Raw genomic sequence first — 56,593 nt, forward strand, 5'->3', positions numbered from 1 at the left:
CGACGAGTTTTCATCCGCTCCCGGTACGTTTCGTTGCGCCGGTTGCGGCGCCCCGCTGTTTTCACAGGACGACAAATTCGATGCCGGCTGTGGCTGGCCAAGTTTCACCCGCCCACAGAGCGAAGCCGGAATCGGCGAAAGCCAGGACGATCGCTACGGGATGCGGCGTACCGAGGTGCATTGCAGCCGCTGCGATGGCCATTTGGGTCATGTCTTTCCGGACGGGCCTGCTCCCACCGGGCTGCGATATTGCATCAACGGCGTAGCGCTGGACTTCGTTGCGGATGGTGAAGACACGCCGGATTGAACCCCGAGGGGTGCACCGGCGCCGTATCAAGAGCCTGCGGCGTGACCGCCCATGCAAGGCGCGGGAGAACGGCTAGAGATTCTCGCCGATCTCGAATCGGCCCACGTTGCCAAAGAGTTGCGACAGGAACCCAAGCCCTTGCACGTTGCTGTCGGTCACTCGCCGCGACAACGCGACGACGTTTCCGTCTTCCAGCGCGAACCGCTCGACGTTGGATACCACCCCGTTGCGATCGAAGCTGATCGCCACGATCTGGCGATCGACGATTTCAGGTTCGTGGTAGGTGTAGGTCCGCATACGCTGTGAAACGTAGTAATACCCGGTATCCCGCAGAACGCCCGACGATGACGGGGTTCCGACCGAATCGGCAACGGTATCCCGGGTATCCACCCCGACGACAATTTCGGCGAGATCGTCGTCGGACGGCACGTAGCCATGGTCACGGTAAAGCGGCGTACACCCAGAAAATGCGAGCAATGCAGCCGTGGCACAAAGTGCCCGAACCGATCGGCCCATCACCGCACGGCGCTGCCTTGCCATCACTGCCCTCATGTCGTGTACCAGTCGAATTGCCTTCCGGCTTATATCAATGGCATCCTTTTCTTCAAGAAAGGAACTCCACCTGATGAATGCAAGCGATGCTCCCTACCTGCTTCGGTTGAGGCAGCTTCCGACCACCGGACCGACGACGTTCGATCTGGAACCGGATGCCGACGCGCGGGCCGACCTCTCGGCCGAATTGGATCTTCTGGACTTGCGCAAGCTGCGTATGAAGGGGCGGATTATGCCCGATGGCGCGCGCAACTGGAGGCTCGAAGCCGAGCTGGGCGCGACCGCCGTACAGCCATGCGCGGTCACGCTCGCCCCTGTTACAACGCGCGTCGATGTACCAGTTCTGAGGCGATACCTGGCCGATTACGTCGCGCCCGACGAGGCCGAGACTGAAGTTCCGGAGGACGACAGTATCGAGCCGCTGCCGGAAGCAGTGGACCTGTTTCTGGTATTGGCGGAGTCGTTGGCGCTCGCACTGCCGGACTACCCGCGTGCCGATGGGGTCGAACTGGGCGAGGCTGTCTATTCCGAACCAGGAACGGAGCCATTGCGGGACGCCGACGTGAAGCCCTTTGCGGGGCTCGCGGAACTGAAGAAGAAACTCGAAGGCTGAACATGCTGGGCGAGTCGGTGCTGCGTGTCGGGCGAAGTTCGTCTCTAGGCACGCGACTCACTTGCATCCGAGTCGAAAATGCGTATGTTCCGGCAACTTCCACACACCCTTGAACGGGACGTGCACCCGGCGTATGAGGCGCCGATACACGAAACAATTGCCGCCGGGGCAGTCCCGCACGGCCAAAAGCACCGAGGTTGAGACATGGCTGTCCCTCAGAATAAGATCACCAAGTCGCGCCGCAACATGCGCCGCTCGCATGATGCCCTTTCGGGCGCGAACCCCAACGAATGCTCCAATTGTGGCGAGCTGAAGCGCCCGCACCACGTTTGTGGCGCCTGCGGCCACTACGACGACCGCGAGGTCGTTGCGCTGGTTGACGAGATCGATATCGACGAGGACGCTGCCTGAGCCGTACCGGACAGGCATCCAAAGGCGTATTGCCGATGACACCCGACGCGCAGGTCCACCTGCCGGCCGCGATTCCCGCTGAACTCGCCGGACGTGTCGTGATCTCGGTCGACGCCATGGGCGGGGACCGCGGACCCGCCGCGGTCGTCGCCGGCTGCGCGAAATCTGCCCGCAAGAATCCCGACATCGGGTTTATCCTTCACGGACGCCGCGACGAACTCGAACCGCTTGTTGCCAAGCGCCACCTTGGAGCGTGCTGCGTGATCCGGGATGCGCCCGATGTCGTGACGATGGACACCAAACCCTCCATCGTCATGCGCCGTGGCAAGGGCACCTCGATGTGGTCCGCCATCGATTCGGTCCGCAACAACGAAGCCACCGTTGCCGTGAGCTGCGGGAACACCGGCGCATTGATGGCGCTCTCCATGGTACGGTTGCGGAAGCTACCGGGCGTCAACCGGCCAGCAATCGCTTGCCTTTGGCCCTCACGCAGCGAAACCGGCTACGCAGTCATGCTGGACGTGGGTGCGGACATCCGTGCCGATGAGGGCGACTTGCTGCAATATGCGCTCATGGGCGCGTCCTATGCCCGCAACGGCCTCAACGTTTCACGCCCACGTGTAGGCTTGCTGAACGTGGGAACCGAAGAGCACAAGGGACGCGCCGAACTCAAGGCAGCACACAGTTTGATCGCCGAGGCTGCGCCCGACGCGGACTACGAATTCATCGGCTTTGTAGAAGGCGGCGACATCCCCCGCGGGGGCGTTGACGTGATCGTAACGGACGGTTTCACCGGAAATGTCGCGCTCAAGACAGCCGAAGGCACCGCGTCGCTCATCCGCGTACTGCTGAAGGAGGCCTTTCAGCATACGATCCTGAGCAGGATCGCCGCCCTGCTGGCGATGACCTCCATGCGGCGCCTCGCCAAGCGGACAGATCCGCGCCGGGTTAACGGCGGCGTTTTCCTCGGCCTCAACGGCACGATCGTCAAGTCTCATGGGTCTGCAGATGCCACGGGCGTCTCCGCGGCGATCAAACTTGCGTTCCAATTGGCACAGGCTGGTTTTTCCGACCGTCTTGCTGCCCGGGTGGCCTCGACCTCCCCTCTGCGACAGGATATGCCGTGACGCAGCGTTCTCGCCGAGTGTGGCAGGACGAACAAGATGAACAAGGCAGGTGGAAATGCTGGTCAGAGCCGTGGTCCGCGGGGTGGGCCATTACCTCCCCGAACGAATCGTCGAGAACTCTGAGTTCGAGAAATCTCTGGACACCTCCGACGAGTGGATCCGATCACGTTCCGGAATCGAGCGGCGCCACTTTGCCGCTCCCGGCGAAACCACGTCCGATCTCGCGGCGAACGCCGCGCGTGCCGCGCTGCACGATGCGGGTATGGAACCGGGAGATATCGATGCCATCGTGCTCGCGACCTCCACCCCCGACCTGACGTTCCCGTCGGCCGCCACGATGGTGCAGGACAAGCTTGGGATGACGAACGGCTTCGCGTTCGATGTACAGGCGGTCTGCGCCGGGTTTGTCTTCGCGCTTGCGAATGCCAACGCGCTGGTCCTCTCGGGTCAAGCGAAGCGCGTATTGGTGATCGGCGCTGAAACATTCAGCCGCATCCTCGATATGAATGACCGCGCGACCTGCGTTCTCTTCGGTGACGGCGCGGGCGCGCTGGTGCTCGAAGCGCAGGACGGCTCGGGCAGTTCCGATGACCGCGGTATTCTGGCAACCGATCTCAACTCCGACGGCCGCTACCGAGATCTGCTTTATGTGGACGGCGGTGTGTCGACGACCGGCTCCAGCGGCGTGCTAAAAATGCAGGGCAAGGAGGTGTTCCGGCACGCGGTCGAAAAGCTCGCCACAACCGCACATACTGCGCTGGATAAGGCGGGTCTGACCGGTGATGACGTAGACTGGATCGTGCCCCACCAGGCCAACCTTCGGATAATCAAGGGAACGGCCAACCGCATGAGAGTCCCGATGGACCGCGTGATCCTGACGGTACAGGATCACGGAAATACCTCGGCCGCTTCGATTCCCCTGGCGCTCTCGACCGGCGCGCACGACGGCCGCATCAAACCTGGACAGCTCGTCGTCACCGAGGCGATTGGTGGCGGTCTCGCCTGGGGTGCCGTAGCGTTACGCTGGTAGTGCAATCGAGCGGGATAGTGTTTGTTTTCAGCGTCTTGCGCGAAAAAACTCACCAAAACACCGTCTGAGCGCGGAAATCCGCGCTCGAACGCAATCCCCCAAGTCATTGATATTGACTGAAATACGCGACGCGCCTAGGCTTCGCTGCAAACAATCCCGGGGGGGACAATGAGCGACAAGACACTGACGCGTATGGATTTGAGCGAAGCCGTGTTTCGCGAGGTCGGTCTGTCCCGCAACGAATCCGCCCAACTCGTCGAAAGCGTTCTTCAGCACATGTCCGATGCGCTGGTGCGCGGCGAGCAGGTGAAAGTCTCGTCTTTCGGCACGTTTTCGGTTCGCGACAAGGCTGCCAGAATCGGCCGCAATCCCAAGACCGGTGAGGAAGTGCCTATCCATCCTCGCCGTGTTCTGACCTTCCGACCGTCCCACCTGATGAAAGAACGGGTGGCGGCCGGAAACCGCAAGTAAGGCACCAGAGACATGAGTGGCAAATCCCCCGACGCATTCCGCACCATTAGCGAGGTTGCGGAGTGGCTTGGTGTGAACGCACATGTCCTGCGGTTCTGGGAAAGCAAGTTTTCGCAGGTCAAACCCGTGAAGCGCGCGGGAGGCAGGCGGTACTATCGCCCATCGGATATGGAGCTTCTTGGCGGCATTCAAAAACTGCTGCACGAAGACGGCATGACCATCAAGGGCGTCCAGAAGGTGCTGCGCGAAAGGGGCGTGAAGGCGGTCTGCGCAATGTCCAAGCCGGTTGATGGCGGCGAGGTGGCCGAGCCGGAACCGCCAGTATCGACCGAGAAACCTGCATTCAGCGATAGCGCCACTCCCAGTTCGCGGACAGAAGGCGCCAAACCGGAGCCGGGACTGGACCGCGAAACGGAGGTCGGCACCGAACCCGCTCCGGACGTGCGCGCAGACACAGGCCCAGCACGTGACGTCACCATGCCGCTCTTCAACCGCGGTGTCGAAACACCGCCGGCCCCCGTCGCCGTAGAAACGAATGACGATGGCGCGGACAGTGCAGAGACCGAAACCGTTGCCGAGGACACACCGGTCGCCGCGGAACCTGCCACGGGGCCGGCGACCGGCCCCGTCATTGCCCCCCTGCCCGGCGAGGCGCTGTCTATCGCCGAAAGGCTCGCGCGCGTCCCGCCGGGGCGTATCGACCCTGCCGCCCTGCGCCCGATACACGCCCGGCTGGTTGCATTGCGGGCGCGGATGGACACCGCCGGGTGACCCGCGCATACCGCGCTGTTTGCCGCTTGCCCTTGCCGCAGAATTCGCTAAAAAGCCCGAACGTCGGGCTATGGCGCAGCCTGGTAGCGCGTCCGTCTGGGGGACGGAAGGTCGCAGGTTCAAGTCCTGCTAGCCCGACCATTCGAAAAACCGCCCGCGCCCCTTGGGGTGCGGGCGTTTTGCTATCCGGCGCCCGCAGCGCCCCGCCGCAACGGAGGCCCGCATGACCGGCGTACTGCCCAGTCAGTCCATCATCCGGATGATCGCCGCCGGCCAAATCGCCGCCGACCAGCCATTTGCCGACGGTCAGGTTCAACCCGCGAGCCTCGACCTGCGCCTCGGGAACACTGCGTATCGCGTGCGCGCCTCGTTTCTTGCCGGAGACGGAAACCGCGTGGCCGACAGACTCGCGCAATTCGAGATGCATGCCATCGAACTGGCGGACGGAGCGGTGCTCGAGAAGAACTGCGTCTATCTCGTGCCATTGCAGGAACGACTCGACCTGCCGGACGGAATCAACGCGGTGGCCAATGCCAAATCCTCTACCGGTCGCCTGGATCTGCTCACCCGCGTTATAACAGACGGCGGTGTCGAGTTTGATCGAATCGGAGCAGGGTATTCCGGCCCGCTCTACGCCGAGATCTGCCCACGCTCCTTTTCCGTGCTCGTGCGTCCCGGCATGCGCCTCAACCAGATCCGTTTTCGTGACGGCAAGGCCGAGTTGGGCGATGATGCACTGCGCGCGCTGCATTCGGAATTCGGCCTTGTTTCAGGCGACGCCGTGATCTCCGAAGGTCTGGGATTTTCGGTTGATCTCCGTCCTCGGGAGGGCCGACTAGCCGGTTGGCGCGCGAAGCCCCATGCAGGCGTCATCGACCTCGGGCGGATCGGTCACTACCGACCGTCGGATTTCTGGGAACCGGTCGAGTCGGACGACGGCCGGATCATTCTCGACCCCGGTGCGTTTTACATCCTCGTCAGTCGCGAGGCTGTACATATTCCACCTGACTACGCTGCTGAGATGGCGCCCTACCTCGCCATGGTCGGAGAGTTTCGTGTCCATTACGCGGGTTTCTTCGACCCCGGTTTCGGCCACGCGCCGGCAGGTGGCTCCGGCGCACGGGGCGTATTGGAAGTGCGGTGCCACGAAGCCCCCTTCGCATTGGAGCACGGCCAGATTGTAGGCCGGCTCGTCTACGAACGAATGGCCGCTCGCCCGGACGCGCTCTATGGCGAGGGGATCGCGTCGAACTACCAAGGACAGGGACTAAAGCTGTCGAAGCATTTCAGGGCACCCTGACGCAATCACCACGGCGATCCTTGCTGCGGCAGCACATGGCCGTTAGCGGAAACTGCCAACTAGCGGAACCGACCGTGCCGCTTGAGAAATTCGATCTGGTACCCGTCCGGATCGCTGAGGAAGAAGAATTGGGCCATGACGTCGCCGTCGCGTTCAAACGTCACTATCTCTCGTGGCGCGAGCCCCGCGGTCTCCATCCGCGCGTGTTCCGCCTCCAGGTCGTCGACACAGACGGCAATATGCCCATAGCCATCGCCGAGTTCGTAAGGCTCTGTGCGCCCCTTGTTCACGGTCAACTCGATCTCGAAATCGCTCTCTGCGTTGCGCAGATAGATCAAGGTGAAGTTCTCGAAGTCGAACCGGTCGGCGATTTCGAACCCCAAGGCCTCCCGGTAAAACGCGACGGAGCGGGCCTCGTCGAGAACGCGGATCATGCTGTGAATCGCTTTGGCCATACCTGTCGCCTCGATGAATGGGTGATGTCGAGCGAAGCGTAGCCGATGCGGTTTCCGAGTACGAGGCGGTTTGCCGCGAGGACCGGCCAGGCATCGCCCGACCGGTCCGTGATGCCTTAGGCGAAGAGGAAATCGCCAGCGTCGAGTTTGTCTTCGGTCGTACCGAGAAGTGTAAGCCGGTCGCCGTCTCCGAGGTCGATCACCGTTCCAAAGCCTTTGGAATCAAATCCATCCTTCAGCTCGCGGAACGACGCGATTTCGGTACCGGTCAGATCGATCGTGTCGTGGCCATTGCGGAAGTCCACGATGGTGTCCCGCCCGTCGCCGGTAGCAAACACAAACGTGTCCTCGCCGCGCCCTCCGGTCAGGGTATCCTTGCCGGCACCGCCCTCCACGCGGTCGTCGCCGCGACCACCATACAGCCGGTCGCCGCCGTTGCCGCCCAGCAGCGTATCTGTGCCGCCGCCGCCGAACGCGATGTCTTTGCCGTTGCCCGCGACAACCACGTCCGAACCGCGCCCGGCGCGCACCAGGTCGCCGCCACCGCCCGCATCGACGAAATCTGCTCCGCCCTTGGTTTCGTAAATCACCGCGTCATTGCCGCCGATGATGAAGTCAGTCTTGTCCTGAGACAGGATCCCCGTGACCGAGAGTGGCAGCAGAACACCGTTCAGCCCGTGAATCACACCGTTTGAAGCGTCGATGTCGGTCGCGATGATCCCGGGATTGGCAATCCCGGGATCGGCATCGATCAGGGACGGAGGGGTCGTGGACGCATCGGGCTTGATCTTCCCACCCTGCAGGGTGGTGATCCTGCCGCCGCCAAGAACGTCAGCCGCCAAGAGTTCCCCGGCCGCAACGTGATACGTCAACACCTGCGTCAATGGGGGAATTGGATCGCCTTCGCCGAGCAGGGTGAGGGCGCGCACGATATGGTTGAACGCGCCCTTTTCGCTCGTTCCCTCAAAGCCGAGCGCACCAGCGAGATCGATAAAGGCGTCGTCGACAGGTGCGAACACGGTCAGGCTCGCGGACGGGTCGTTCAAAGCGTCAGCGAGGTCCGCCGCTACGACAGCGTCCCGCAGGATATCGAAATCTTCGCCGTTGCGATCGTAGCTGCCCGGTGCACCGCTTTCGAGTACGATTTCGGTGATAGTCTTCTTCATGGTCAGTCTCCCTTGCACCTCCGAGCACCGGCATTTGGACCGCCCCGGAAGCCTTCCTCAATCGACGCCCCATCACGGGGTCGCTGAATGCCTTACGCAGCAAGGGCGGAAAGTGGATGACTGACCATTGGAGGCCGCACCTCGTAAGGAACGGGACTACGACCCAAGAAAACGCCTAACGCACGGGCATTTAAGGAACAAATTCTCTGACGAGCTTGTGAACGGGACTGCGATTGCCGACGCGGTGAAATGTGTACGACCGGCTGCTCCGCTCCGGCTGCTACCACCAGTTCTCGTATTGGATACCGAACGTCATCCCGTCGGTCGCGCTCCCGAAAGCCGCCTGTTCGGTAATCGCACCGGCATCACTCCAGTGCGCCCAGGTTCCGAACACACGCAATTGCGGGCGCGCAAAGTAGCCCCGTTTGCCGAAGCTGTAGAAAGGAGCAAGCGTAATCTTCGTAAGCGAGGCATCCTCGACTGTATCGCCATCGACCCAATCATACCCTAGTTCGACCGCGACGCCCCAATCGTCGGTGAAGTTGTATTGCGGACGAACGCCGGCGGAAATCCACGTATCCGTGTTTCCGGCAATATCGGTCCGCTGCCAGACTGCAGTGGCCTGTGTCTGAAAGCTCTCGCTCGTCTCGATGAGCGCCTGGGTCACGAAACGCCAGCGATCGTCGTCTTCCGACACGGCCGCATTGCCTGAGGAGTCGAAATTGATACCGGAGCCGCTCCCGTACATCAGGGCATTGCGCCACTCCCCCCACGGCAGATCGGCATTCTCCGCATGGAGGCGGATCGCGTACCCATCGTTGTCGGACGGAGCGTCATCGCCCTGCGTTCCGGTATAGGACAGGCCGATCTCGCCCTTCCAGTCGCCTCCGAGAGCGATGTCATGGAAGCGCACGTCGATCGTACCGGCTTGGTAGTCCACATCATCATCGTCATAGTAAAAGATAGCGGTGGAGAGGCGGAAACTACCGTAGTCGAGGTTTTCAAGACCGATCCCGTCATTCGAGTAGTTCTCGTAGTAGAAATCGGTCATATGCACATCGCGCCGTCGGTAGTAGCGACGGCCTGCCCAAAGGAAAGACTCCGCTGCCGCACCGTCGCCCAGACGTTCGATCCCGATATATGCCTGTGCAAACCCGCCGCCGTCCGCAGGGTCATTGCCGTAGGTGAGCAGGTTGGAATCGGCCCAGCCATTCAGCATAACCTCCGCGACAACGTCCGATCCGTTGCCGACACCCGCGCGATACCCAAAAGAGAGTTCGCCGTAGAGGTCGCTTTCATTTCCGAGCCGATACTTGGTTTCCGCTCCATTCAGCTTGAACGCAGCCATCGGGTCACCGTCGGTCGAACCGACACCGAAACGCACGTATCCGTGCGAAAAGAAGCCCGCCGCGGCGGCTTGGGCAAAGGGGCTATCGGGGCCTGCGGTATCTCCCGCCATCGGATCGAAATCCTGCCCGGTGGCCGGTAGGGCTGCCATTGCAGCAAGAAGAACGACGACGCCTGAGCTGGTTTCGCGGTGCAGCATGGCATTCTCCCATAACGCCCGGACGCGCTGTCGGTCCCCCGGCAGGGCGCCGCAATCACGAGGATGAGAATACAGCGCATCGCGCGCTCCCCCAACGGGGAACCAGATTGCATGTGCTGTTTTGCGAGCATTGCCGCTGTATTGCCGCAAACGGGCGACCAAACCCGCTGTCAGACCGCACCGTCCTTGTCATCACGGGCAGTGTCGGCTTCGTTCTCGTCACCCTCGGTGACGGTATCATCGGGATCGAACATGTCGCCTTGATCGGCGTCGCCGACCTCTCCCTCTTCGGGTTCCGTTCCGGGTGGGGGGCGGTTGTCGAGCAGACCGGCCGCGCGCAGTTCGCGCAGGCCCGGCAGATCGCGCGCGCTTTCCAGTCCGAAATGGTCGAGAAACTCCGGCGTCACCACGAAAGTCACGGGCCGACCGGGAGTCATCCGCCGGCGCCCGAAGCGGATCCACTCCATTTCCAGCAAGAGGTCGATGGTCCCGCGACTGACGGAGACGCCACGGATTTCCTCTATCTCCGCCCGCGTGACCGGCTGGTGATAGGCGATGATTGCGAGGGTTTCGATTGCTGCGCGCGAAAGCTTGCGCGTCTCCACCGTCTCCTTCTGCATCAGGAACCCGAGGTCGGGCGCGGTGCGGATCGCCCATCGCTCGCCGACGCGCACCACCTGCACTCCCCTTCCCTCGTAACGCTTGTGCAGTCGTTCAAGAGCCCGCGCAGCATCGGCTCCATGGGGCATTCGTGCGTTCAATTCCCCCACGGTGATCGGCTCGGCGACGGCGAACAGGATCGCCTCGACCATCCGGTCCTGCTCGCCCTCGGGCGGTGCCTCGAAGAGGCTTTCCTCCTCTTCCGGGAAGTCCTCGTTCTCAGCCATCGATCGACCCGGCGGCGCGTATCTGGATCGGCGCGAATGTCTCGGGCTGGCGGATGGAGATCTTGCCCGCTTTCACCAGCTCCAGCGACGCCGCGAATGTGGCCGCCGTCGCCGTGCGGCGCCGTACAGGGTCCAGCTCCCAACCATCCGGCAGGTAGGACATCAGGTCTGTCCATTCACCGGCATAGCCGACCAGGGGCTTCAGCCGCTCAAGCGCCTCCTCCATCGTAAACACGTCCTTGCGGTCCATCACGAAAGGTCGGAACTCGTCCTTGGTGCGGATCCGCGCATAGGCCTGCATCAGGTCCATGATCGTCGCGGAATAGACCACCTTGCGGGTGCGCTCTACTTGCTGGATCTCGCCGCGCACGAAAAAGTCACGGCCCTTCTGATCCCGCGCCATCAGCTTGGCGGCCGCTTCCCGCATCGCCTGCAAACGTTCGAGCTGATACGCCAGATGTGCGGCCAACTCGTCGCCCGTCGGCCCTTCGTCGGCCGGATCGGGCGGCAGCAGCAGGCGCGACTTCAGGAAGGCCAGCCAGGCAGCCATCACGAGGTAATCGGCGGCCAGCTCGATACGGAGTTTCTTGGCCCGGTCAATAAAGGCCAGATACTGCTCGGCCAGTTGAAGCACGGAGATTTTGCGCAGATCGACCTTCTGAGTGCGCGAGAGCGTCAGCAGCAGGTCGAGCGGCCCCTCGAAACCGTCAACGTCAACGAGAAAAGCCTCGGCGGCCAGCCTCTCGGCCACCGCTTCCTGCACCGCCTCGTTCGCAAGGCCCGGCGCAAAATCCTGCGCCATGTCCTGTGCTGCCAGGTCTTCAGCCATAAACTCTGCCCTCCAGAAGTCGCTCAAGCTCCGCTTCCGCGGCGGGAATGTCAACAGGATCAGACGCTCGGCGCAGTTCTACCCAGGCGTCCGCGCGGTCCTTCGCCTGCGCGGCCAGCCCGCCGGCTGCCGACACAGCCTGTTCCATCTCGGCCAATACTCCGTTGCAATGCAAAACCACGTCGCAACCTGCAGAAATGGACGCCGCCGCGCGCATGGCAATGTCGCCGCTCAATGCCTCCATCGACAAATCGTCTGTCATCAGCAGCCCGCCGAATCCGATGTCCTCTCGTATCAGTCGGATCACGTCGGGCGATTGGGTGGCAGGGCGGTCAGGGTCGATTGCATTGTATTTCAGATGCGCCGTCATGGCCGCGGGAAGGTCGGCAAGGGCCACGAACGGCGCGAAATCCGTTTCGCGCAGCATATTTGCCGACGCCTCGACCACAGGAAGCTCAAGATGGCTGTCAATCTGTGCCCGACCATGGCCCGGGATATGCTTGAGTACCGGCAGTACACCACCCGCAAGGAGCCCCTCTGCGGCCGCCCGTGCGCCCGTGACGACACTTGCGGCATCTTCACCCATGCATCGGTTGCGCAGAAACGGATGGGTATCTGGCCGCGCCAAATCCGCCGATGGCGCGCAATTGACATCGATCCCCACTGCGCGCAATTCGTCGGCAATTAGCCGGTAGCGCAGGAACATCGCCCGCGCCGCGGCCTCCAGATCGGTCGCCGCCTGCATCTGATCAAGTGACGGATGCCAGAGCCTCCAGTATGGCGGCCGCATCCGCTGAACCCGGCCGCCTTCCTGATCGATTAACACCGGCGCGTTGCGGCCGACGGCGGTGCGCAATTCGGCAGTCAGTCGCCGCACCTGCTCTGGCGTTTCGATATTTCGGGCAAAGAGGATGAAGCCCAGCGGCTGCGCTTCGGCGAAGAAGGATCGCTCGGCGCTGCTCAGCGCCAGCCCCTCGACCCCGAGGATGGCAGCCGCGCCCGCCGTCACCGGGCCACCACCGGGATACACTCGGCATGTTCGGCGATCAGGGCCGCGCAGAAACGGCGTGCCTCGTCGAGATCGGCAAACCCCATCGCGCGCAGACGCCAGAATTCACGCCCGCCCGATTGCGCCTCGACGATCACCCGGGTCTTGTCGGCCATCAACCCCCTGAACTGTACGGAAATACTCCCCCAGGCCGCCTCGGCCTCCTCGGCGGTGTCGAATGCGCCAAGCTGAACCAGCCTCGTACCCGCGGAAATCACCTCCGGGGCGGTCACTTTCGGTGGTGCCGGCGCGGTTGCGTCCGCCGATGCCAGCGTTGCGCCTGCCCGCCGGCCCGGTCGCGGTGCCGGGCGCGGCGATGCGACAACGCTGCCATCGTCGCCCAGCACGCCAGGCGGAACCGTGACCGCGGCAGTGCGTACCGCCGCTTCGATGGCGCTTTCCTGCGCAGACGCCGACGGCGTTTCCGGCGCGGGCATCAAGGGATCCGCTCCCCGTGCCGCAACATCGGCCAATGCCAGCGCTCGGGTCATTGGATCGTCCTCCGGCACGTCCTGGCTCAGGCTTGCCGGGGTTGGCGCCTGTGGGGTCGGATCGACCAAATCCGCATCATCGGCCTCGGCACGGCCCGCAATTTCCAGCACGTCGGCGTCTGCCCCGGCAGCCGCCTCGTTTCCGCTTTCCGCCACGGCCGGCGTCAGTTCGGACGTCGGCAGATCCTCCTCGGCAAGGGCAACCGGATCGGGAGCCAGGATAAGTTCGGATTCCGGCGTCGCCGCCGTACCGACCGCCTGCACCGCGTTTACGGCAAATCCGGCATGGCTTGCGACCATCCCACCCGGGTTGTCCGGCGCGACCCGCATCGGCCCTTCGAGTGCCTTGATGACCGGGACACCGTGCACATCACGCATGATCTGCTTGTATCCCCACCAGCCGCCAGCACAGAGCACCGCAACGGATAGCACTGCGCCGGTCGCCTGCACGGCCAGTCTCAACTTGCCGCCGACCGACACGCCATAGGCGCCGGCCTCGTTCCCGGATTGAATATATGCCTGTACGTACGGCGCTTGCAGCGCCTCGCTTCCCTGACCAATGCCTGGGTTTACCATGCTCCGCCTCATTGCTCTTACCCGCACGAGGCACAGCCAAAGAGGAGCGCGCGCCGCGGGGTCTTGCCTGCCTGTGCCCCGCGTGCGCCGTTTTTCAGCGCATTTCTTCGACCGGGGTCACACCAAGGATACCAAGACCGGTGGAAATCACAACGGAGACGGCGCGTGCCAGTGCAATTTTCCCCTGGCTCGTCGCCGGATCGTCCTCCTGGAGGAACCGCAGCAAGGGTTCGTCGTTCCCGCGATTCCACAAACTGTGCAGATCCCCCGCGAGTTCATAGAGGTAGAATGCGACCCGATGCGGCTCGTGGGTGCGCGCAGCGATCTCCAGCAAACGCGGCCATTCGGCCAACTTGGCGGCCAATGCGACCTCCGATGGATGGGTCATTCCGGACAGATCCGCCGCCGCGAGCGTAGCATCGTCCACGGCAATCCCCGCCTCTGTCGCCTTGCGCAGCACGGATTTCACACGCGCATGGGCGTATTGCACATAGAAGACCGGGTTATCCTTGCTCTGCTCCAGCACCTTATCGAAATCGAAGTCGAGCGGCGCGTCGTTCTTGCGGGTAAGCATGACGAAGCGTGTGACGTCCGGTCCGACTTGATCCACGACATCACGAAGCGTCACGAAGGTGCCGGCCCGCTTGGACATTTTAAACGGCTCCCCGTTCTTGAAGAGCTTCACAAGTTGCGTGAGTTTTATGTCGAGCGGCACGTTGCCATCGCTGAGAGCCGAGACCGCCGCCTTCATCCGCTTCACATAGCCACCGTGATCGGCGCCGAAGACATCGATCAGGGCGTCATAGCCGCGCTCCACCTTGTCGAAATGATAGGCGATGTCGGGGGCGAAGTAGGTCCAGGCCCCGTCGGACTTCTTCACCGGTCGGTCCACATCGTCACCGTGTTCGGTAGATCTGAAAAGCGTCTGCTCTCGCGGCTCCCAATCCTCCGGTTTCTTGCCCTTGGGTGGCTCCAACACGCCCTCGTAGATCAGCCCCTTCTGCTCCAGCGCGGTCAGTGCCGCCTCGATCCGCCCGGTCCCGTAGAGGGACTTTTCGGAGAAGAAGCGATCCATCTCGACCCCAAGTGCCGCCAGATCCTCGCGGATAAGCGCCATCATCGCATCGGTGGCGAACGCTCTGACCTTGGCAAGCCAGACCTGCTCTTCCTGACCGACGAAGGCGTCTCCAACCTCTTCCTTCAATGCCTGTCCCACGGCGATCAGGTAGTCGCCTGGGTAGGTGCCGTCGGCAAAGGCCACCTCTTGCCCATGCGCCTCCAGGTACCGGAGGTAGACGGACCGAGCGAGCGTATCGACCTGCGCGCCGCCGTCGTTGATGTAGTATTCGCGCGTAACGTCATACCCCGCGAACGCCAGCAGCGACGCCAGCGCATCACCAAACACGGCGCCGCGTGTGTGACCCACATGCAGCGGTCCGGTGGGGTTCGCTGAAACAAACTCCACGTTGACCGACTTCTCGGCGCCCATTGCAGAGCGTCCGAACTCGGCGCCCTGGTCCAGCACCTCCCGCACAACATCGGTCCAGACCGAGGGCGTCAACCGCAGGTTCAAGAAGCCGGGTCCAGCCACGTCTGCTGTCTCCAGGCGCGGGTCCGACCGCAATTTGGCCGCCAGCGCTTCTGCGATATCGCGCGGCTTCATCCTTGCCGATTTTGCCAGCACCATCGCGGCGTTCGTCGCCATATCCCCGTGGGAGGGATCACGTGGCGGCTCCACCGCAACGTTCGACAGATCGAGCCCCTTGGGCAATGCACCCTCATCTGCCAGCGCGGATAGGGCGTCTGTCACGAGTGTCCGGATATCGGCGTATATGTTCATGGTCCTGGCTCCGCTGGCGTCGGCCCGGGGGGTGTATCACGGGCGCAAGTGGCGTCAATGGGCGCTCACCTGGCCTCCGGAGGCACCATCGCCAGAAGGTGTACCCCCGGCGCGCCCCGAAACTCTGCGTTGTCCCTCATGAACTTCAGCCCCGAGGCATCGACCGTACCCAAAAGAAAGCCGCCGGCGTTGACGCCACGCCAGTCCTCCAACCCGAACTCTTCCGTCAGGCGCGTCGTTTTCACGTCCCATCCTTCGCTCAACAATCGGTTCATTTCCCGATAGTCCGCCCCGCGGCCAATGGTCTGCGCCCCGAGGGTCCTGGGCAGGGCATGGCGGGGAGACTCCTCCTTGTCCCGACTGAGCTGGTAGACGTTGTCGCGCCCGAATTCCGGCGCCAGATCGGTCGCGACGAGCGTGTTGTAGGCGTCGTTGTCGGTCGCGGCCAACACCACTCCGAAGCGCGCCAGTTCCACCCCATGTTCGGCGGCCTCCGCAAGGATGTCGCCGTAATAGGTGGCCAGCCCCGCCTCCCGCGCGCCCCGCAGCCGGGAGTAGTTGCGGTCGGTTATCATGACCGAAAGGTCCAGCTTCTTGCACGCCAACCCGATGGCGGTGGCGAAACGGGAGCCACCAACGATGACGAGGCCCGGAACGTCGGTGCCTGCAAGACCCAGCCATCGCGCCAGAGGCGCCAGCGTGAACCCGTGCAGGATCACAGTCGCGGCGACGAGAGCGAAAGCGAGCGGCACCAAGCGCGCTCCGTCCTGCGTTCCATCCGCGACAAGCCGCGCGGCGAAAAGCCCGGCGACCGCAACCAGAACCACACCCCGCGGCCCTGTCAGCGCCACCAGCAGCCGTTCGTTCAAAGGCACGTCCGAGCCCGCCAAAGACGCCAGTACCGTGGCCGGCCGCACAACCAAGATCACCGTGATGAGAAAGGCCACCGCGCGCCAGTCCAGTTGCGCCAGCACTGCCAGATCCATGTCTGCGGCAAGCAGGATGAAAACACCCGAAACCAACAGGATCGTTGCGTGTTCCTTGAACCTCCGCAGTTCGGTGAAGGAGGGAAGGTCGGAATTTGCGATCACCAGCCCCATCACCGTCACTGCCAGCAGCCCGCTTTCGTGCGCGATCAGGTCCGTGCCCACGTAGGTGCCCAGCACCAGAACGAAGAGCACCGGCACCTTCATGTATTCCGGCACCAACGCCCGACGGAAGGCGCGTACAAGGAGCCAGCCGGCCAAACCGCCGAGCACGCCCGAAAGCACGAAGCGCAACAACAACGGCACGAGAGATTGCCCGTCGAAGCCACCGGTCACGACGATCTGGAAGGCCAGAACAGCTGCCAGCGCGCCGATCGGATCGTTGACGATCGCCTCCCATTGCAACAGCATTGCAGGGCGTCGGGCAAGCCGCGCCTGCCGCAGCAGCGGCGCGATGACGGTCGGCCCGGTGACGATCATGATGCCACCGAAAACACTTGCCGCCGCCCAGCCAAGCCCGGCCACGAAGTGCAGCGATAGCGCCGACAAAAACCAGCCCAGCGGCGCGCCCACCACCACCAACCGCCGCACACCGGTGGCCGCATCGCGCAATGCATGCAGGTTCAGCGTCAAGCCGCCTTCGAACAGGATGATTGCAACCGCAATTCCGATCAGCGGTTCCACCAAGGGCCCGATGTCCCGTGCCGGCACCATGAGCCCCAGCCCCGGTCCGACGGCGAGCCCCGCAGCCAGCATCAGTACGATCGCGGGCATCCTGAGGCGCCACGCCAACCATTGTGCGCCCACGCCCAGCACACCGATTACCGCAAACGCCACTTGTGGCGCCATCGCGCCATCCGCCACTGTCATCGCCACTCCCACGATCCGCTTCGGAGCTGTCCTCGCCGACCCAGACCGACAGGGATCTGGCTGACGGTCAAGGACATTTGCCATGGCTCCACGCCCAGCACGGTTGCGTCCCGTTTAACTGCGCGGCCCACCGTCCGCCGTCTGGGCCGGCATGGCAGGGACGGATGCAACGCGGATCGAGGGCGTATCCGTCTGGGTGGGTTATTGCACCGCCCGGCCACCGCCCGCACCAGCAACCAGCATGGGCGTCACGGCGCCGAATGCTTGCCCGAAGGGCTCATGAGGCGTGCGCCGCAGGCGCGCATTCAGGTAACCTGCCCTAACCGAACAATCGTGTGTGCTGCTGGAGCGCATATCGGTCGGTCATCCCGGCAATGTAATCCGCCACGATCCGCGCAAGCGAAGTCGCTCCGCGCGCCTCGGCGACATCGGCCTGCCAATCGTCCGGCAACAGTTCCGGGCGCCGCATGTAATGCGGAAACAGATCCTCGATCACGCAGGTCACCCGCGCACGTTCATCCATCACCGAGGGCGCTCTGTACATCCGGGTAAATAGAAACGACCTGATCTCGCCGATTTCCGCCCAAACCGGTGCGGAAAACCGGATCACGGGGCGGCCCAGATCACGAACGTCCTGTGCGGTCTCCGGCCTGGCTTCTTCCAACGCCCTCTGCGCCGTTTCGATCACATCGGCGACCATGGCCCCGAACACGCGCCGTAGCGCCTCGTGACGCCGGCGTTTTCCATCGAGATCCGGCCAGGTCCGGTCGACCTCGGCGTAGGCTGGCCCGACGATTGGCAAGTCTGCTATTTCCCGGTCGGTAAACAGACCCGCCCTCAACCCGTCCATCAGGTCGTGGTTGTTGTAAGCGATATCATCGGCCAGGGCGGCCACCTGAGCCTCGGCGCTGGCGTGTGTGTGCAACTCCAGGTCGTGCCGTGCGTTGTATTCAGCCAGCCTGTAGGGCAAGGAGTCGGTCACCGGTCCGTTGTGTTTGGCAATGCCTTCCAGGGTTTCCCACGTCAGGTTCAGCCCGTCGAATCCCGCGTAGTGGCGCTCCAGCGAGGTAACGATACGGATCGCCTGCGCGTTGTGATCGAAGCCGCCGTGAGGCGCCATCAGAGCATGAAGCGCGTCTTCGCCGGTATGTCCGAAGGGCGTGTGGCCCAAATCGTGGGCCAGCGCCACGGCCTCGGTCAGTTCCTGGTTGAGCCCCAGCGTGCCGGCAATCGTCCGCGCCACCTGCGCCACTTCGATGGAATGCGTCAGCCGGGTGCGGAAATAATCGCCTTCGTGTTCCACGAAGACCTGGGTCTTGTGCTTGAGGCGACGGAAGGCCGAGGAGTGAATGATACGGTCCCGGTCGCGCTGGAAAGGCGAGCGGAACGTACTGATCGCCTCGGGGTAGAGCCGCCCGCGGCTCAAGGCGGGATCGCAGGCATAGGGGGCGAGTTCCATGTGGCTCCTTGTGCAGCGTTCGGATCCGCATATATCCTCGTTGTGACCGGAATACGACGCGGCAATCGAGGCACATGATGGATTTGACCCTGCCCCCCAAGGTGACCGACCGGGCGTTCGCGCGGCTGGCCGAGATCGAAGCCGCCCCGAAGGCGCTGCGCGTTGCTGTCGAGGGCGGCGGCTGCTCGGGGTTCCAGTACGATATCTCCCTCGATGAACCCGCCGAAGGCGATCTGGTGCTCGAGGGCCAGGGCCAGAGAGTGGTGGTCGACGAGGTCTCTCTGCCGTTTCTGGAAAACGCCACGATCGACTTTACCGAGGAGCTCATCGGCGCCCGTTTCGTCGTGGAGAATCCCAACGCCAGTTCGTCCTGCGGGTGTGGCGTCAGCTTCTCGATGTAGTGTTTCTGGAGCCGTGTTGGTCGACGGTCTCGCACATTGGCCGTGTACAGCCTCCGGCAAGGCTCGGCGCAATGTATACGGCTCACGTTTCGGCGCCGACCGCAAACACGACGAGTTCAGGCAATTCGGTGAGCGGTGCTTCCAACACACGCATCGCCGGCAGGCTGACCCGCGTGCCGGCGCCTGGCGCTGCCCCCGACGGGCGCAGTTCCACTTTCACCGACTTTCCGGTCGCCGGGTATTCCAAGCGCCCCTCGGTGGTTGTCTCGACAAGCCCCGTCTCGGCCCAGAAGCCCGGGTCGGCCGGATCCCCCAGCGACGCAATGGTACGTCCCAAACGCCGGTCGGCCGGCGCGGCGGTCACCGAGGCTGCGGCAGCACGCTCCGCATTTGTGGTCGTGTCGAACTGCTCGACCGTCACGGCGGTTGGCGGCGGGGCGGCGGCCTGCGTGCCCGGCCCGGTCGTTGCCACACCGACGGCTGGCGATGGAGCCGCAGCGTCGGGGCGGAAAGGCATCTTCAGTTGACCGCAGCCCGCAACCACCAGCATCGTCGCCAAAATCAAGCCATGTCTACGCATCCACTTTCCTCCCGCCTCGGGATGTCACGCCCAGCCTGCATCGGCATCACAAAACGGGCAACAGCCCGCGGTGGGGCTTGCCTCATTTCGCGCCGATGCGTAGCGTCTTCGTCATGTCTGCGCCCCTGATTGACCCATTCCAACGCGCGGTGACCTATCTGAGGGTTTCCGTGACTGACCGTTGCGACTTCCGCTGCACCTATTGCATGTCGGAAAACATGACCTTTTTGCCGAAGCGTGACCTGCTGACGCTGGAGGAACTGGACAGTGTTTCCAGCGCATTCATTTCGCTCGGGGTGCGAAAGTTGCGGATCACCGGCGGCGAACCGCTGGTGCGCCGGAATATCATGTCCTATTTCCGCGCCATGTCGCGCCATCTGGAGAGCGGTGAGCTCGACGAGTTGACGCTCACCACCAACGGCAGCCAGTTGCATCGTTTCGCCGACGATCTTGCTGCCCTTGGCGTGCGGCGCGTGAACATTTCTCTCGATACGCTGGACGACGAGAAATTCAATCGAATCACCCGATGGGGACGGCTTGCAAACGTCCTGCGCGGTATCGACGCCGCTCAAAGCGCCGGGCTGCGCGTCAAGATCAACACGGTCGCGCTGCGCAGTTTCAACGAGGATGAACTGTTTGCCCTCGTTGAGTGGTGCGCAGATCGGGATATGGACCTCACGTTGATCGAGGTCATGCCCATGGGCGATCTCGGCGCGGAGGACCGTCTCGACCAGTACTGGCCCCTCAGCGACCTACGTGGCAGGTTGCAGGAATTCTACACCTTAACGGACCTCGACGAACGCACTGGCGGCCCGGCCCGGTACGTGCGGCTGGAAGAGACGGGTCAGAAAATCGGCTTTATCACGCCACTGACCCACAACTTCTGCGAAAGCTGCAACCGTGTTCGCCTGACCTGTACCGGAGAGCTTTATACCTGTCTGGGTCAGGAAGGATGCTCCGACCTTCGGCCCTCCCTGCGTGAACCAATGGCGCCTTCACTCGAAGAGGCAATCCGTGCCGCTATCGGGTTAAAGCCAAAGGGCCATGACTTCGACTATTCTCGGCAATCGGTCGCGGGCCAGGTGTCCCGTCACATGAGCCACACCGGCGGCTAGGCACCCTGTTCGCGCACCTTCGCCGAACACACCTTGCCAACGCCGCGATCTTGCGAAATTGGTGCGTGTGCCCCTTGGCTTTCGATGCCGCCCTCCAGAAATCAGGAGCCCCCCATGCCCGTGCGGAACAGACTTGGCGAGTTGCACGACGAGATTACCGCCTGGCGCCAGGATATTCATCGTCACCCGGAACTGATGTTCGACACCCATCGGACCAGCGCATTCGTCGCCGCAAAGCTCAAGGGCTTCGGTTGCGACGAGGTGGCCACCGGAATAGGGCGCACCGGTGTGGTCGGCGTGATCCGCGGCAGGCAGACTGGATCGGGAAAGGTGATCGGATTGCGTGCAGACATGGATGCGCTGCCAATCCAGGAATCGACCGGTGCCGTGCATGCCTCCCAGGTGCCCGGCGCGATGCATGCCTGCGGCCACGATGGTCACACGGCGATGCTTCTGGGCGCCGCGAAATACCTCGCCGAAACGCGCAACTTCGATGGCACGGCGGTGGTTATCTTCCAACCCGCCGAGGAGGGCGGTGGCGGCGGCAACGAGATGTGCCAGGACGGAATGATGGAGCGTTTCGGTATCCAGGAAATCTACGGCATGCACAACTGGCCCGGTCTTCCGGTGGGCAGTTTTGCCATTCGGCCGGGGCCGTTCTTTGCCTCAGCAGACCAGTTCTACATTACCTTTCGAGGACGTGGCGGCCACGCAGCCAAGCCGCATGAGACGATCGACCCGGTGATCATTGCCAGTCATGCGATCGTTGCGATGCAGAGTATCGTCTCCCGAAATGCCGACCCGGTGGACCAACTCGTTGTTTCGGTCACCTCCATCGAGACATCGAGCAACGCTGATAACGTGATCCCGCAGGAGGTACGCCTGAAAGGCACTGCTCGCGCGCTGAGGCCGGAAGTGAGAGATCTCGCAGAACGCCGCGTGGTGGAAATCTCCGAGGCGACGGCCGCCGTTTTCGGTGGAACGGCAGAGGCCCGATACAATCGCGGCTATCCCGTGATGGTCAATTCCGAGGCACAGACCGCCTTTGCAGCGGAGGTCGCACGGGGCATCTCTGGCGACTGCGCCGAAGCGCCCCTCGTCATGGGGGGCGAGGATTTCGCATACATGCTGCAGGAACGTCCGGGGGCCTACATCCTCGTGGGCAACGGCGAGACCGCGCCGGTCCACAATCCGGAGTATGATTTCAACGATGAGGCCATCCCGGCAGGCTGTTCGTGGTGGGTCGAGATTGCCGAAGCCCGTATGCCGTTGGCCTGACCTTTCGACCTTCACGGGTCGCCGCCGGCAACCACGGTGCGCACCGCGCGCGGCACGCGCGCGGCCCGGCCCAACGGGAGGAGTGTATCTGTGATACACCGACGACCGGCGGGAGCCCTACGCACCGGGCCGCCACCGCGCGTCGCTTCCATGCGCATTGCTCACGTGTTGGCGTCGCCGAACCAATCGGGCGGTTGGCAAAGGCGGGTCGGCGACGCCCACAAGGTCACCTCAGCCAAGTGTCGTAGTCGCTCACCAGCAAGTGTGTTGGCGCGACGTCCTCTTCGATTTCTGAAAACCGCCCGATGGGTTCACGGTACACATTGTCCGTCAAATCGTCATTGACGGTGGAGACTTCGCCGATCAGCACGTCTCCCCCCTCGCCCCAGAAGGCGTGCCAGTCGCCAGGCATTAGCGTCACGCTCTCACCGGGCGCGAAACGCAGCACTTCGCCGGGCGCGAACTCACGCCGTATTCCGTCGCACCAAACCGCTCCGCCGGCGGTCTCGTCGAAGTTCCCCTCTTTGTCTGAGCCAAACAGCTCAATTGCCATCGTCGCCCCGCCGCGGTTGATGATGTCCTCGGCCTTCACGATGTGGCGGTGCATGGGGGAAATCTGATCCTGCCGTGAAATCAGCAGCTTTTCGGCGTAGCACATCCCTCCCCCGCGCCGAAGGTCCGCCGGATCGCCGTTTCGCAAGGTGAAGAGAAACAGCCCAAGGTTGTCGAAATCGCCCTGTCCGAAATCGGTGATGTCCCAACCCATCCGCGCCTCGATCACACGCGCTGCGCCGGTCTTGTTCGCCTTGAATTGGTCCGGTGTCCAATATGCAAACGGCGGCAGCACGAAACCGTGGCTGCGGATCATGTCGTCGGCGGCGGCCATGATCTCGTTGATGCGGGAACGCTTCATGGGAATATCCTTCCATCGTGACTTAGGACCGCCGACAAACCGGCGCGCAAGCCCGTCGCCGGCGCATCGCGCGCCTGCTGATCGATGTATTCCCTCCGGTCGCAGCGGTCTAGAGCCAACGCGAACCGGCGGACGGAACCGACCGCCCGCGGATCCTACGCGGTTCGCAAGACCTCCGGTCGACCGCTGGCGGCCCAGTCGGCCACTGCGCGTCCAAATGCCTCAAAGAGCGGCCGCGACACCGGGTCTCGGGCCGCACGGTACTCCGGATGCCATTGAACGGAGAGCGTGAATCCCGGCGCACCGTCGACGTAGAGCGCCTCGGGCGTGCCATCCGGGGCCACGCCGTCGATCACGACCCGCTTGCCCGGGTCTTTTATACCCTGCCCGTGCAGCGTATTGGTCATCACCTCCCGCGCCCCGAAAAGCCGGTGAAACGGCCCGCCCTCGGTGAAGCTCACCTTGTGACGCAAGGCAAATTTCTCCTCCAGCGTGCCATCGGGAGGCATGCGATGGTTCATCCGACCCGGCAGGTCCCGAATCTCCGGGTAGAGCGACCCGCCCATCGCCACATTCACTTCCTGGAATCCCCGACAGACGCCCAGGAAAGGCTGGCCGCGTTCGACCAGTGCCCTGATCAGTGGGAGGACCACCGAATCCCGTGCCCGGTCGAAGGCTCCGTGCGCCTCGGTCGCCGCCTCGCCGTATTCCTCCGGGTGCACGTTCGGGCGGCCACCCGTGAACAGGAAACCGTCGCAGACCTCCATCAGATCGGCCACAGAAACGTAACGTGGATCTGCCGGGACAACCATTGGCAGCGCATGTGCCACCTCCGCCACGGCTTCGGAGTTCATCGTTCCGCCGGCGTGGGTGGGGTACTCATCGTTGATGAGGTGGTGGTTACCTATGATACCGACGACGGGCCGCGCCATGATGCCTCGCTAGTTTGTGATACAGCCCGAACATAGCCGCACCTTGTCGCCAATCAAAGCGCATCGGCGCACAGCAAGCGTGCCCGCCGCAGCCAGCGCGCCCTGCCCAAGGCGCGCGCGACCGCTTCAGGCTTCGGCCAGAACACCGCCGGCCTCGGCCCCCGCAACGGCACATTGAGCATCGTTGTCGGGCGTATCGCCAGTCACACCGACTGCGCCAAGTACATTGCCGTCAGCGTCGCGCAACAACACCCCGCCCGGCACCGGGAAGAACTGTCCACCGTATACCTTGGTGAGAGCTGCGGCCACCTGGGGCTTTGCCTCGGCCAGTGCGGCTTGTGCAACGCCCCCCATGTGCAGCATGGCGGCCCCATGCGCCTTTGCCCGCGCGATCTCGAACCGTCCGGGGCTGGCTCCATCGGCCCTCTCGAATGCAAGCATGTGCCCGCCTCCGTCCACAACGGCCGCCGACATCGGTTTCCATCCCATCTCGGCACCCTTGGCCAGCGCTGCCCGCAGTATCGTGCGGCAGGTTTCCAGCGTCAGTTCCGCCATGCTCCTTTTGCTCCCATCGTATCGCGCCGAAACGTCACAACGCGGTTAGTCGCGCATTTCCGCTTGCCGTTGCACCGAAGTTCAACGCCTAGCCCAAATTCTCGCATGACCGATCCTGACCGCGCGTTACCCTGCCGGCCAGCGGGTTGATTGCCGCGGGATCCCTTGTTTCGCCTCGGAACTACCTTGCGGCGCCAACGGCTTCTGCCGAATTCCTGGCCTCTTTCGCTTTCACCTGACGACGCCTGTAGTGCAATGTTGGCTCGGTATAACCCGACGGCCAGTTACCGTCGTTGAACACCAGATCGCAGGCCGCCTGGAACGCATGGCCGCCGAATTTCGGCGCCATCGGTCGGTACGCGGGATCGCCAGAATTCTGCGCATCCACTTTCTCGGCCATCTGTCGCATCGCGTTCATCACCCGCGTTTCGTCGACGATGCCGTGATGGATCCAGTTCACCAGCGCCTGGCTGGAGATCCGGCAGGTTGCGCGGTCCTCCATAAGCCCCACGTCGTTGATATCCGGCACCTTGGAGCACCCTACCCCGTGGTTCACCCAACGGACCACGTAGCCCAGAATGCCCTGACAGCAGTTGCGAATCTCGTCCTCGATTTCCTGGTCGCTCAGCGACCGCTCCAGCACAGGCACCGTCAATAGATCTTCGAGTGAGGCGCGAGGTCCGTTCGCCAAGATCTCGGCCTCGATCTCGTCCAGACGGCGGAAGACATCCACGACATGATAGTGGGTGGCATGCAGCGTCGCCGCGGTGGGGCTCGGAACCCAGGCACAGGTCGCTCCTGCCATCGGATGCGCGATCTTCTGCGCCAGCATATCCGCCATCCGGTCGGGAGCGGCCCACATCCCCTTGCCGATCTGCGCCCGTCCCTTCAGCCCGCAGGCGAGCCCGATATCGACATTTCGCGTTTCGTAGGATGCAAGCCAGGCGGCATTCTTCATCTCGTCCTTCGGGACCATCGGCCCGGCTTCCATCGACGTCGATGTCTCGTCGCCCGTCCGGTCAAGGAAGCCGGTATTGATGAAGCAGACACGATGTTTGGCCGCGGCGATACAGGCCGCAAGATTTGCCGAGGTGCGCCGCTCCTCGTCCATGATGCCGACTTTGACCGTGTAGCGTTCCAAGCCGAGGATCTCTTCCACCTTCGTGAAGATGTCGTCGGTCAACGCAACCTCGCTCGGTCCGTGGAGCTTCGGTTTCACTACGTAGACGGAACCGGCGGGCGAATTCGCAGGCCCTCCGGGGCGCTTCAGGTCATGGATCGCGATCAACACTGAAATCAGCGCATCCAGCAGGCCCTCGCCGATTTCGTTTCCTTCGGCATCGAGTGCAGCAGGGGTCGTCATCAGGTGCCCTACGTTGCGCACCAGCATCAGCGCACGTCCGGGCAAAACGGCCGGCGTACCATCAGGTGCGGTGTAGGCAATGTCTGGCGCGAGTGCGCGGGTGAAACTCCTTCCACCCTTGCTGACCTCCTCTGTCAAGTCGCCCTTCATCAAGCCCAGCCAGTTGCGGTAGGCCAGTGCCTTGTCGGGACCGTCGACACATGCGACGCTATCCTCCATATCCATGATCGTGGAGATTGCAGCCTCCAGTATCACGTCGGACATGCCGGCAGGATCATCCGCTCCGACCTCCGTCGTCGGGTCGACGATGAGGCGGATGTGCAACCCGTGCACCTTGAGAACAACTTCGCGCAAGTCTCCGTTTTCACTGCGCACGGTTCCCGCGAAGGCGGATGGATCGGCAAGCGCCGTCAGTCCCGCCGCGTGCTGAAGCCCGAGGATCGGACCGTCGAACGCGAAGCCGACCACTTCCTTCCAGCGTCCGGCCACAAGCGGAACGACACGGTCGAGGTGTTTCTTCGCCTGCCGGACCACCTCCTTGCCCCGCACGGGATCGTAGCCGCCTGACGGCGGCAGGCTACCAAGCGCATCCGTGCCGTAAAAGGCATCGTAAAGACTGCCCCACCGCGCATTAGCTGCATTCAATGCGTAGCGCGCATTTGTGATCGGCACCACGAGTTGCGGTCCGGCGATCTCGCTGAATTCCGGGTCGATTTTCGTCGTTTCAACCGAGAATGCGGCCGGTTCAGGTACGAGGTAGCCAATCTCGCGCAGGAATTCCTGATAGGTCGCCTGGTCTATTCCCGCGTCGCGATTGGCAATGTGCCAGGCGTCGATCTTCTGATGGATCTTCGCCCGTTCTTCGAGCAGTGCCCGGTTTTGCCCACCGAAGGCATCTACCATTTCGGCCAGCCCAGCCCAGACCTCCGCGGCTTCCACGCCGGTTCCGGCCACCGCCTCCTGCTCTACGAAACTGGCAAGCGTCTGTTCGATCTTGAGGCCATTGCGCTCGGTATAGATATCCACGATTCCTCCCAGGATTCTTCCGGCGATCCAACGTCGCGCCGCGACCCTACCAGAATTGCCGGTCGCTTCAATCGGCGCGGCGCGCTGTTCTGAAGACAGCCCTGCCTGGAAGCATCCAAAAAGTTTCTCAAACAGAAATATCGCCGAGGGCCCGGAAGCCCTCGGCGTGACACCGGCCGAAGCCGCGTCAGATGTTCGCGAGCAGGTCGTTGACGCGTTTTTCTGCCGTTGCCAGCGCATCCTCGACAGACTTGTCGCCATGTACAGCCGCCGCAATCTCCTCGCCCAGGATGTCCTGGATTGCGAACTGCCGCAGCACTTCCGGCGGCAGCGACTGACCTGTCTGGGCGATCTCCGCAATATTGTCGCGATGCGGCAGCGACTGGAACTCTTCCATCTCGAACACCGCCTTGACCGCCGGAAGGTGGCCGGTCCGTGCCCAGTGGAAATCGTTCTCGGCGAGGAACTTGAAGAGCTTTCCAATCGCCTCGAGCTGCTCCTCCGAGCGGTCCTTTTTCGGCAGGACCCAGCCGTGGCCGTCGGCGTATGTGCTATCGCGGCCTTCGAACAGTTGCGGCAGCGGGTAGACCGTGTAGCCGCCCGAGAGCGCGTTGCCTTCGGCCTCGGATTGCGCGGTGTAATCGCCGATCAGCCAGGTGCCGTTGACGGCGATGCCGCCGGCGCCGTTGGAGAAGCCCGACACGGCCGCCGGATAATCCATGTCGGTCGTGGTCAGCCCCTCATCGTATATCTTCTTGAGCATTTCAACGACGTTGGTCGCCTCGGGCGTGGTCAACTTGATCGCCGTCGGATCGGCGAAGAAATCGGCGTTCTGCTGCTGCAGGAATGTGTAGAGGATGCGCGTATAGGCCGCTGTTTCGTTCGCCAGAATCTGTACGAGATAGGGCTTGCCGGTGGCTTCCTTGAACTGCATACCCTGCTCGTAAAGCTCTTCCACCGAAGCCGGCAGGATCGGCGCGCCATCGTCGCCTACGAGCCCTGCTTCCTGCATCATGTTCATGTTGACATGGAAGAGCATGGTCCAGTTATCGAAGGGCAGACCGTAGGTCGCGCCTTCCTTGGTCACGCCGGCAAGCGAGGCATCGGTGAAGACGTCCGCCGACATCCCTTGAGCCGCGAGGACATCGTCGATCGGGTCGAGCAATCCGCGGGTCTGGTAGTCGGAGATTACCGAGTAGTGCATCGAGACCACATCGGGTGCGGCACGCGAAGCAAGCTGGGCGTTGAGTTGGTCGTAGCCGGGCCATTCCACCGTGGTGACGTTGACGTCGATATCGGGGTTGTCGGCCTCAAACTTGTTCACGAGCGCCGTAATGATCCCGCATTCGCCCACTGCCTGAGAGACATCCGTTACATTTCCGAAATCGGCGTCGCAGGCACCGAAGAAACGCTGCAATTCGATCGTTGTCTCGGCACCAGCCATTCCGGCGCAAGCGATACTTGCAAGGGCCGTTCCGATAAGAAGTCGTTTCATTTCCGTCTCTCTCCCTGAATGCGGGGGCCTCCCCCCTTGAACAATTTCAACCCTGCCCGCGCCCCCACGGGACGGGGCTATTGGGGCTATTTCACTGCGCCCCCCGAGACAGCGGTCACGATGTGCCGCTGGAAGAAGATGTAGACGATGACCACCGGCAAACTGGCGAAGATGGCCTGCGCGGAGAGGAAACCGAGCCCCTCGGATTGTGCGAAATTCGTCTGCGACGAGGCGATGCCGATGGTGAGCGTGAACATCTCCTTCTTGGTGGCGGAGATGAGCGGCCACCAATAGTCGTTCCATGCCAGCAGGAAGGTGAAGATGCCGAGGGTCGCCTGTGCGGGCATGGTGAGCGGCAACAGCACCTTCCAGAAGATGCGAAACTGCGACGTGTTGTCGAGCATCGCCGCTTCGTCGATTTCCCTCGGGATGGCGCGGAAAAACTGCGTCATCAGGAATACCCCGAAGGCCGAGGACATACCGGGCAGCATCAGCGCGATGTGGGTATTGTGCAGCCCGAACCAATTGAACATCTGGTGACGGGCGATGATCACGGCCTGTTCGGGCACAGCGAGGCCGAAGAGAACGAGGATGAAGATCGTACGCCGGAAAGGGAATTCGAGCCGAGCAAAGGCGTAGCCTGCAAGCGAGCAGAGTGTGAGCACACCCAGCGTCTGGCCCACGGCGACGATCATCGAGTTGAGGAACCAGCCGAAAACCTGGCTGTTGACGAAGATATCGGCGTAGTTCTTGAGCGTGTAGGGCGCGCGGAAAACGGCCTCCGTGCCAAGCATCAACTCCTGGTTGTTCTTGAGCGACAGCCCGACAATCCAGATCACCGGCGCCAGCATCACCACCGCAAGCCCGGCGGCAATCCAGTAGAGCAGACGGTTCTCTGTCAGGCTTTCGGGCGAGAAGGCGGAACGGTCGGCCATGGCTCAGACCTCCTCCTTGCGCGTGGAGATCCAGTATTGGAGCATCGCCGCGCACAGAATGATCACGAAGAGGATTTCGGAAGCCGCCGCACCCAGCCCCACGTCCCAGCGAATGAAAGCGGTCTCGTAGATATACATGACAATCGGTCGCGACGTGCCAGCCGGGCCGCCATTGGTCATCAGGAGCGCCTGCCCGAAGAGTTGGAACTGCATGACGATCTGGATCACCGCGACGAGCATGATCGTGGGTTTGATCGATGGCAGGGTGATGCGCGTGAGAATGCGTCCCTTGCTGGCATTGTCGAGAGCAGCGGCCTCGTAGAGATCGGCGGGGATCTGCTGGAGGGCCGCCAACAGGAGCATCATCGGCAGGCCGATGCACCACCATACGGTTGCCACGCCGACAGAGAATAGCGACCAACCTTTCGTGGAAAGGAACCCGATGGGCTCCCACCCGAGACCGGCGAAGATCAGCGCCATGAGGCCGTCGTTCGGGATGAAGACGATGCGCCAGATCAGCGTGACGATGGTCACCGACAGAATGGTGGAGGAAAAGTAGAGCCCGCGCAGGAAAGCCGCACCGCGCGTCTTGCGGTTGAGCGCCAGCGCCAGGAACAGGCCGAGGCCAACGAGGACGGGTACCGAGACGGCGACGAAAATCACCGTGTTTCGCACCGCCTGGTGGAAGACCGGGTCGGAAAGGACACGCGCATACTGGCGAAGTCCCACGAATTCCGCACCGCCGAATAGGTCCACCTTGTTGAGACTCAACCACATGCCCCAGAACAGCGGAAAAACCAGAAGCGTCAGGAAAACGATCAGGTAGGGCACGACGAAGAGCGCATGCGACCAGCGGGAGCGACGGTAGCTCTCTGCCATATCACGCCCCCTCGGTGTGGTGGTACGCGCGGCCGGCGCTGTCGAAAATGTGCAGCGCGTCAGGGTCGAACCCGATGCGGACCTCCTGGCCAGCGGCGACTGTACTGCGGCCCGCATCTTCGACCACGAAATCGGTGCCATCGGAAAGTGTGCCGTAGATGAAGGCACGGTCGCCGAGACGCTCCACGACCTTAACCCTGAGCGGCACGCCGTCCTCACCGGGCGTCAATACCTTCGCATCCTCGGCGCGGATGCCGAGGCTCGCGTTTTCGCGGGCGAACGTGGCCGGCAGGTGCACGCCGGTTTCGACCCGCCCCGCGCCTGCGACATCGAGTGTGACGCCGCGGGCGCCATCCTCGATGCCGGAGACGGGGAGGAAGGACATCGCCGGTGTGCCGACGAATTGCGCGACGAACTTGGTCGCCGGGCGCTGGTAGATCTCCATCGGGGCACCCATCTGCTCGATGCGGCGCTCGTTGAGGATCACGATCCGGTCGGCCAGCGTCATCGCCTCGACCTGGTCATGGGTGACGAAGATCATCGTCGCGCCAAGCCGCTGGTGCAGTTGCGCCAGTTCCAGCCGCGTGCGCCCACGCAGCGCGGCGTCCAAATTGCTTAGAGGTTCGTCGAACAGAAATGCCTGCGGTTCCTTGACGATGGCCCGCCCGATGGCGACGCGTTGCCGCTGGCCGCCGGAGAGCTTGGCGGGCTTGCGGTCCAGCAGATGTGCGATTTCCAGCGTCTCCGCCGCCGCCTTCACCCGCCGGTCGATGTCGCGCGGAGCAACACCGATGTTCTGCAGGCCGAACCCCATATTCTGGGACACGGTCATATGCGGATAGAGCGCGTAGGATTGAAACACCATTGCCACGCCGCGCTTGCCCGGAGGCAGTGTATCGATCCGGTCCCCCCCGAGCGAGATCGTGCCGGAATCCACCGCCTCCAGACCGGCGATCATTCGCAGGAGGGTGGATTTCCCGCAGCCGGACGGACCGAGAAAGACGACAAACTCGCCGGGCGCAATCTCCAGGTCGATGTTTTCCAGAACGGTCAGCGCGCCGTAGCGCTTGGTGACATCGTTGATCTGGATGGCTGCCGACATGAGGTGTTCCTCTCTACTCCCGGCCCTGCGCTCAGGCGCCGAGCCGGATCATGCGATAGCTCAGCGGCGGCACGCTGACGGCAAGACGCCCCGCTCCAACCGTTGCGCCTGCGCCATCCATTGGCGCGACCGGCTCGCCGTCCGGCCCGTTGGTTGCGCGAAGATCGTGACCCGCGATGACCTTGTCCTCAATGATCTGGCGATCACCGAACCCTTCGAGCGAAAGCGTGAAATCAATGGTTTCGGTTTCATGGCGGCTAACGATGAACACGGTCAGTGCCCCGTCGACATCAGATTTCACCGCCGCGACATCGAGGTAGGGAACGTCGGCAAATGCATCGGTCGCATATCCTGGGCAATCAACCGCCAGATCAAACGCCAAACCGCGGGCATATTTCGAGGCAAAGAGGAAGGGCCAGAAGGTCGTCTGTCGCCAGGCCGGCCCACCCTCGACCGTCATGATCGGGGCGATCACGTTCACCAGCTGCGCGAGGCAGGCGACCTTTACCACATCGGCGCGGCGAATGAATGTGTTCAGGATGCAACCGACCTGAAGCACGTCCTCGAAGTTGTAGATATCTTCCAGCAACGCCGGCGCCTCCGGCCAGCCACTGTTGCCTTCCAGGACCTTCTTGTCCTGTTCTTCGGAATGGTACCAGACATTCCACTCGTCGAAGCTGATATAGACATCGCGCTTCGATCGCTTCTTGGCCTTGATGAACTGGATAATGCCAGCAACCGTGCCGATGTAATCGTCCAGCCGAGCCGCCTCCGCCAGATAGGTGGCGGTGTCAGCTGCGTGGTTCTTGAAGTACATATGCAGCGAGATGAAATCGACCACGTCATAAGTGTGGTCGAGCACGGTCGCCTCCCATTGCGGATAGGTCGGCATCGTGGGCGTGGAGGAGCCGCAAACGACCAGTTCCAAAGACTTGTCATAGGCGCGCATCGCCTTGGCCGTCTCGAAGGCGATACGGCCGTATTCGTCCGCGGTTTTCTGACCGGTCTGCCAGGGGCCGTCCATCTCGTTGCCCAGGCACCACATTTTTACGTTCCACGGCTCGTCGCGGCCGTTCTTCTTGCGCAGGTCGGACCAATAGGAGCCGCCGGGGTGATTGACGTATTCCAGGAAGTTTCGTGCCGGGTCCAGCCCGCGTGACCCGAGGTTGACGGCCAGCATCATTTCCGTGCCGGCGGCGTCGGCCCAGTCGGCAAATTCATGGATCCCGACCGCGTTGGATTCCGAGGAGTGCCAGGCGAGGTCGAGGCGCGTCGGGCGCTCGTCGACCGGGCCAATGCCATCTTCCCAGTAATAGGCGGAAACGAAGTTGCCGCCCGGATAGCGCACGATGGGAACGTCGAGTTCCCGCACCAAGTCGATCACGTCCTGCCGCATACCGTTCGCGTCGGCGCTCGGGTGATCGGGTTCATAGATGCCGGTGTAGACCGCGCGACCGAGATGCTCGACGAAGGAGCCAAAAACCCGCGAGTCGACCTGACCGATCACGTAGCCACTGTGTGCGGTCGCGCTAGCACGCATCCCCGATCCTCCCATGTATATTCACTTATCCGATATAAATCGGATATAGTGATAATAAACAGGATTCAGGGTACAAATCAATATAAACCGGCGGAACCCATTCCAGCGGCGCGTGCACGGTCTAAACCCTTAGGCGCAGAAGAATATCCTGATCGTAGTTGCCAAAACTGCGACCGAATATATTGAGGCCGCCCGGATGTTCGGCGTTTTCCGGCACCGCGAAGCGCACGCGAATCGACCTGTGTTCCTCAAGTTCAACGTCCTGCAAACCGGTATCGGAGACCTTTACGCCGTCCAGGAAAGTGCCATCAGCCGTGATCCGAAAACTCTTCAGGTGCCCGTACTGACTTCCCGCCAGTTTCCACCATGTCGGCGTGAACTTGCCCCTCCGGTCGCCGAAATCTCCGGGCGCCGTCCAAGTGACCACCGGCGTTCCATTAATCGAAATGGTAATGTCCGAAGGCCAGTCCGACGAGGTGCCGGGCACTTCCGACGACAACTCCAGCACCAGTTCAAGTTCCAGGATATCCCGGCCGGCGATCCGAGCGTTGTTTGGGAACTGATACTCAACGTATCCTACTGTAAACCAAAGGAGTTCTGCCCGCATCCTGTCCGGCGAAAGGAAGGTATCGGGAGAGTCGAGAAAGCCCACGATGCCCTCGGCTGAGCACATCCCGCAAGGCGCTACTACGTCGAAGGCGGAGTAGAGGCCGACCGGCATCGCAACCTCGATAACATCTTCTTCACGCGTCTTCGGACCTTCGAAAGACAGCACGATCTCATCATAGGCCGAATGGCACACCTTCTGGCTGCCCTTCCGCGCGCGCTGAGCCTCTGTCCGGATAAGTCCCGCCGATTCGAGCGCATTCACATGCGTGGACGTACTGGACTGTGGCAACCCTACCCCATCGGCGATGTCGTTGACGTTGAGCGGACCAGACTCGTGCAGGAGCTTCAGAATTGACAGACGCGCAGGCGCCGACAAAGCCTTTAGGACATCCTGTCCATCGTCCGGTGTAATGGTGAGAAAGCGTTGGGTCACTGGTGTCTCCTTGTGCGGATTTTGTATCCGACAATCGGATACAAATCAAACCTCATACCTGCGACGAGATCGCCTCCTCACGTGGAACGCGCCACAAAGTGTCAATTCGTTCAGAGCGGATGCGGTGGATTGCCCCTTGATTTCCCAGCGCGGGATTTCATACGTGAAGTTGCAACATCATGGGCGCTGAGCGCGGTCCGTATCGGGCAACCGCGGCGCTTCGGCCCTCTCGTGTTGAATGTTGCCACGAGTCGTTCAGGGGCCGATTTCAGGAGCCCCGCGATGAAAACCATCATCGAACCCTTCCGGATCAAATCCGTCGAACCCATCCGAATGACCACCCGAGAAGAACGTCAGACGCTGATCCGCGACGCCCATTTTAACCTGTTCGGGCTGCACTCCGACGACGTGTTGATCGACCTCTTGACGGATTCCGGCACCGGCGCCATGAGCGCCGCGCAATGGGCCGCCGTCATGCGCGGCGACGAAAGCTACGCCGGATCGCCTTCCTTCTACCGGTTCGAGGCCGCGGTGAAATCGCTGATGCCTTTCGCCCACATCATTCCCACCCATCAGGGTCGCGCGGCCGAGGCGATCCTGTTCTCGATATTCGGCGGCTTGGGGCGGCATATTCCCAGCAACACCCACTTCGACACGACGCGGGGCAATATCGAAGCCTCCGGCGCGTCTGGGCACGACCTTGTCATCGACGAGGGACACGACCCGGCGAGCCTGCATCCCTTCAAGGGCAACATGGATCTTGCCAAGCTCGAGGCGTTTCTGGAGACGCATGGTGACACCGTGCCGTGCGTTATGATCACCATCACCAACAATGCCGGTGGCGGTCAGCCGGTGAGCCTGGAGAACATTCGCGGCACGGCTGCCCTCGCCCGCAAGTATGGCAAACCATTCTTCATCGACGGCTGTCGGTTTGCCGAAAACGCCTGGTTCATCAAGCAGCGCGAGGACGGACAGGGAGACCGCGCGATCCCCGATATTGTGCGCGATTGCTTTGCCGAGGGCGATGGAATGACCATGAGCGCCAAGAAAGACGCCTTTGGGAACATCGGGGGTTGGCTGGCGCTCAACGACGACGGCCTTGCCGAACAGGCCCGTGCACATCTGATCCGCACCGAAGGCTTCCCGACCTACGGCGGGCTCTCGGGCCGCGACCTGGAAGCGCTGGCGCAGGGGCTGACCGAAATCGTCGACGAGGATTACCTGCGCTACCGCATCCGCACGAACAGCTATATCGGCGAGGCGCTCGACGCGCTTGGCGTGCCGGTGGTGAAACCCGCGGGCGGCCATGCGGTTTTCATCGACGCCCGCGCCTGGTTGCCACATATCCCGCCCCTGAACTATCCCGGCCAAGCACTGGCTGTCGCGCTCTACGAACTGGGCGGCATCCGCGGCTGCGAGATTGGCACCGTGATGTTCGGCGCACATCCCGACGGGACCGAAACGCCCGCCGCCATGGACCTCGTCCGGCTGGCGATCCCGCGGCGCACCTACACCCAAAGCCACGCCGACTACGTAATCGAGGTGTTTGCGGAACTGGGGGAGATCAAGGACAGACTCTCCGGTTTCCGGATCGCCTGGCAACCGAACCTGATGCGCCATTTCACGTGCCGGTTCGAACGCCTGGCCGACTGATCGCCGACCTGTCGCACGATCGTAATGCCCCGGCCGTTGTTACGGCGGCCGGGGCACCTTGTTCGTCCAGCCGCACCGCCGGATTGCGCGCTGCGTGTCAGGGATGCGTCGCACCGCAATCGGATTGGAGCGCCCATCTGATAACCGCGCGCATGTTCACGATGATCGGAACTGCCCACCTCCCGGCGGCTCCGCGCGGCCAACTGCGCTTGGCGCACCGATCACCCATATTCGAAGCAGAATCGTCCATTTACGAGATTCGATAAATAATACTTATTAAATTCCAGGAGGAACGTTTCTTAGGGAGGAAATCGTGAAACTCAAATCTACACTGCTTGCGTCTACCATGGCGCTCGTGCCGCTTAGCGCCTTGGCAGCCGACAAAACTGTTGGTTTTTCGCAGATCGGATCGGAATCTGGCTGGCGCGCTGCCGAGACGACCGTGACGAAACAGCAGGCCGAAGAACGCGGTATCGACCTCAAATTCGCCGATGCGCAGCAAAAGCAGGAAAACCAGATCAAGGCCGTGCGCAGCTTCATTGCGCAGGGCGTCGACGCCATTCTGTTGGCCCCCGTCGTTGCAACCGGATGGGACTCGGTGCTGGAAGAAGCCCAGGACGCCGAGATCCCGGTGATCCTCCTGGACCGCACCGTAGACGCACCGGACGATCTTTACATGACGGCGGTGACCTCCGACCTCGTGCACGAGGGCGAAGTGGCCGGCAATTGGCTGCAGGACGAGATGGCAGGCGCCGACTGCCGGGTCGTCGAACTGCAAGGCACGACCGGGTCGTCCCCGGCAATCGACCGCAAAAAGGGCTTCGAGATGGGCATCGAAGATGCGCCCAATATCGAGATCGTCCGCAGCCAGACCGGCGATTTCACCCGCGCCCAGGGCAAGGTGGTGATGGAGAGCTTCCTGAAAGCAGAGGGGGCCGAGAACATCTGCGCGCTCTATGCGCACAACGACGACATGGCTGTCGGCGCGATTCAGGCGATCAAGGAAGCCGGCGCGACGCCGGGGACCGACATCAAGATCGTCTCCATCGACTCGGTTCCAGACATCCACCTGGCAATGCTCGCCGGCGAGGCGAATGCCACCGTGGAGCTGACGCCAAACATGGCCGGGCCGGCGTTCGACGTTCTGGAAGCCTATTGGGCAGACGGCACCATGCCGCCGAAGTGGATCCAGACGGAATCCAAGCTCTACACGCTGGAAGACGACAACCAGGCGATTTACGACAATAAGAAAAGCCTGGGATACTGACCCTCGCGGCAACGGGCGGGCCGGCCTCCGGCCCTGCCCTTCGCCACCGGCCCCACGGCCGGTGGCCCCGGCCGTCAGAGGGAGCACGAGATGACCGACCAGAAAAAACCCGTCCTTCGCGCCGCCGGCATCGACAAGTTCTTCGCCGGTGCTATCGCGCTTGATCAGGTGGACCTGACGCTCTTTCCCGGCGAGGTTCACGCGCTGCTCGGCGAAAACGGCGCAGGAAAATCCACCCTCATCAAGTGCATCACCGGCGCCTATCACCGCGATGGCGGTACGATTCGTCTCGGCGACACCGAGATCGACCCGCGCGGGCCAGAGGAGAGCCAGGCGCTTGGCATTGGCACCGTCTACCAGGAGGTGAACCTCCTGCAAAACATGACGGTCGCCGACAATCTCTTCCTCGGATGGCAGCCAATGCGCGCCGGCATGGTGGACCGCCGCCAAATGAACCGTCGCGCGCAGGACATCCTTGCCGAGTATGGGTTGCACGTTGACCCGTCGCTACTGCTGTCGAGCTATTCCATCGCAATCCAGCAGGTCGTCGCCATTGCCCGCGCTGTGGAACTGTCGGGCAAGGTGCTGATCCTCGACGAGCCCACTGCGAGCCTCGATCGGGACGAGATTGACCTGCTGTTCTCGGTTGTCCGTGAGTTGACCGCGCGCGGCATGGCCGTCGTCTTCATTACCCACTTCCTCGACCAGGTATTCGAGATCGCCGACCGCGCCACGGTGTTGCGCAACGGCCGTGTCGTCGGCACGCGGAAACTGGCCGAGGTTACGCAAGGCGATATCGTGGAGCTCATGCTGGGCAGACATTTGGAAGCCGCAAAACGCGACCGCAGCCACGCGACCCCCGGCGATACAATTCTGAGCCTGAAGGGCTATGGAAAACGCGGCATGATTGAGCCGTTCGATCTGGAATTGCGGGCAGGCGAGGTCGTGGGACTTGCCGGGCTCCTGGGCTCTGGGAGAACCGAGACCTGCAAGGTCGTCTTCGGCGCCGTCACTGCGGATCAGGGCAGCGCAGAGCTGCGCGGCAAGGAGATCCGACTGACGAGCCCGCGCGGCGCAGTGGAGCACCGCTTCGGCCTGTGCCCGGAAGACCGGAAGATCGACGGCATCGTTGGCGATCTCTCGGTGCGCGAGAATATCGTCTTGTCACTGCAGGCCCGGCAGGGTTGGACCCGGCCGCTCTCACGGGCGCGGATCAACGAGCTCGTCGACGAGTACGTGCGTCTGCTAGACATCAGACTTGCCAGCCCGGACATGCCGATCCGGCTACTCTCGGGAGGAAACCAGCAAAAGGCGTTGCTGGCACGCTGGCTTGCGACCAATCCCGATGTGCTGATCCTTGACGAACCCACCCGCGGCATCGACGTGGGCGCGCATGCCGAGATCATCGAACTGATCGAGGGGCTACGAGAACAGGGCATGGCGCTGATCGTCGCCTCCTCGGAAATGGAGGAACTGGTCGCCTATTCCACCCGGGTCATGGTGCTGCGCGACCGTCGCCAGGTGCGTGAGTTGACGGGCGACGAGATCACAACCGACCGCATCGTAAAGGCAATCAGTCAGGAGGAGACGGCGGCATGATCGGGTCAACGCTCCGGCGCGTTACGCCGCAACTCCTCATTCTTGGGGTCGTGCTGCTGATGAACCTCGCGGTCTTCCCCGGTTTCTTCACCATCGAGTTTCAGAACGGCCGGCTCTTCGGCAATCTGATCGACGTTCTGAACCGCGGCGCGCCGGTGGCATTGCTCTCCATCGGCATGACGCTGGTCATCGCCACCAAAGGCATCGACCTGTCGGTGGGGGCGGTCATGGCAATCGCTGGTGCCGTCGCGGCGAGTGTCGTCACCGGGGGCGCGGGCTGGTTCACCGCGCTGCTGGCCGCACTTGCGGCGGGCCTGCTTTGCGGGCTCTGGAACGGCATTCTTGTCGCGATCTTCCGCGTGCAACCCATCGTCGCGACGTTGGTGCTGATGGTCGCCGGGCGCGGCATTGCCCAGCTCATCACCGAGGGCAAGATCATGACCTTCCTCAATGAAGGGCTGATCCACCTGGGCGCGGGCACGGTCGCGGGCGTCCCAACACCGATCCTGATCTGGCTCGCCATGGGCACGCTGGTTACGTTGATCGTCCGCCACACGGCGCTCGGGATGCTGATCGAGTCCATCGGGGTAAATGAGACTGCATCCCGGCTCGCTGGCATAAACTCCCGCGTGCTTCTGGTAACCGTCTACCTCGTCTCCGGCTTCTGCGCCGCGCTGGCCGGCGTCATTGTCGCTGCCGATATCAAGGGCGCAGACGCGAACAACGCTGGGCTCTGGATGGAACTTGACGCCATCCTTGCCGTGGTCATCGGCGGCAACTCACTGCTTGGCGGACGTTTTTCCATCGTCGCGTCACTGCTGGGCGCATTGATCATCCAGTCGGTCAACTCGGTGATCCTGCTGTCGGGGATGCCACCCGAATTCAACCTGGTGATCAAGGCGCTCATCATCATCGTCATCCTGGTGATCCAGTCGCCCACCGTGAAACACGCCCTATACCTGCTGCGCGCATCGGCCGGCTCTGCCGTACCCGACGCGAAGGAGATGGGGCGAAATGCCCCGTCGGCGAAGGAGACCCGGCCATGATGCGCTCTCCGCGGCTTCCGCTCTACATCACTCTGGCCACCTTCCTGCTGGCCTATGCGATCTGCGCCTCGCAATACCCCTCGATGCTTTCCACGCGGGTCATTGCCAACCTGTTGACAGACAATGCATTTCTCGGGATTACGGCGGTCGGCATGACGTTCGTGATCCTGTCGGGCGGGATCGACCTCTCTGTCGGCTCGGTGATCGCCTTCTCCGGTGTCTTTCTCGCGGTGATCCTGCGCGATACAAGTATCCACCCGCTTGTGGCCTTCGCTTTGCTGCTGGGCATTACCATCGCTTTCGGCGCAGCGATAGGTTCTATCATTCACTACCTGGAGATGCCGCCATTCATCGTCACTCTGGCCGGAATGTTCCTGATGCGCGGACTGGCCTACGTGCTCTCCACCGATTCAGTGCCGATCACGCATGAGTTCTACGACACGCTTCAGGGGATCTACTGGAAAGCGCCCAGCGGGGGCCGGTTCCGTCTGATCGGGGGGATCATGATCCTGTGCTACGTGGTTGCCATGCTGGTCCTGCACCGCACGCGCTTCGGGCAGAACGTCTACGCGCTCGGGGGTAATGCAGCCACCGCTCGGCTGATGGGGGTGCCTATCGCGCGTACGACCATTGGGATATATGCCATCGCCGGCGGGCTGGCCGGGCTCGCGGGCATTGTCTATTCCATTTACACCTCAGCGGGCTATTCGCTCTCCACCGTTGGCGTGGAACTCGATGCCATTGCCGCGGTCGTGATCGGGGGCACCCTGCTCACCGGTGGCTCCGGTTTCGTCGCCGGGACTTTCCTTGGTATCCTGATTATGGGATTGATACAGACTTACATCGTGTTTGACGGCACGCTGTCGAGCTGGTGGACCAAGATTGTCATTGGTGGACTGCTGTTCGCGTTCATCATGCTGCAAAAGGCTCTGGGGTGGGCGACAACGACGCGCAGAAGACCGGCTCTCGAATTCGCGACGCGATCATGAATTTCACGGCGCCCGGCGGCCTTTCGCAACGGGCGCTGAACAACACGATGCATGTGGTTGAACAACTCGGATTGGCCATTGTCGCCGGAGAGTATCCCGAAAACACGCTTGTTCCGCTCGATCCCGATCTGGAGGAAATGTTCGGTGTGTCCCGAACGGTCGTGCGTGAAGCCAAGAAAACCCTGGTCGCAAAGGGGTTACTGGAATCAAAAGCCAAGGTGGGCACACGCGTACGGCCCGCATCGGAATGGAGCATGTTTGACCCCGATGTGCTGCGCTGGCACGCATCATTGCGAAAATCCCGGAACTTCCTGGAAGAGTTGTTCGAAATCCGCCTGATATTCGAACCTGCCGCCGCGCGCCTCGTCGCGCTCCGGGCGACGCCGGAGCAACGCCGACGCCTGGAACAGCATGTCGAAAAGCTCGCCCACGCAGGCAGCCGGCGTGAGTTCGTCGCTGCCGACCTGGAATTCCACACCGATCTTCTCGGCATGACGGGCAATCGATTCATGCACTCGCTAGGCGACCTCGTGCAGACCACGCTCTTCACGCTGCTCGACCGGGAACTGCGCTCGGCTGGCGAAATGGGTGGCCCGGAGCTTCTGGAGAAACGCGCGGCAGAACACCGCGCAATCGTTACCGCCATTGCCCAACAGGATGCCCAGAGGGCGCATGACGCAATGGCCCATGTCATTCGGTCAGCAAAGCTGCGAATGGACGAATGACCGGATGCGTGACTGACAGTGTCGCCTATCGGCCGGAAACCACTCCACCCTATCCCGCAGTGTCCTGGTGACCGAACAGGACGTTCGTCGTATTGATTCCGATCTCGTCAACGGCATAACCGCCCTCCATGAGGTAGACGGTCGGCAGCCCTAGTGAACCGATCCGCCTGCCATAGTCGAAGAAATCGTCATGGGTGAGTTTGAAAAAGCTGATCGGGTCGCGCTCGTAGGTATCCACGCCAAGGGAAACGATCAGCAGATCCGGCGCGAAAGCGGAAACCCTCTCAAGTGCCTCCTGAAGCGCTGCGCACCAGAGTTCATAGGTCGCGCCCGGCGGCAGCGGATAGTTTTGTGTGAACCCCTCTCCCGCGGCCGTTCCGGTTTCCTCCGCGTGGCCCAGGAAATAGGGGAATGCCTGCAGCGGGTCACCGTGCACCGATAAGAACAGCACGTCGTCACGACCGTAGAAGATGTTCTGTGTACCGTTGCCGTGATGAAAATCGACATCGAGAATGGCGATGCGTGCCTTTCCCCGTGAGAGCGCGTGCTCAGCCGCAATGGCGGCATTGTTCAGGAAGCAGTAGCCGCCGAATTGGTCAACGGCGGCATGATGCCCGGGTGGTCGGCAGAGACCGAAGGCCGCTGTCTCGGCCCCCGTCAGCACCAGATCCGTCGCGCTCAGCGCGACATTCTTGCTTGCCAGCGCGGCAAGCCAGGTACCCGTTGTAATCGACGTCTCGGCGGCCAGCGCGTAGTAGCCGATTTTCCCGTCAATATGTTCGGGGATATGCGGCGCACCCATCGTTCGCGTCGGCCAGCATGTTGCCAGAGCCTCGCCCGCGAAACCGGCCGCAGCCCATTCCTTTGCACAGGTTGCCAAGAAATCCACGAACCCCCGATCATGCACAGCCAGGACGGGGTCCAACCCGTAGTCGTCGGGCGCGATCACCTCACCCAACCCGCGGTCCTGAACCGCGCCGAGGATGATCTCCGCACGGCGCGGGCATTCAAACGGGCTGACGATCTCACCGCCATGAATCTCCGACTGAGCGTCGCGCAGCTTGTGGTCCTCGGAATACACTGTCTTCATGGTTTGCCCCTCTATCACCGCGGGTCTGTGTCCCGGCCAAACGCATTGCGCCACGCTGGCCCACTGCTTGCCTTCCGTTTCGCCTACCTGATTGCACAGGTGCAGGCCAAGCCGTTCTGTGCCTGACTTCCGTAGCGACACTCACTCCCCGCCGAAGTTCGATCAGCAAGAATACAGGCATACTTGTATGCCAAAGCATCCCGCCGGACGCATGGCGGGTTTTCTATCGTTTTCGGGCCGGATCCGTGTCGACCCGCGATTTTTCATGTGCAGCATTGCCAACGGTCTGCTACTGGATAATTCAACATTAAACTAATTTCTGGCGATGGGAGGCCCTGCTGATGGCAGCGCGACGGACGACCAAGAAACCGAATGTCTCGAAGGAGGAACTTCTCAGTTACTATCGGGACATGCTGTTGATCCGACGCTTCGAGGAAAAAGCCGGCCAACTCTATGGGATGGGCCTTATCGGGGGCTTTTGCCACCTCTACATCGGGCAGGAAGCGGTCGTCGTCGGACTGGAAGCCGCCGCAGAAGAAGGCGACAAGCGTGTCACCTCCTACCGCGACCACGGACATATGCTGGCCTGCGGCATGGATCCAAAGGGCGTGATGGCCGAGCTGACCGGCCGTGAGGGCGGCTATTCCAAGGGCAAGGGCGGCTCGATGCACATGTTCTCCAAGGAGAAGCATTTTTACGGCGGCCACGGCATCGTAGGCGCGCAGGTCCCGATCGGAGCCGGGTTGGCTTTCGCCGACAAGTACCTCGAAAACGGCCGCGTGACGTTCACCTATTTCGGCGATGGCGCCGCGAACCAGGGGCAGGTCTACGAGACCTTCAACATGGCGGCGCTCTGGGATCTTCCTGTTATCTTCGTGGTTGAAAACAACCAGTACGCGATGGGCACGTCACAGCAACGCTCCACGTCCAGCCAGGAAATCTATGAGCGCGGGCTGGCATTTGGCATTCCCGGCGAAGCGGTCGACGGCATGGATGTGTTGGCCGTGAAAGCCGCGAGCGAGAAGGCCGTCGCGCATTGCCGGTCCGGTAAGGGCCCTTACATCCTCGAAGTGAAGACCTACCGCTATCGCGGCCATTCCATGTCCGACCCGGCCAAGTATCGTACCCGCGAAGAGGTGCAGAAAATGCGCGAGGAGCGTGACGCGATCGAAGCTGTACGCCAGCTGCTTTTGACAGGCAAACACGCCACCGAGGACGAGCTGAAGGCGATCGACAAGGAGATCAAGGACGTGGTCAACGAGGCCGCAGACTTCTCCAAGGAGAGCCCGGAGCCGGCGCTCGAGGAACTCTGGACCGACATCTACGCCGACGCCTAAGCACCAGACAGGACGGAGAATACCTATGGCAACCGAAGTACTGATGCCCGCCCTGTCGCCGACCATGGAGGAAGGCACACTGGCGAAATGGATGGTGAAGGAGGGCGACACGGTCTCCTCCGGCGACATCCTGGCAGAGATCGAGACCGATAAGGCAACGATGGAATTCGAAGCGGTCGATGAAGGGATCATCGGCAAGATTCTCGTCGCAGCGGGTAGCGAGGGGGTGAAGGTAAACACTCCGATTGCGATCATGGTGGAGGAAGGCGAAGACGCGGACGCGGTCGTAACCGCTGCACCAGTAGCTGCAGAAACCCCTGTTGCCGAAGCCCCAGCCCCGGTCGTTCCCGCGGCACCTGCGGCACCTGTCGCATCGGTGACGTTGGAGCCGGACTATCCGGACGGGACCGAACTGAAGACCCAGACAGTGCGAGAAGCGCTCCGTGACGCCATGGCCGAGGAGATGACCCGCGACGAGTCGGTCTATCTTATGGGGGAAGAAGTGGCCGAGTATCAGGGTGCCTACAAGGTCAGCCAAGGTCTACTCGACCAGTTCGGCGCCAAGCGGGTCGTAGACACGCCGATCACCGAGCACGGCTTCACCGGCGTTGCGGTCGGCTCGGCCTTCGGCGGGCTGCGCCCGATCGTGGAGTTCATGACCTTCAACTTTGCGATGCAGGCGATCGACCAAATCATCAACTCAGCCGCCAAGACGCTGTACATGTCAGGCGGCCAGATGGGCTGCCCCATCGTATTCCGGGGCCCCAACGGCGCCGCAGCCCGTGTTGCGGCCCAGCATAGCCAGGATTATGCCGCTTGGTATGCACAGATCCCCGGGCTGAAGGTCGTGCAGCCCTATTGCGCCTCCGACGCCAAGGGCCTTCTGAAATCCGCGATCCGCGATCCGAATCCGGTGATCTTTCTGGAAAACGAGATCCTCTACGGCCGCAGCTTCGATGTGCCGGTTCTTGACGACTACACGGTCCCCTTCGGTAAGGCGCGTATTTGGCGCGAAGGCACTGACGTTACCATCGTTTCCTTCGGTATTGGTATGACATACGCGCTGGAGGCTGCAGACAAACTGGCCGAGGAAGGCATCTCAGCCGAGGTGATCGACCTGCGCACCCTGCGCCCGATTGATTACGACACGCTGCTGGGTTCCGTGATGAAAACCAACCGCTGCGTGACCGTCGAAGAGGGTTTCCCGGTGGCGTCCATCGGCAACCACCTCTCGGCCTATATTATGGAAAACGCCTTCGATTATCTCGATGCGCCGGTGATCAACTGCACCGGCAAGGACGTGCCCATGCCCTATGCCGCCAACCTCGAAAAGCTCGCCCTTGTGACCACCGACGAGGTGATCGCGGCGGTGAAGCAAGTGACCTATCGCTGAGGATCCAGAGACATGCCAACAGAAATCCTGATGCCTGCCCTGTCTCCGACCATGGAGGAAGGCACGCTGGCGAAATGGCTGGTAAAGGAAGGGGATGAAGTCTCTTCCGGCGACCTGCTGGCCGAAATCGAGACCGACAAGGCGACGATGGAATTCGAAGCCGTAGATGAGGGCGTGATCGGCAAAATCCTCGTTGCCGAGGGCACCGAGGGCGTTTCCGTCAACTCGCCCATCGCGGTCCTGCTCGCCGAGGGCGAGAGCGCCGATGACATCGGCAGCACTCCGGCCGCCGCCGCGTCGGAGGCTGCGCCTGCAGCCGACGCGGGCACTGAGGCGGCCGCGCCCGCGGCCTCCGAAGCGCCCGCCACCCAGGCCCCGGCGGCTCCCGCTGCCACCGATGGCAAGCGTATCTTCGCAAGCCCCCTTGCTCGCCGCATCGCCGCGGACAAGGGCTTAGACCTGAGCCAGATCCAGGGCTCCGGCCCGCGCGGCCGTATCGTGAAGGCGGATGTGATCGACGCCACCGCCGCCCCTGCCCCAACTGCCGAGGCGCCGAAAGCCGTCGCCCCTGCCGCAGCGGCTGCACCCGCCGGCCCCACGACCGATGCCGTGCTCAAGACCTATGCCGACCGCGATTTCGAGGAGATCTCGCTCGACGGCATGCGGAAAACCGTCGCCGCCCGCCTCACCGAGGCCAAGCAGACGATCCCGCATTTCTACCTGCGCCGCGACATCAAGCTCGACGCGTTGCTCAAGTTCCGCTCCACGCTGAACAAGCAGCTGGAAGCGCGCGGTGTGAAGCTCTCGGTAAATGATTTCATCATCAAGGCCTGTGCCGTCGCACTCCAAACAGTGCCAGCAGCCAATCGAGTTTGGGCTGGAGACCGGATGCTTCAGCTCAAGCCTTCCGACGTGGCGGTGGCCGTCGCTGTCGATGGCGGACTCTTCACTCCAGTGCTGAAAGACGCCGAGATGAAATCCCTCTCCGCCCTCTCGACGGAGATGAAGGATCTGGCTACGCGCGCCCGCGACAAGAAACTCGCGCCGCATGAGTATGTCGGCGGCACATTCGCCATCTCCAATCTGGGCATGTTCGGTATCGAGAATTTCGACGCCGTTATTAATCCACCCCACGGCGCAATACTCGCCGTTGGAGCAGGTTCGAAGAAGCCCATTGTCGGCGAGGATGGTGAATTGTCGGTTGCGACCGTCATGTCGGTCACGCTCTCAGTAGATCACAGGGTCATCGACGGTGCGTTGGGCGCCGAACTGCTTCAGGCCATCGTCGAGAACCTGGAAAACCCAGTCGCGATGCTAGCCTAGGCGGGCACCGGAGATTGCGGTTCAGCCGCAATCTCCACCCCAAAGTCTCGCAAGACATCCTTTGCGGCATAACCTTCTACGCCATGCTCCGAGAACAACCACGAGCGAGCGCCGTCGCGGCCGAACTTGCTGCTGGCGTTGTCTTCGTGATTGACACCATAAAGCATGCAGGGAAACGGCACCGGGTCGATCGGTTGCCCCATTGCCGTCATGTGCCTCGACAACACCTGATGGTTCATAGGCAATGTGCAAAGGATGCGCTTGGCAGTCCGCTTGTCTGAGAAATCGACGGCGATTGCCGCACAGGATCCGCACATTTCGTGGAAAGGCATGCCGCACGAATCCAACGACAGCCGAGTCACCAGCGGCCGTTTCACGTCCCACATGTACCCGTCTTCGATGTGGTACCCTCGGCCGTTGCTATCCCGCTGCAGGAAACCACTCAAATCCGGGTGCACGATGTCGTCTGCATCCAGCAAGACAACGTAAGCTGGTCCCTCCAGTTGATCTACCATCGCACGTGCACCAATACGATGCTTCGCCTGCTTGTCGATGCCCTGAATTCGTTGCAGTTTTTCCGGTGCTTGGATGAAGTGGAGAGCTTTCTGGCACGACACGCCTTCCGGCAGGTCTTGCCCACACAAGAACACGCTTACGCGGTCAGCAGTCTGCCGGCCGACGCTGTCAAGCGTCGCTTGCAACCTGCGTGCAACGCCTTCCCAATCAGATGCATCCTTCCGCCCGATCAACTTGATCAGAAAGACTATCTGTACATTCCCACCATCGATACCACCTGAGGAAATTCGCCGGTGGACAAATGCAAATGGTCTCTGCACGCGGTTCAACCACCAGTACGGATCGCGCAATCTCCGCCCGCGTTCAGTCAGCGAAACCATGTCACTCCGACGACGGGTCCGCGAGCATGTGATCCATGGATACGGAGGGTTGCGGACAATTCACTTCACCCACGACGCGTGCGGGCACGCCGGCGACCGTTAACTTCGGCGCCACCGGTTCCAATACCACTGATCCCGCAGCCACGCGGCTGCAATCGCCGATGGTGATATTTCCTAGAATCTTGGCTCCTGCTCCGATCAACACGCCATTGCCGACCTTGGGGTGCCGATCGCCGTCCTCCTTGCCAGTACCCCCAAGGGTCACGGAGTGCAGCATCGACACATCGTTCCCAACAACTGCCGTTTCGCCAATGACAATCGAATGCGCATGGTCGATCATAACGCCACGGCCAATTCGTGCCGCCGGATGGATGTCCACCCCGAAGGTCTCGGACACCCGCATTTGGACGAAATATGCAAAGTCTCGACGGCCCTGTCGCCACAACCAGTTCCCGATCCGATAGGCTTGGATCGCTTGATAGCCCTTAAAGAAGAGAATTGGTTGAAGGAAACGATGGCATGCGGGGTCACGGTCGAATGTCGCGACCAAGTCCGCCCGCGCAGCCGCTCCAAGTTCCGGATCAGCGGCATAGGCCTCATCCCCAATTTCACGCAGAATCTGTTCCGACATTTCGCCGGACGCGAGCTTCAAAGACATTCTGTAAGCCAGCGCCCGCTCAAGTGTCGGGTGGTGCAGGAGGCTCGAGTGAACCAGGCCACCAAGTAGTGGCTCGGCCGCTATCGCCTCCTCTCCTTCACGTGTGATCCGGTCCCAAACCGGGTCCAGAGTCGATATCCGTTTCTTGGTCTCAGCCATTTCAGCGCCTCCCGTTCGAACCGGCGTCGCTCTAATCTAAGGCCATCTCGCCAACCGTGAAACCCTCAAACACGGAAAGTTGGGGGCGCCATCCCACGTCTGCTCCGTCATTCAGGCAGGGTGATGCGATAAAGGTGTAGCGCCAATCGCAGTTGCCCACCCGTCAGCGTTCCGCCGTCCGGCGAAATGCGTACAGGGGTATCTGCGTAAAAGGTCGTCGGCTGCGAGAGAATACCAGTACAATAGGATCCGACCGAAAGCCCCATACCGCTGCCGAAAGTCGCCCCAGCCCCGGCAACTCCAAGGCGCCAACTCGGCAGAGTTCCCTCCAATGCGCTTGTCACGCGGGCCGAACACGCGAACACCATTGCATTCGCGGGAATGGTGAGGTTCGTGTCCTGTCCATTTCCAGCGGTGAGCGTGTAATCAGCCCCCACGACATCGAAGCGGGAAGACGAACCCGAGTTGTTTCCCGCGATCCATCCGGTCTGCCACTCACCGCTAACGAAGATCGCAGTACAGTGCTCGTCCTCAAGCCAGGCTCGCCATCCCGCCAGAGGTTGAACGAATATCCATCCGCCGTTCGACCCGATAGCGACCTTGCCGTCTTGGCCCAACCAGTCGTCGGTAGCACCCGCCGCCACGGCGTAGCAGTCGCCTCCGACAACGGCACCAGTTGGTGGCTCTGCAAGGCTTCGCGATTTGAGTCGCATTTGCGTTAAACCGTCTAGACGGATCAGCGCTTCGTTTACCGTCACATGTTTTTGTGCCTGAGCAGGCTGCAACAACGGAAGAGTCAAAGATGGGGTTTCACTCATCGATTTCTAAGCTCCTGAAAGCACCCGCACCAAAGCGGTTCGAGATTTGGGCGACCCGCACCGTGAAAACGCCGGTGCAACCGTCGGATTGGCGGTCAGCAAGCGCATAGGTCCAGGATGGTTCCGTGGTGACAGTTTCTCGCATCAACTCGCCGCCACAAATCACTTGAATCGCGTAGCGCTCGAACTCTTCCCCCAACGGGACCTCGAAGGTTTGCCAATTATCTCCGTCGATCCGAGTTCGCCGGATCCATTCGAAGCGAATGACGTCCCCGTCCGAAACGCTTTTGAGGTGAGCCGGCGCATAGGGCCTTAGCCCGACCCCGTCGAATGCGGCGACGGTATGGGTGTATGATGTGTGGTCAAATGACCTTGACGAAGGACCTATGCGATAGTGCCGTTCAAGTCCGCGGGTCGCCTCGAGCATTTCGATCTGTTGTGGCGCACCGTCCAGAAGGACGACAATACTCCCGGCGGGCCAGACATCTGGGACCACGCCATCAGTCCCCGCCTGGCCGCGCAACCGTCCACTAATCTCGTAGGTGTCGGTATCGACAAGTTCCGCTTTCGAAAACTGGAAGACTTCCCAGTCCCCACCAACCTCACTCCCAATTGCGGCAGCGTTCGCACCGTTCAACATCGTTTCTTCAGTTACGGCCGATATATACCCAGAACCAAATCGAATCCGTAGCGGTGCACCGCGGTCTATGACACCCGGATCAGCCTTCGGCAGCGCGGTTTCGGTAACTCCAATCGTCGACCGAGAGTCAACGATACGGTTAAGCTCGTACCCGTCGTCTTCAGGCGAGGAATAGACGGCAATACTGCCCGGCCACGGGCGTGCAGTCACGGCCACATAAGGGGCCGCTGGTTGCTCGGTACCGGACAAAAGCGGAAGATCCATCAACACCGAGTAGGTAGGCATTGGTGCCAGATAAGGCTTGATTCGCAGATCATCTGAAATATCGGGCGCTGGCCGGTAAACCCCAGGTTCTATCCTCGAACCTGCGATTTTCAGAGTGTCGCCGGTGTCGACACGATCAACCCGAAAACGTGAAACCGCGTTGTTGTGCTGTATACCGACGACGTCGCCAGCCACGACATCTCGACGGGATGGAGGAAGAGCGGCGTGGATAGTATCTCTTGCGACACGCGACTCAGCCAACCATCGCTCTGCAACCTTCTGGCCTTCAGCCGACGTGAGCGACATTTCCAGTTCGGCGGCCGACACGACAGGGCTCGTTTCATCGGGGAAAATCGCCTCGGATGAACGTGTCTCGAAATCTCCGTCGGCTAGAACGTGGTTCAACCGGATCCGACCGGCCATTTCAGCGTCCGGAGCGCGATTCTCCTCAACAAGCCCGCCAAGTTCCGACGTCACGGCAAGTAGTGAAGTATCTATCGCGGAGTCGACAGTTCCATCGCGGGAATGAAAGTGTAAAATGCCCTCTCGCTCGCTCGCATCGAAACCATGCGCAAGCATCAATGGTTGCAAGGCCGAACGCGCGTCAGAAACCTCTCTGACCGCGTAGCCACGAACCAACCCGTTCAACCCCTCCACGTCCACATCCAAGACACCTGACCGCACGCAAATGTCTGCAACGACAGCAGCGAGAGATTCAGATGTCGTCCGGCCGTTTAGCCAATGGCCGGTCACGTAGTTTTCGCCATCTCCCCAGATGGCATCGTTCGCCGGAAAGCTTGGATAGGGGCGGGCATCCCACGCCCAAACATGTGCCCGGCCCATATCGATCATTTGGCCGCTATACACGGACGACGCAGGATTGTTTTGCGGATCACTCCAAAACGAATGCAGCGCCCGGAGGTACTGCGCCTGTATCAAATCGTCCCGTGTGCCTGACGAGAAATATGGCAGGCTCGATTCTGACGACTTGGGATCCAGGAATTTGTTGGGTTGGTTGGTCCCCTTGTCGATCGCCGAGCATCCCAACTCGGTAAACCAAATCGGTTTGCTTTCCGGCACCCACGCAGTCGACGCCGGCTGCCGCACACCGGCGATCCTCTCGTGGTGCGCGTGTTTCCACCAGTTCAGAATGTCCTTGTAGCGGAACACCCACGGCTCGCCATGGGTACCGTCTCCAATGGGAAGGCGCTCTTGGGAGTCTCGTCCGTCCTGATCGGCGTAGTACCAATCGTACCCTTCGCCACCCGCTACATTGCTCTTTAAGTAGTCAATGTCGTAGATCGACTTCCAATCTGCGTCAGCATGATCAGGTCCATCACGCCAATCAGACAGCGGCATGTAGTTGTCAATACCAACAAAATCGATATCCGAATGTGCCCAGAGAGGATCGAGGTGGAAAAAAACATCACCCGATCCGTCTTGCGGATGATAGCCGAAGTACTCGCTCCAATCCGCTCCATAGCCGATCTTGGTATCCGCACCAAGGATCGCGCGAACATCCTCTGCTAAAGCCACTAGCTCCGCCACCGCGGGAAACGAGTCATCCGCACCGCGGATTTGCGTCAGACTCCGCATTTCGGAGCCGATGCAAAATGCGTCCACACCTCCGGCCGCCGCGCAAAGATGCGCGTAGTGCAGAATGAACCTACGATACGTCCAACCATCCGATCCGCTAAAGCCGACAGTATTTTCGACCCCGGTGAATTCTGCGACTTCGGCGTTCCCGAAGAACGCAGCAACTTCGGTTTCGGCCACCTCGGTTCCGTCCGGGCTTCCACCCAATCCTGGTGCCAGAGATGTGGTGATCCTACCGCGCCACGGAAGCGCGGATTGGCCCACGTTTCCAGTCCATGGATCTGGAAGCGTATTGTCGGCCAATTGGTCCATCAAGATGAACGGATAGAAAGTTATAGACTTGCCAGCCTCTCGCAGCGCCTTGATCGCTTCGACAACGGACTGATCCGTCGGTGTACCGCCGTAGATTGGGCGTCCGTCGACAACGGGGACACTTTCGGCGCCGGTACGGTCCAGTCCGCCTACGCTCCATGCCATGCGATTCCCGTCTGGCTCGTGCTTTTCGACCTTGGGTTTCAGGGAGCACGAACCGCATCGCAAATCGTCGCCAAACCAGGAAACGACCAACGAAACAGCCTCACATCTCGGGAGCTCTTCGTTCAGTTGCTCTAGCGATGTGGCGAAGTCTGTCAGTCCACTCGGCGAGTTGACGTTGGCAGACGCGACCCACCCGTATCCGTTATCGTATTCCACAGGAGTCGTTGCGAGCGCGTATTCACCTGTACCTGGAATCAACGCGACAGCACCAATCAACGAAGAAAGACTCGTCGCACCCTCGGGGACATTCCCAGGATCACACGCACGAATAACCTCGAACGAAAACTGAGGAACACGGTTGCCGTATCGCGCTAGTCCCAGATCTTCGAAAACGACATAGGCAATTCCGCGATACGCGGGCACGTTTCCCGTACCTTCAACAGCTTCCATCTTGGGGTCCGGCATCTGGTCCGCCGTCCCGGTATAGATGCGCATGTTGAGATCTTGCGGCTCAACCTCGATACCGTCCGCCCATACTCGACCAAGGCGCAAGATCTCGCCTTCACAAAGCGCAACGGCAATACTGACCGAGTAGCTGTAAGTTGTGGTCGTCGTCCCGCCACCACCACCTTTGCCACCCTGCGTCCGGTTTTTTTTCTTTTCAAGGAACTTGGACGACCAGATCACTTGCCCGCCAAGGCGCATGCGACCGTAGACTTGGCCAATTGCGGTCCCTTCGCTTGCTCCCGTCAGACGAAAGCGTTCCAGGCGTCCTGTCTCGACGACTTCGCTGCCACCCCCCAGCAAACGCTGATCGACGACGCGCCCGAGCGTCGCGCCAATCGCACGTCCGATAACCGCCGTGGTTATCCCGAAGGCGGATCCACCAAATGCACCACCGACAGCCGCACCTGCTGCACCGAGTATAAGGGTCGCCATCACCGAACTCCTTTCGGGAATGCGAAACGTGCAACGATCCGTCGTTGCCAGGCTTGTGTCAGCGCGCTTTCGACCACTCGATGCCCGCTATATGCATGAATGAAACTCGGGCATGCGTTCCGTTCGGCCGCAATTCCCAGATGTTTCGCAACGGCACCTTTGCGCATGCGAAACAGCACGACCTCGCCCGGTGCGGGCATGCCGGCCATTTCGACTTCCGATAGATGTCTGCCTGCGGCCTGCCACAGCCGCTCCTCTCCAGCCGCCTCCATCCAGTCCGGAGTGTAGGTCGGCACCAACTCGGGCTCGCCGCCGAAAAGCTCCCGCCAAATGCCACGCACAAGCCCCAGACAATCAGCCCCGGCTCCGCGCACGGACGCCTGATGGCAATAGGGCGTGCCAATCCATTTGCGTGCGATCTCAACGACCAACTGGTTTTTGACTGGTGGCAAATGGTCCGTCGCAACAACCTCACCCATTGCGGCTTCCTCCGTCGTTGTCATCGGCCTTTGTGGGATAGGCGGTTAGCCAGTCAGCTCCCGGGATGTCAGGGAAACCGCGAAAATTCAGAATGTTATCGAACTTCTTCGCGCATGTATCGGCACGCTTGTCGCACCCTGGCTCCAACCGGATCGTGTCGCCAGCGGATAGCTTTGATCGAAGTTCCTGCCACAGCTCGAGGTTACGCGTCGCACCATCAATCTGATCACGCTTTATCAGTGCGACAGTTCCTGCCGCCATTCCATCAGCTACGACGATCCGTCCACGGTTGTACCACCCCTCAGCTCTGATACCATCGTCAGGCACTTGCACAACAATCCGTTCTACAACTGCCAGGACCTCCGTCTCTTGCGCGAAACCGGACGAATCCAGGTCGAACTGACAACGACTATCGCCAAGCACCGCCGAACAAACTGATTGGTACACATGACCCTGCGGTTGGTTCAGATCCTCGGTCAAACCGCGCAACTCGGACCTGAATGCGTCCCCCGATCGCGTGATCTCTCCGAGTGATCCTTTGAACTGTACGAGCCGCTGAGTTGGATCGTGCCAATTCACCAACCAGGACGTGACGTCCGCGCCATCGTACTTTCCGGCTTCGATATCCTCTTCTGAAATCGCTGCCGCGCTCAGCGCGCCTGCCGCCTCGGAGTTATCGACAGCGAGACCGGTGGTTTGCTCAAGCGCCGAGGCCGTGAAGCCGGAAGAGGCTGCAAAAAGCGTACCATCGAACTCCACGTCCACATCGTGATCGGTGAACCCCAGGGTCATCCCGTCCTTGCGCACCACTCGCCAGCATCGGCAAACCGTGGTGCTCCCTTCGCCCAGATGGGACAGTAGCGCCTGCCCGGATGCACTGAATTTGGCCATCAGACGCGCACCTCCAGAACGGGAACATCGGGGATTTCGCCCGCTTCGAAGGCAACCGCGGAAATGCTGATGGCATCCGTGTCGAACCGAACGGGCACGTCGAATTCATAGCCAGCCGTGACCGCAATCCCCGCAGACGGAGCCGAAGCAAGGGACACGAGTCCGGTTGTCGGATCAACTTCCCAATCCGAGCCTTCGGACAGCACGGCACCGTCTACTGCGACCGCAACCGTGTTAGCGACAGGTTTTCGGATCGGGCGGGAATACTCATGGTTTCCAGACGAATACAGCCGACACAACTGGAACTCGGTCGTGCTGCCGTCCCCAGTGCCAATACGTTGATCCTGCGCGCCAATCGCCTGCGATGGCAGGCATGACTTGTAATCCGCCCAGTCTTTCCAGCGGAACCCGTAGAGTTGTCCTCGCCGGGCTTCGAAGAAGGCGATCAACGCCTGCAAATCGTCCAGCGAGCGCACGCCAACGCCGGCATCGTACCGGCGGCGAGAGTGCTCCCAAGGCGTGTTGCGTTCTTCGAAACCGTTCGCAAGCGTCACAATCTCCGTACGACGCTCCGGCCCGCCCACCGAGCCAAAGCTCAAGGCAGCCGGAAACCTGACTTCGTGAAAGCCCATGTCCGATACTCCTGCGTTGCACTACCGATTGCGTTGCCCGCGTCCGAGCGCGCGTCCAACCTGCGCGGCGATCTGCGTCTGGCTCTTTCGAAAGCCCTCTGCGTCAGGCGTGCTGATGTTCATGACGACCTGGATCGGTCTGGACGCAGCACCTTCAGCACGTACGCCCAACGATCCGTCGGCGCCCCGCGTCAGCGGCATGATTGCTTCGGGCCCCGCTTCGCCCATCAACCCGGTCCCATTTCGCATTGGGAACGTCGTCGGACTCGCGACAACGCCACCCTTGGCGAACGGCATCACGCGCCCCTGGCTGAAACTCGCACCGTTGGAAAAGGCCGCGGCACCGAGGCCGGCTATGCCACTGGCGATCATGTCGCCCACCTGGCTTGTGACCGGCTTGACCGCAGCAGAATATGTCGCGTTCACAATCGATTGCGCGACGGTTTTCAGCGCGTCAGAAGCCTTCATACTGTCAAACGTCAACCCGTCGAAGGCACGCCTCAACCCGCCACCGATTGTCGTCGAAAGTGAGCCAACGCTAGCGCTTGTTCGGGTGATGCTCTCCTGCATTTTCCGAAGCTCACTGTCAAAGATCGCCACAAGCGACCCCGCGCCATCCAAATTCGTTTCCAGGGCCTCGATCTGTGCATCGAGTGCCTCCACATCATCCGGGTCGAGCGCCATGGCTGCCCCCTTTCTCAATATCGGGATAGGCGCGCGCGAGCTCCTCGAGCCGCGCACGCGTAATCGGTGCCTGGGTCGTTTCCATTCCCAGCATCACCAACAATTCCACAGGGGTCAGTCGCCAGAATACTTCTGGGGCGAGCCCGAGTTGGCATAACCCCAACCGCATTAAGCCAGCCCAATCCATCGGCTTATCGGGCACTGTCGGGCAGAGAGAAGGCCCGGCCGAGCAACTGCGCTGCCACCTTGGCCGCTTCCGCCGGTCCATCACCAATCTCTGTTGTCCGAAGGTCTTCCGTGCGCCCGGTCCAACCGCCGCCGCGCAACCCAGCGACAATCAGAGCGAGCACGTCACGCGCCGAAAAGCGCCCGGCCTCGAATCGTTCCACGAGGTCGATCAGCGATCCCTCCGAAAGCGTGTCCTCCAGTTCGGCCAACGCCCCAAGCGTCAGCTTGCATTGATACGGAACGCCATCGAGGGTCAGCGACACTTCCCCGGTCCAAGGGTTTGCCATCGCCTACAGCGCCGAGAACAGAAGCGGACCGGCCGACGCCAGGGACATCTCGTATGTCGCCTCGCCGTCGTGGCTGCCGGAATACTCCAAGGTTGTAATCTGGAACGCGCCCTCAACCGTCCCAAAGTCCGGGATCACGACCTGGAAGACAGGCGTCTCTGCCGAAAAGAAAGCAGACCGTGCCCTTTCGTCGGTCTCTTCGTCCTTGAAGACACCGGATCCGCTGATGGACGCACTCCGCATTCCGGCACCCGACATCAGCTCGCGCCATCCGCCCTGGCTCTCCAGACTCGTCACATCAATCGTGTCGGCGTTGAAACTGATCCGCGTCGCTCGCAGGCCCGCGGCCGTCTGGAACTCGCCGCTGCCTGTCATGTCGATCTTGACTAGAAGGTCTTTGCCCGCCTGTGCACTCATGGCCGATCTCCGCTATCCCGTGATTTCCGTTGAAACTCAATCATCCTCGACCAGCGCCTCGAAACGCAGATCAATGCGCCGCTTGGTGCCAGCACCAACGCGCTGTGCGGTCGCTTTCAAGAACCGCATCTGAACGATACGGCCGCGCCCGAGAGTTGGCGCGGCACCATGCAGGGCGTCGGAAACGGCAACGGCCACATCCTTCGCCGCTAGG

At 61.7% G+C, this 56,593-nt stretch carries 55 protein-coding genes and 1 tRNA gene (2 of these 56 cut by a window edge); 21 read left to right on the top strand and 35 right to left on the bottom strand.

Going from position 1 to position 56,593, the window contains the following annotated elements; translation table 11 throughout:
• Positions 1-307, top strand: partial view of a peptide-methionine (R)-S-oxide reductase MsrB gene (msrB, locus tag ARC39_RS18865; protein WP_068116489.1) — the 3' portion only. Its footprint begins 104 nt before the window's first position; only the last 307 of its 411 coding nucleotides appear in the window; its start codon lies off the left edge, out of view; the stop codon is at positions 305-307.
• Positions 308-379: 72 nt separating this feature from the next.
• On the opposite strand, the gene ARC39_RS18870 is transcribed toward msrB, so the two are convergent.
• Positions 380-847: an outer membrane protein assembly factor BamE gene (locus ARC39_RS18870; RefSeq protein ID WP_236545312.1), complete on the bottom strand. Its 468-nt coding sequence runs from the start codon at positions 845-847 to the stop codon at positions 380-382.
• Positions 848-932: 85 nt separating this feature from the next.
• On the opposite strand from ARC39_RS18870, the gene ARC39_RS18875 reads away from it, so the two are divergent.
• The 8 genes from ARC39_RS18875 to ARC39_RS18910 all read left to right on the top strand — a co-directional run bounded on the left by ARC39_RS18875 (position 933) and on the right by ARC39_RS18910 (position 6,582).
• On the top strand, positions 933-1,472 hold the full coding sequence (locus ARC39_RS18875; protein WP_068116491.1) for a YceD family protein: 540 nt from the start codon (positions 933-935) through the stop codon (positions 1,470-1,472).
• Positions 1,473-1,676: 204 nt separating this feature from the next.
• Positions 1,677-1,883 (top strand): 50S ribosomal protein L32, encoded by a 207-nt coding sequence (gene rpmF / locus ARC39_RS18880; RefSeq protein WP_068116493.1) that lies wholly within the window; start codon positions 1,677-1,679, stop codon positions 1,881-1,883.
• A 35-nt stretch (positions 1,884-1,918) separates the two neighbouring features.
• Entirely contained in the window at positions 1,919-3,010 is a 1,092-nt protein-coding gene (plsX, locus tag ARC39_RS18885) for a phosphate acyltransferase PlsX (RefSeq protein ID WP_068116495.1), read from the top strand.
• Positions 3,011-3,065: 55 nt separating this feature from the next.
• Positions 3,066-4,040 (top strand): beta-ketoacyl-ACP synthase III, encoded by a 975-nt coding sequence (locus ARC39_RS18890; RefSeq protein WP_068116497.1) that lies wholly within the window; start codon positions 3,066-3,068, stop codon positions 4,038-4,040.
• A gap of 168 nt (positions 4,041-4,208) precedes the next feature.
• Positions 4,209-4,511, top strand: a complete 303-nt coding sequence (ihfA, locus tag ARC39_RS18895) for an integration host factor subunit alpha (protein ID WP_068116500.1) — start codon at positions 4,209-4,211, stop codon at positions 4,509-4,511.
• A gap of 12 nt (positions 4,512-4,523) precedes the next feature.
• A complete protein-coding gene (locus tag ARC39_RS26295; protein WP_236545313.1) occupies positions 4,524-5,282 on the top strand; it encodes a MerR family transcriptional regulator in 759 nt (252 codons plus the stop codon).
• 64 nt (positions 5,283-5,346) lie between these two features.
• A tRNA-Pro gene (locus ARC39_RS18905) sits at positions 5,347-5,423 on the top strand.
• An 82-nt stretch (positions 5,424-5,505) separates the two neighbouring features.
• Positions 5,506-6,582: a 2'-deoxycytidine 5'-triphosphate deaminase gene (locus ARC39_RS18910; protein WP_068116502.1), complete on the top strand. Its 1,077-nt coding sequence runs from the start codon at positions 5,506-5,508 to the stop codon at positions 6,580-6,582.
• A gap of 59 nt (positions 6,583-6,641) precedes the next feature.
• Here ARC39_RS18910 and ARC39_RS18915 read toward each other — a convergent pair whose 3' ends face one another.
• From ARC39_RS18915 to ARC39_RS18960, 10 genes are all read right to left on the bottom strand, one after another.
• Positions 6,642-7,037: a VOC family protein gene (locus ARC39_RS18915; protein ID WP_068116504.1), complete on the bottom strand. Its 396-nt coding sequence runs from the start codon at positions 7,035-7,037 to the stop codon at positions 6,642-6,644.
• A 116-nt stretch (positions 7,038-7,153) separates the two neighbouring features.
• Positions 7,154-8,203 (bottom strand): fasciclin domain-containing protein, encoded by a 1,050-nt coding sequence (locus ARC39_RS18920; RefSeq protein ID WP_068116505.1) that lies wholly within the window; start codon positions 8,201-8,203, stop codon positions 7,154-7,156.
• Between the two features lie 280 nt (positions 8,204-8,483).
• Positions 8,484-9,749: a carbohydrate porin gene (locus ARC39_RS18925; protein ID WP_068116507.1), complete on the bottom strand. Its 1,266-nt coding sequence runs from the start codon at positions 9,747-9,749 to the stop codon at positions 8,484-8,486.
• A 170-nt stretch (positions 9,750-9,919) separates the two neighbouring features.
• Positions 9,920-10,636, bottom strand: a complete 717-nt coding sequence (gene scpB / locus ARC39_RS18930) for an SMC-Scp complex subunit ScpB (protein WP_078059359.1) — start codon at positions 10,634-10,636, stop codon at positions 9,920-9,922.
• Positions 10,629-11,438, bottom strand: a complete 810-nt coding sequence (locus tag ARC39_RS18935) for a segregation and condensation protein A (RefSeq protein ID WP_068116728.1) — start codon at positions 11,436-11,438, stop codon at positions 10,629-10,631. The genes scpB and ARC39_RS18935 overlap by 8 nt, the downstream gene beginning before the upstream one ends.
• Before the next feature lie 19 nt (positions 11,439-11,457).
• A complete protein-coding gene (nagZ, locus tag ARC39_RS18940; RefSeq protein WP_068116732.1) occupies positions 11,458-12,474 on the bottom strand; it encodes a beta-N-acetylhexosaminidase in 1,017 nt (338 codons plus the stop codon).
• Positions 12,471-13,580, bottom strand: a complete 1,110-nt coding sequence (locus ARC39_RS18945) for an SPOR domain-containing protein (RefSeq protein ID WP_068116509.1) — start codon at positions 13,578-13,580, stop codon at positions 12,471-12,473. The genes nagZ and ARC39_RS18945 overlap by 4 nt, the downstream gene beginning before the upstream one ends.
• A 94-nt stretch (positions 13,581-13,674) precedes the next feature.
• Positions 13,675-15,420 carry an arginine--tRNA ligase gene (gene argS / locus ARC39_RS18950; protein WP_068116511.1) on the bottom strand — a complete coding sequence of 582 codons (1,746 nt, stop codon included), beginning with the start codon at positions 15,418-15,420 and terminating at the stop codon, positions 13,675-13,677.
• 65 nt (positions 15,421-15,485) lie between these two features.
• Complete coding sequence (locus tag ARC39_RS18955) at positions 15,486-17,276, bottom strand: cation:proton antiporter (protein ID WP_068116513.1); 1,791 nt, start codon at positions 17,274-17,276, stop codon at positions 15,486-15,488.
• A gap of 319 nt (positions 17,277-17,595) precedes the next feature.
• The gene (locus ARC39_RS18960; RefSeq protein WP_068116515.1) at positions 17,596-18,735 is read right to left on the bottom strand and encodes a deoxyguanosinetriphosphate triphosphohydrolase; all 1,140 of its coding nucleotides are present in this window, start codon (positions 18,733-18,735) and stop codon (positions 17,596-17,598) included.
• An 83-nt stretch (positions 18,736-18,818) separates the two neighbouring features.
• On the opposite strand from ARC39_RS18960, the gene ARC39_RS18965 reads away from it, so the two are divergent.
• Positions 18,819-19,136 carry a HesB/IscA family protein gene (locus tag ARC39_RS18965; RefSeq protein ID WP_068116734.1) on the top strand — a complete coding sequence of 106 codons (318 nt, stop codon included), beginning with the start codon at positions 18,819-18,821 and terminating at the stop codon, positions 19,134-19,136.
• A gap of 82 nt (positions 19,137-19,218) precedes the next feature.
• Here the strand turns inward: ARC39_RS18965 and ARC39_RS18970 are convergent, their stop codons facing one another.
• Positions 19,219-19,716, bottom strand: coding sequence for a D-galactarate dehydratase (locus ARC39_RS18970; RefSeq protein WP_236545314.1), 498 nt, complete (start codon positions 19,714-19,716; stop codon positions 19,219-19,221).
• Between the two features lie 113 nt (positions 19,717-19,829).
• Here ARC39_RS18970 and moaA point away from each other — a divergent pair, with 113 nt between their 5' ends.
• Together moaA and ARC39_RS18980 are read left to right on the top strand one after the other, a co-directional pair.
• Positions 19,830-20,831: a GTP 3',8-cyclase MoaA gene (moaA, locus tag ARC39_RS18975; protein WP_068116738.1), complete on the top strand. Its 1,002-nt coding sequence runs from the start codon at positions 19,830-19,832 to the stop codon at positions 20,829-20,831.
• A gap of 114 nt (positions 20,832-20,945) precedes the next feature.
• Positions 20,946-22,109: a M20 aminoacylase family protein gene (locus ARC39_RS18980; protein WP_068116517.1), complete on the top strand. Its 1,164-nt coding sequence runs from the start codon at positions 20,946-20,948 to the stop codon at positions 22,107-22,109.
• A 226-nt stretch (positions 22,110-22,335) separates the two neighbouring features.
• Here ARC39_RS18980 and ARC39_RS18985 read toward each other — a convergent pair whose 3' ends face one another.
• From ARC39_RS18985 to ARC39_RS19030, 10 genes are all read right to left on the bottom strand, one after another.
• Entirely contained in the window at positions 22,336-23,022 is a 687-nt protein-coding gene (locus ARC39_RS18985; RefSeq protein WP_068116520.1) for a D-lyxose/D-mannose family sugar isomerase, read from the bottom strand.
• Between the two features lie 155 nt (positions 23,023-23,177).
• On the bottom strand, positions 23,178-23,954 hold the full coding sequence (locus ARC39_RS18990) for a gamma-glutamyl-gamma-aminobutyrate hydrolase family protein (protein WP_068116522.1): 777 nt from the start codon (positions 23,952-23,954) through the stop codon (positions 23,178-23,180).
• Between the two features lie 126 nt (positions 23,955-24,080).
• Positions 24,081-24,509, bottom strand: coding sequence for a GlcG/HbpS family heme-binding protein (locus ARC39_RS18995; protein WP_068116524.1), 429 nt, complete (start codon positions 24,507-24,509; stop codon positions 24,081-24,083).
• A 181-nt stretch (positions 24,510-24,690) separates the two neighbouring features.
• Complete coding sequence (locus tag ARC39_RS19000) at positions 24,691-26,898, bottom strand: malate synthase G (RefSeq protein ID WP_068116525.1); 2,208 nt, start codon at positions 26,896-26,898, stop codon at positions 24,691-24,693.
• A 187-nt stretch (positions 26,899-27,085) separates the two neighbouring features.
• Positions 27,086-28,393 (bottom strand): extracellular solute-binding protein, encoded by a 1,308-nt coding sequence (locus tag ARC39_RS19005; RefSeq protein ID WP_068116527.1) that lies wholly within the window; start codon positions 28,391-28,393, stop codon positions 27,086-27,088.
• An 86-nt stretch (positions 28,394-28,479) separates the two neighbouring features.
• Complete coding sequence (locus ARC39_RS19010; protein ID WP_068116530.1) at positions 28,480-29,328, bottom strand: carbohydrate ABC transporter permease; 849 nt, start codon at positions 29,326-29,328, stop codon at positions 28,480-28,482.
• A 3-nt stretch (positions 29,329-29,331) separates the two neighbouring features.
• Positions 29,332-30,207, bottom strand: coding sequence for a carbohydrate ABC transporter permease (locus ARC39_RS19015; protein WP_068116532.1), 876 nt, complete (start codon positions 30,205-30,207; stop codon positions 29,332-29,334).
• Between the two features lies 1 nt (position 30,208).
• Positions 30,209-31,309 (bottom strand): ABC transporter ATP-binding protein, encoded by a 1,101-nt coding sequence (locus ARC39_RS19020; RefSeq protein ID WP_068116534.1) that lies wholly within the window; start codon positions 31,307-31,309, stop codon positions 30,209-30,211.
• Between the two features lie 31 nt (positions 31,310-31,340).
• Entirely contained in the window at positions 31,341-32,849 is a 1,509-nt protein-coding gene (arfA, locus tag ARC39_RS19025) for an arabinosylfuranosidase ArfA (RefSeq protein ID WP_068116536.1), read from the bottom strand.
• Positions 32,850-32,970: 121 nt separating this feature from the next.
• A complete protein-coding gene (locus tag ARC39_RS19030; RefSeq protein ID WP_068116538.1) occupies positions 32,971-33,891 on the bottom strand; it encodes an ArsR/SmtB family transcription factor in 921 nt (306 codons plus the stop codon).
• Between the two features lie 282 nt (positions 33,892-34,173).
• Here ARC39_RS19030 and ARC39_RS19035 point away from each other — a divergent pair, with 282 nt between their 5' ends.
• The 6 genes from ARC39_RS19035 (at position 34,174) to ARC39_RS19060 (ending at position 41,170) form a co-directional block, all read left to right on the top strand.
• Positions 34,174-35,544, top strand: a complete 1,371-nt coding sequence (locus ARC39_RS19035) for a tryptophanase (protein ID WP_068116540.1) — start codon at positions 34,174-34,176, stop codon at positions 35,542-35,544.
• Positions 35,545-35,857: 313 nt separating this feature from the next.
• Positions 35,858-36,811, top strand: a complete 954-nt coding sequence (gene ytfQ / locus ARC39_RS19040; RefSeq protein WP_068116543.1) for a galactofuranose ABC transporter, galactofuranose-binding protein YtfQ — start codon at positions 35,858-35,860, stop codon at positions 36,809-36,811.
• Positions 36,812-36,901: 90 nt separating this feature from the next.
• Positions 36,902-38,410 carry a sugar ABC transporter ATP-binding protein gene (locus ARC39_RS19045; protein ID WP_068116545.1) on the top strand — a complete coding sequence of 503 codons (1,509 nt, stop codon included), beginning with the start codon at positions 36,902-36,904 and terminating at the stop codon, positions 38,408-38,410.
• Complete coding sequence (locus tag ARC39_RS19050) at positions 38,407-39,456, top strand: ABC transporter permease (RefSeq protein ID WP_068116547.1); 1,050 nt, start codon at positions 38,407-38,409, stop codon at positions 39,454-39,456. Before ARC39_RS19045 ends, ARC39_RS19050 begins: the two co-directional genes overlap by 4 nt.
• Entirely contained in the window at positions 39,453-40,445 is a 993-nt protein-coding gene (gene yjfF / locus ARC39_RS19055; RefSeq protein WP_201455777.1) for a galactofuranose ABC transporter, permease protein YjfF, read from the top strand. Before ARC39_RS19050 ends, yjfF begins: the two co-directional genes overlap by 4 nt.
• Positions 40,442-41,170: a FadR/GntR family transcriptional regulator gene (locus tag ARC39_RS19060; RefSeq protein ID WP_068116549.1), complete on the top strand. Its 729-nt coding sequence runs from the start codon at positions 40,442-40,444 to the stop codon at positions 41,168-41,170. The genes yjfF and ARC39_RS19060 overlap by 4 nt, the downstream gene beginning before the upstream one ends.
• A gap of 49 nt (positions 41,171-41,219) precedes the next feature.
• Here ARC39_RS19060 and ARC39_RS19065 read toward each other — a convergent pair whose 3' ends face one another.
• Positions 41,220-42,260 (bottom strand): histone deacetylase family protein, encoded by a 1,041-nt coding sequence (locus ARC39_RS19065; protein WP_068116551.1) that lies wholly within the window; start codon positions 42,258-42,260, stop codon positions 41,220-41,222.
• Positions 42,261-42,601: 341 nt separating this feature from the next.
• Here ARC39_RS19065 and pdhA point away from each other — a divergent pair, with 341 nt between their 5' ends.
• Genes pdhA through ARC39_RS19080 form a run of 3 tightly spaced genes read left to right on the top strand, consistent with a single transcriptional unit; the run spans position 42,602 to position 46,313 of the window.
• Positions 42,602-43,597: a pyruvate dehydrogenase (acetyl-transferring) E1 component subunit alpha gene (pdhA, locus tag ARC39_RS19070; RefSeq protein WP_068116553.1), complete on the top strand. Its 996-nt coding sequence runs from the start codon at positions 42,602-42,604 to the stop codon at positions 43,595-43,597.
• 25 nt (positions 43,598-43,622) lie between these two features.
• A complete protein-coding gene (locus tag ARC39_RS19075; protein ID WP_068116555.1) occupies positions 43,623-44,990 on the top strand; it encodes a pyruvate dehydrogenase complex E1 component subunit beta in 1,368 nt (455 codons plus the stop codon).
• 12 nt (positions 44,991-45,002) lie between these two features.
• Positions 45,003-46,313: a pyruvate dehydrogenase complex dihydrolipoamide acetyltransferase gene (locus ARC39_RS19080; protein ID WP_068116557.1), complete on the top strand. Its 1,311-nt coding sequence runs from the start codon at positions 45,003-45,005 to the stop codon at positions 46,311-46,313.
• Here the strand turns inward: ARC39_RS19080 and ARC39_RS19085 are convergent.
• From ARC39_RS19085 to ARC39_RS19135, 12 genes are all read right to left on the bottom strand, one after another.
• Positions 46,310-47,209: a glycosyltransferase family A protein gene (locus ARC39_RS19085; RefSeq protein ID WP_068116559.1), complete on the bottom strand. Its 900-nt coding sequence runs from the start codon at positions 47,207-47,209 to the stop codon at positions 46,310-46,312. The genes ARC39_RS19080 and ARC39_RS19085 overlap by 4 nt on opposite strands.
• A gap of 1 nt (position 47,210) precedes the next feature.
• Entirely contained in the window at positions 47,211-48,026 is an 816-nt protein-coding gene (cysE, locus tag ARC39_RS19090; protein WP_068116561.1) for a serine O-acetyltransferase, read from the bottom strand.
• 107 nt (positions 48,027-48,133) lie between these two features.
• On the bottom strand, positions 48,134-48,844 hold the full coding sequence (locus tag ARC39_RS19095; protein WP_078059362.1) for a DUF2793 domain-containing protein: 711 nt from the start codon (positions 48,842-48,844) through the stop codon (positions 48,134-48,136).
• Positions 48,837-52,760: a baseplate multidomain protein megatron gene (locus ARC39_RS19100; RefSeq protein WP_068116564.1), complete on the bottom strand. Its 3,924-nt coding sequence runs from the start codon at positions 52,758-52,760 to the stop codon at positions 48,837-48,839. Before ARC39_RS19100 ends, ARC39_RS19095 begins: the two co-directional genes overlap by 8 nt.
• Positions 52,760-53,239, bottom strand: coding sequence for a C40 family peptidase (locus ARC39_RS19105; protein WP_068116566.1), 480 nt, complete (start codon positions 53,237-53,239; stop codon positions 52,760-52,762). Before ARC39_RS19105 ends, ARC39_RS19100 begins: the two co-directional genes overlap by 1 nt.
• A complete protein-coding gene (locus ARC39_RS19110) occupies positions 53,232-54,131 on the bottom strand; it encodes a phage/gene transfer agent baseplate hub protein (protein ID WP_068116568.1) in 900 nt (299 codons plus the stop codon). Before ARC39_RS19110 ends, ARC39_RS19105 begins: the two co-directional genes overlap by 8 nt.
• Positions 54,131-54,763 carry a DUF2460 domain-containing protein gene (locus ARC39_RS19115; RefSeq protein WP_068116569.1) on the bottom strand — a complete coding sequence of 211 codons (633 nt, stop codon included), beginning with the start codon at positions 54,761-54,763 and terminating at the stop codon, positions 54,131-54,133. Before ARC39_RS19115 ends, ARC39_RS19110 begins: the two co-directional genes overlap by 1 nt.
• 21 nt (positions 54,764-54,784) lie before the next feature.
• Positions 54,785-55,447 carry an RcGTA-type gene transfer agent tail tape measure protein gene (locus ARC39_RS19120; protein ID WP_068116571.1) on the bottom strand — a complete coding sequence of 221 codons (663 nt, stop codon included), beginning with the start codon at positions 55,445-55,447 and terminating at the stop codon, positions 54,785-54,787.
• Complete coding sequence (locus ARC39_RS25395) at positions 55,428-55,715, bottom strand: rcc01693 family protein (RefSeq protein ID WP_438273274.1); 288 nt, start codon at positions 55,713-55,715, stop codon at positions 55,428-55,430. Before ARC39_RS25395 ends, ARC39_RS19120 begins: the two co-directional genes overlap by 20 nt.
• Positions 55,639-55,962: a gene transfer agent family protein gene (locus ARC39_RS19125; RefSeq protein ID WP_068116573.1), complete on the bottom strand. Its 324-nt coding sequence runs from the start codon at positions 55,960-55,962 to the stop codon at positions 55,639-55,641. Before ARC39_RS19125 ends, ARC39_RS25395 begins: the two co-directional genes overlap by 77 nt.
• Before the next feature lie 3 nt (positions 55,963-55,965).
• Positions 55,966-56,379: a phage major tail protein, TP901-1 family gene (locus ARC39_RS19130; protein ID WP_068116574.1), complete on the bottom strand. Its 414-nt coding sequence runs from the start codon at positions 56,377-56,379 to the stop codon at positions 55,966-55,968.
• A gap of 36 nt (positions 56,380-56,415) precedes the next feature.
• Positions 56,416-56,593, bottom strand: partial view of a DUF3168 domain-containing protein gene (locus ARC39_RS19135; RefSeq protein ID WP_068116576.1) — the end only. The gene runs 233 nt beyond the window's last position; the window shows 178 of its 411 coding nt (coding positions 234-411); its start codon lies beyond the right edge, outside the window; it ends in the stop codon at positions 56,416-56,418.

The organism is Tropicimonas marinistellae, from assembly GCF_001509585.1.
GTDB classification, from domain to species: Bacteria; Pseudomonadota; Alphaproteobacteria; order Rhodobacterales; family Rhodobacteraceae; genus Tropicimonas; species Tropicimonas marinistellae.

Bases quoted from the DNA above. Each gene is read 5' to 3' on its own strand.
- ARC39_RS19125 (WP_068116573.1), bottom strand. From the start codon at position 55,962: ATGGCAAACCCTTGGACCGGGGAAGTGTCGCTGACCCTCGATGGCGTT.
- ARC39_RS18920 (WP_068116505.1), bottom strand. From the start codon at position 8,203: ATGAAGAAGACTATCACCGAAATCGTACTCGAAAGCGGTGCACCGGGC.
- ARC39_RS19060 (WP_068116549.1), top strand. From the start codon at position 40,442: ATGAATTTCACGGCGCCCGGCGGCCTTTCGCAACGGGCGCTGAACAAC.
- ihfA (WP_068116500.1), top strand. From the start codon at position 4,209: ATGAGCGACAAGACACTGACGCGTATGGATTTGAGCGAAGCCGTGTTT.
- ARC39_RS18990 (WP_068116522.1), bottom strand. From the start codon at position 23,954: ATGGCGCGGCCCGTCGTCGGTATCATAGGTAACCACCACCTCATCAAC.
- ARC39_RS25395 (WP_438273274.1), bottom strand. From the start codon at position 55,715: ATGGACCGGCGGAAGCGGCCAAGGTGGCAGCGCAGTTGCTCGGCCGGG.
- ARC39_RS18995 (WP_068116524.1), bottom strand. From the start codon at position 24,509: ATGGCGGAACTGACGCTGGAAACCTGCCGCACGATACTGCGGGCAGCG.
- ARC39_RS19010 (WP_068116530.1), bottom strand. From the start codon at position 29,328: ATGGCCGACCGTTCCGCCTTCTCGCCCGAAAGCCTGACAGAGAACCGT.
- ARC39_RS19105 (WP_068116566.1), bottom strand. From the start codon at position 53,239: ATGGGTGAGGTTGTTGCGACGGACCATTTGCCACCAGTCAAAAACCAG.
- ARC39_RS19120 (WP_068116571.1), bottom strand. From the start codon at position 55,447: ATGGCGCTCGACCCGGATGATGTGGAGGCACTCGATGCACAGATCGAG.
- ARC39_RS18910 (WP_068116502.1), top strand. From the start codon at position 5,506: ATGACCGGCGTACTGCCCAGTCAGTCCATCATCCGGATGATCGCCGCC.
- ARC39_RS19115 (WP_068116569.1), bottom strand. From the start codon at position 54,763: ATGGGCTTTCACGAAGTCAGGTTTCCGGCTGCCTTGAGCTTTGGCTCG.
- ARC39_RS19110 (WP_068116568.1), bottom strand. From the start codon at position 54,131: ATGGCCAAATTCAGTGCATCCGGGCAGGCGCTACTGTCCCATCTGGGC.
- ARC39_RS19080 (WP_068116557.1), top strand. From the start codon at position 45,003: ATGCCAACAGAAATCCTGATGCCTGCCCTGTCTCCGACCATGGAGGAA.
- ARC39_RS19065 (WP_068116551.1), bottom strand. From the start codon at position 42,260: ATGAAGACAGTGTATTCCGAGGACCACAAGCTGCGCGACGCTCAGTCG.
- ARC39_RS19035 (WP_068116540.1), top strand. From the start codon at position 34,174: ATGAAAACCATCATCGAACCCTTCCGGATCAAATCCGTCGAACCCATC.
- ARC39_RS26295 (WP_236545313.1), top strand. From the start codon at position 4,524: ATGAGTGGCAAATCCCCCGACGCATTCCGCACCATTAGCGAGGTTGCG.
- rpmF (WP_068116493.1), top strand. From the start codon at position 1,677: ATGGCTGTCCCTCAGAATAAGATCACCAAGTCGCGCCGCAACATGCGC.
- ARC39_RS18945 (WP_068116509.1), bottom strand. From the start codon at position 13,580: ATGGTAAACCCAGGCATTGGTCAGGGAAGCGAGGCGCTGCAAGCGCCG.
- yjfF (WP_201455777.1), top strand. From the start codon at position 39,453: ATGATGCGCTCTCCGCGGCTTCCGCTCTACATCACTCTGGCCACCTTC.
- ARC39_RS19100 (WP_068116564.1), bottom strand. From the start codon at position 52,760: ATGGCGACCCTTATACTCGGTGCAGCAGGTGCGGCTGTCGGTGGTGCA.
- ARC39_RS18890 (WP_068116497.1), top strand. From the start codon at position 3,066: ATGCTGGTCAGAGCCGTGGTCCGCGGGGTGGGCCATTACCTCCCCGAA.
- ARC39_RS18985 (WP_068116520.1), bottom strand. From the start codon at position 23,022: ATGAAGCGTTCCCGCATCAACGAGATCATGGCCGCCGCCGACGACATG.
- ARC39_RS19130 (WP_068116574.1), bottom strand. From the start codon at position 56,379: ATGAGTGCACAGGCGGGCAAAGACCTTCTAGTCAAGATCGACATGACA.
- ARC39_RS18915 (WP_068116504.1), bottom strand. From the start codon at position 7,037: ATGGCCAAAGCGATTCACAGCATGATCCGCGTTCTCGACGAGGCCCGC.
- moaA (WP_068116738.1), top strand. From the start codon at position 19,830: ATGTCTGCGCCCCTGATTGACCCATTCCAACGCGCGGTGACCTATCTG.
- cysE (WP_068116561.1), bottom strand. From the start codon at position 48,026: ATGGCTGAGACCAAGAAACGGATATCGACTCTGGACCCGGTTTGGGAC.
- ARC39_RS19075 (WP_068116555.1), top strand. From the start codon at position 43,623: ATGGCAACCGAAGTACTGATGCCCGCCCTGTCGCCGACCATGGAGGAA.
- ARC39_RS18935 (WP_068116728.1), bottom strand. From the start codon at position 11,438: ATGGCGCAGGATTTTGCGCCGGGCCTTGCGAACGAGGCGGTGCAGGAA.
- ARC39_RS18955 (WP_068116513.1), bottom strand. From the start codon at position 17,276: ATGACAGTGGCGGATGGCGCGATGGCGCCACAAGTGGCGTTTGCGGTA.
- pdhA (WP_068116553.1), top strand. From the start codon at position 42,602: ATGGCAGCGCGACGGACGACCAAGAAACCGAATGTCTCGAAGGAGGAA.
- ARC39_RS18980 (WP_068116517.1), top strand. From the start codon at position 20,946: ATGCCCGTGCGGAACAGACTTGGCGAGTTGCACGACGAGATTACCGCC.
- ARC39_RS18875 (WP_068116491.1), top strand. From the start codon at position 933: ATGAATGCAAGCGATGCTCCCTACCTGCTTCGGTTGAGGCAGCTTCCG.
- arfA (WP_068116536.1), bottom strand. From the start codon at position 32,849: ATGCGTGCTAGCGCGACCGCACACAGTGGCTACGTGATCGGTCAGGTC.
- ARC39_RS19050 (WP_068116547.1), top strand. From the start codon at position 38,407: ATGATCGGGTCAACGCTCCGGCGCGTTACGCCGCAACTCCTCATTCTT.
- ARC39_RS18925 (WP_068116507.1), bottom strand. From the start codon at position 9,749: ATGCTGCACCGCGAAACCAGCTCAGGCGTCGTCGTTCTTCTTGCTGCA.
- ARC39_RS19045 (WP_068116545.1), top strand. From the start codon at position 36,902: ATGACCGACCAGAAAAAACCCGTCCTTCGCGCCGCCGGCATCGACAAG.
- scpB (WP_078059359.1), bottom strand. From the start codon at position 10,636: ATGGCTGAGAACGAGGACTTCCCGGAAGAGGAGGAAAGCCTCTTCGAG.
- ARC39_RS19020 (WP_068116534.1), bottom strand. From the start codon at position 31,309: ATGTCGGCAGCCATCCAGATCAACGATGTCACCAAGCGCTACGGCGCG.
- ARC39_RS18870 (WP_236545312.1), bottom strand. From the start codon at position 847: ATGGCAAGGCAGCGCCGTGCGGTGATGGGCCGATCGGTTCGGGCACTT.
- ARC39_RS19085 (WP_068116559.1), bottom strand. From the start codon at position 47,209: ATGGTTTCGCTGACTGAACGCGGGCGGAGATTGCGCGATCCGTACTGG.
- ARC39_RS19005 (WP_068116527.1), bottom strand. From the start codon at position 28,393: ATGAAACGACTTCTTATCGGAACGGCCCTTGCAAGTATCGCTTGCGCC.
- ARC39_RS19015 (WP_068116532.1), bottom strand. From the start codon at position 30,207: ATGGCAGAGAGCTACCGTCGCTCCCGCTGGTCGCATGCGCTCTTCGTC.
- argS (WP_068116511.1), bottom strand. From the start codon at position 15,420: ATGAACATATACGCCGATATCCGGACACTCGTGACAGACGCCCTATCC.
- plsX (WP_068116495.1), top strand. From the start codon at position 1,919: ATGACACCCGACGCGCAGGTCCACCTGCCGGCCGCGATTCCCGCTGAA.
- ARC39_RS18970 (WP_236545314.1), bottom strand. From the start codon at position 19,716: ATGCGTAGACATGGCTTGATTTTGGCGACGATGCTGGTGGTTGCGGGC.
- ARC39_RS18960 (WP_068116515.1), bottom strand. From the start codon at position 18,735: ATGGAACTCGCCCCCTATGCCTGCGATCCCGCCTTGAGCCGCGGGCGG.
- ARC39_RS19095 (WP_078059362.1), bottom strand. From the start codon at position 48,844: ATGAGTGAAACCCCATCTTTGACTCTTCCGTTGTTGCAGCCTGCTCAG.